Source organism: Colwellia sp. F1, assembly GCF_056238625.1.
Map to the genome: position 1 here is coordinate 110,539 of NZ_JBWDLI010000002.1, position 57,671 is coordinate 168,209.

A 57,671-nucleotide genomic window follows, 5' to 3' on the forward strand; every position below is an offset into this window, starting at 1 on the left:
TCTATCTAGCTGAGCTACGTGTCTGTTATCCAATTGCTTAACTGTGTAACGACTTAATCACTCAGCTGTTATAAATTTTAGTCGAAAAAAAACCAATCCTAAGATTGGTTTTTAGTTTATCTTTACGATAAATGTGGCGTTTGCTGCAGGCGTCGAACCTTGGCGGGTATTAGCGCCTGGTTCGTGGCCAAGTCACTGCTACTCTATCTAGCTGAGCTACGTGTCTGTTATCCAATTGCTTAACTGTGTAACGACTTAATCACTCAGCTGTTATAAATTTTAGTCGAAAAAAAACCAATCCTAAGATTGGTTTTTAGTTTATCTTTACGATAAATGTGGCGGACGCGGCAGGAGTCGAACCTGCGACCGCCTGGTTCGTAGCCAGGTACTCTATCCAGCTGAGCTACGCGTCCGCAATCATATTTATTTTGTCAGCTTTAATATTAGCTTATCTTCATTATTTAGCCACTCAAAGAAAAGTGGCGGACGCGGCAGGAGTCGAACCTGCGACCGCCTGGTTCGTAGCCAGGTACTCTATCCAGCTGAGCTACGCGTCCATAATAAACTATGTTTTATATCTTAGTCTAAAGATTCACAACCATTGTTACAAAGTAATAATGGCGGAGAGGGAGGGATTCGAACCCTCGATCCGGCTATAAACCAGATACTCCCTTAGCAGGGGAGCGCCTTCGGCCACTCGGCCACCTCTCCAATGGATGCGAATACTAATGGATCTTGAAAATAAGTCAAACTTTTTTACTGATTTTTTCGTCTTTTTTTACTGTTTGCTGACAATTCAGCCAATATTACTACTTTTCAACCAACCACTGAATAACTGAAATAAAAAAGCACCATAAAATGGTGCTTTTAAAAACGTGAGTTATATTGCAATATTTATACGTTACCTGCGTTTTCACCGTCATCTTTTTCAGCTTGAATGCGCATGTAAATTTCTTCACGGTGTACTGAAATTTCTTTCGGTGCATTAACACCTATTCGTACTTGATTACCTTTAACACCTAAAACTGTTACTGTAACCTCGTCACCAATCATTAATGTTTCACCAACGCGTCGTGTTAATATTAACATTATTTATTCCTTTCATTAAATTGAGAATCACTAAATAAATATATAAGCTAGGAATATATTTACTTGGTATATTTTTCCTTAATACACTTTAATTAATAGCGGGTATTATGAAAAATCCATTTCTGTTAAGTATAAAGCTCCATACTTGATACTTATCAAAATATACAACTATTCTATCAAGCTTAACTTGACTTTGAATAGAGCTAAAAACATTTTTTTTATACAATCTGATTACTTTTTATCTGCCCCTCCAAGTATTTACAAACAAGCAACAAATTACTAACTTCAAGTTATCATTGAACAGCACGTACGCTTAGTTTACCTTAGTTGCTTTAGTTGCTTTAGTTGTTTTAAGCGATAACGAGTAAAAAATATGACTACGTTTTATTTTCTAAATAAGTGAAGGTGTTTAAAATTTTAGGACAGGATATACTAAAAAGCCAATCAATGATTTGATCGGCTTTTAAAAGGAGGCAGCACCAAGTTTTTACGTTAACTCAGTGGTACTAGCTGATAATGTTAGCTCAATTTTTCAAGCAGCCAAGGCTGAACAGAAGCTAGCGCAGTCGTAATGTTTTCTGGTTGGCTACCACCTGCTTGTGCCATATCGGGGCGCCCACCGCCTTTACCACCAACTTGTAAAGCAACCATATTCACTAACTCACCCGCTTTTACTTGGCTAGTTAAGTCTTTAGTTACACCGGCAATTAAACCTACTTTATCACCATTAGCGGTAGCCAGCATAATAATACCAGACTGTATTTTATTTTTTAGCTCATCAACCATGCCGCGTAATGCTTTTGTTTCTACGCCGTTAAGGTCTGCTATTAGCACTTTAACGCCATGAATATCAATTGCATTATCAACTAGGTCTGAGCCTGCTTGTGCCGCTAGTTCTTGCTTTAATTGGCTCACTTCTTTTTCTAATGCTTTAGAGCGGCTAATTAACTGTTCAACTTTAGTGTCTACATTCACAACATCTGTTTTCACTAAGCTTGCCACTTTAGCTAAACAAGCACTTTGTTGGTTGATCAATGCCAATGCACCGCTTGCGGTAACTGCTTCTATACGGCGTACACCGGCCGCAATACCTGACTCTGACACTATTTTCAATAAACCTATATCGCCAGTGCGGTCAACATGAACCCCGCCACAAAGCTCTGTTGAGAAATCACCTAAAGTAACCACGCGCACTTCATCGTCATATTTTTCACCAAAGAGCGCCATAGCTCCTTTTGCTTTCGCTTCTTCAATATACATTAACTCTGTTTCTCGCACATGGTTTCGACGTATCTCGTCGTTAACCAATTGCTCAACATCATGTAACTCTTGTGCGGTCATTGCTTCAAAATGTGCAAAGTCAAAGCGCAGCTTTTCGCTATCACACAGTGAGCCCTTTTGAGTAACATGTTCACCTAATACTTTACGTAATGCGGCATGTAAAAGATGTGTTGCGGTATGATTTTTAATTATAGCGGCACGACGCTCACTATTAATTTCTGCTTTAACGCGACGGTTCATACCGATATTGGTGTGGGCAATACCTTTATGTGCAAATGCATTACCGAGTTTAATTGTATCTTCTACTTCAAAAACGCCGTTATCAAGGTGTAATAAGCCACTATCACCAACCTGACCACCTGATTCTGCATAAAACGGCGTATGATCTAAAATAACAAGACCTCGCTCTCCCGCATTGAGTTGATTTACCGGCTCTTGAGCATTAGCATTAAACAATTCAACTACCGTTGCCGATGAAGTATGCTTGCTGTAGCCTTTAAAGCTAGTTTTATGATCAGATTTTAATTTTTCATTATAGTCCGTGCCAAATTGGCTAGCTTTTTGCGCACGTTCACGTTGCAACCCCATGGCAATATCAAAACCATTATGGTCGATATTTAATTGACGTTCACGCGCAATATCAGCGGTTAAATCAGCTGGAAATCCGTAGGTGTCATACAGTTTAAAAACATCATCACCCGAGATAGTATCGCCATCTAAATTGGCTAATATTTCTTCCAATAAAATCATACCACGGTCAAGGGTGCGGCCAAATTGTTCTTCTTCGATACGTAATAATTTTTCAATAATGGCCTGTTGTTGAACTAGTTCTGGGTAGGCTTCTCCCATTTGGTCAATCAATGACTGCACTAACTTGTGGAAGAAATGGCCTTTTGCTTCAAGTTTATGCCCGTGGCGAATAGCACGACGAATGATACGGCGTAATACATAACCACGTCCTTCATTTGACGGCACAACACCATCAACAATTAAAAAACAACATGAACGAATATGGTCACTAATAACACGTAATGATTTATTGCCTAAGTCATTACACGATAATAAGTTGGCGGTATCTTTAATGAGTGCTTGAAAAAGATCAATTTCATAATTGCTGTGTACATTTTGCATTATTGCTGAAATACGCTCTAGCCCCATGCCTGTATCAATAGATGGGTTAGGGAGTTTATCCATGTCGCCATTAGCTTGGCGATTAAATTGCATAAATACTATGTTCCATATTTCGATGAAACGATCACCGTCCTCTTCCGGTGAACCAGGAGGCCCGCCCCAAATATCAGCACCGTGATCATAAAATATTTCTGAACATGGCCCACAAGGTCCGGTATCACCCATTGACCAAAAGTTGTCTGACTCATATTTTTTACCGCCCGGCACATCGCCAATGCGAATAATTTTCTCGGCAGGTACACCAATCACATCTTTCCAATAGAGGTAAGCTTCTTCATCAGTTTCATAAATAGTGACTAAGAGCTTTTCTTTGGGTAAGCCTAAAATACTGGTTAAAAACTCCCAAGCATAGCTGATTGCTTCTTCTTTGAAGTAATCCCCAAAGCTAAAGTTACCAAGCATTTCAAAGAAGGTGTGATGACGAGCAGTGTAGCCTACATTTTCTAAATCGTTATGCTTACCACCCGCGCGTACACAACGCTGTGCTGAGGTAGCTCTTGTGTAGCTACGTTTTTCAGCACCTAAGAATACATCTTTAAAAGGTACCATACCGGCATTCGTAAAAAGTAATGTTGCATCATTACCTGGTACTAGCGAGCTACTTTTAACTAATTGGTGTTGTTTGGTGGCAAAAAAATTCAGAAATGCCTGACGAACTTCGGCGGTACTTTTAATCATAGGGACCTTAATCAATCTGTTTGTTCAATTATCATTCACTAACGCAAATATTTCATCGGTAGAAAATCCACGGTATTGTAAAAATCGTATCTTTTTGGTTTGTTCTTTTTGAGTTGGCGGTGGTTCATCTTTGCCACTTGCACCAAAACGTTTATTATACGCAAGCTCGGCTTGAAGATACCAATCAATTTCGCAATTATTCTGTAATTGTTGAATAATTGTTGAACAAACACCTTTTTGTTTTAATTCATTCGCAATATACTCCCAACCGTAACCCCGATTAACACGCTGTTGAAAAGTGGTTTGGGCAAAGCGAGTATCTGATAAGTAGCCTTTGACTAATAAACACTCAATAGCGGTTTCTATGTCATTAGCTGCAAACTCTCTTAGGCTGAGTTTATGTCTTAATTCAACCACGGAATGTTCTCGTCGAGCGAGCAAACTTACACCACATTGCAACGCTGTTTGTGTTTGTTTTCTTTTGTTTATCGTGTTTGTCTGTATATCATTATTATCAGTCATATCATTATTCGGGTTTGACGTTTTAATTTTTAATTTTTAATTTTTAATTTAGGCGCTTATAGCAAGCTTCGCGTTTATCATAGCAAATCTGTTGCACTACCCTAGCAGTGTATTCAATGGCTGAACTGATCGGTCATTTAGACAAGGCTACATGAGTTAACTTAGCAAATACTTCTCATGCTTGGTTATTCCTGTTTTATCTTCACATTGTTACCAAGTAAAGTTCATTTGCTCTTCGTTTACTTGCGCTGTGTCTAGTCCTACTGTTAAACCTATTAAACGGATACCTCGACCTTGCTGCCGCTCTAACGCTTCTTGCAATAATTCATAGAAGAACTTTTTATCTAAAATATTTTTTTTATGCTCCACGGTCGTTTGCTTAAAGTCATCAAACTTTAATTTAACGCCTTGCTTTATTATCTTTTTTTCAGGCGATGCTTTTTCAAGCCTACTCAATAAGGCGGAATACAAACGTTCAATTACGCCATAACATTCTTGTGCTGTAAAAATATCTGAGTTAAATGTTGTTTCAACACCTACTGACTTACGCACGCGTGAAGTTTCTACCTTTCTATTATCAATACCATGACACTTTTCCCATAGTGATTGGCCAAACTTACCAAAGTTTCTCAGTAGTAAAACGCGATCATAAGCTTTGACATCCTTGCCTTTATATAAGGATAATTTATTCAGCTTTTCCAAAGTAACTTTACCAACCCCAGGTATTTTCTCTAACGCCATGTCTGCCACAAAAGCTTCAACTTGCTCAGGCGTAACAACACAGATCCCATTAGGTTTATTGATATCAGAAGCAATTTTTGCAATAAATTTATTGGGGGCAACTCCAGCGGAAGCTGTTAAATTCAGCTCTTTGTAAATAGAGTCACAAATATCTTTAGCAATTAGGGTAGCGGAGCCTTTAAATAAGGTACATTGACTGACATCTAAATAAGCTTCATCCAAGCTTAACGGTTCAATGATATGAGTATAACGTTCAAATATTTCTCTTATCTTAATACTCACCTTTTTATATACCTCCATCCTGCCTGGAACAATGACTAAATCTGGACACTTTTTTAATGCGAGCCCTGTTGCCATAGCACTGCCAATGCCATATTGCCGAGCAATGTAGTTACAGGTAGATAAAACGCCTCTAGCATGTGCTGCGCCGCCTACGGCAACTGGTTTGTTAGCCAGTTCAGGGTTATCTCTAATTTCAACAGACACAAAAAAAGCATCCATATCAATATGAATTATTTTTCTCACAGTAATCCTAAAAGCAGTCCACATCAAAATGGTAAGTATTTTCTAACGATATTTTACTGGCATTTTATACAGTGTCAATAACATGGTTAGTCGTGTCAGTAACAATGCCATGTTGTTAATCCATGCTGGCATTTTTGTTGGCGGTGTTCATCACAAAATAATTCTGTTAAAATGCGCCTCCCTAAAATGTAACGAAACCTATGCAACTGAACCTATATAACAAAGCTTACTATTGCAAAGGCTAACTTGATTACATTATTTATCTACAGCACTGGATTTACGTTCCAGCTAGTTCAATGGAGAAACCATGAGTTCATTAGAAAAAAAATCATCAAGCCCTATCACCGTCAAGCAAACCACTGCAACAATTACAATATGTGCATTGTATAAATTTGTTAGTTTAGAGGCGTTTGAAGCCTTACGTGAGCCATTAGCAAATAAAATGACAAGCCTTGATGTTAAAGGCACTCTATTGTTAGCCGCTGAAGGCATTAACGGCACTATTGCTGGTCCTCAAGCAGGTATTGATGCAGTATTAGCTTTTTTAAATGAACAACCTGGTTTAGATAATATTTCTCATAAAGAGTCTTACTGTGACGACAACCCATTCCACCGCACAAAAGTCAAACTGAAAAAAGAAATCGTTACTATGGGGGTTGAAGGCATTGACCCTAACCAAGTGGTGGGCACTTATGTTAAACCAAAAGATTGGAACGCGTTAATTTCTGATCCTGACGTTTTATTGGTTGATACACGCAATGATTACGAAATAGAAATTGGCACTTTTAAAAACGCCGTTAACCCTAATACTGAAACTTTTCGTGAGTTTCCTGACTATGTTGAGAAAAACTTAGATAAAAATAAGCACAAGAAAGTTGCCATGTATTGTACAGGGGGTATTCGTTGTGAAAAGTCTACCGCTTACCTTAAAGAGCAAGGGTTTGAAGAAGTTTATCACCTCGAGGGCGGTATTTTAAAATACCTAGAAGAAGTACCAAGTACTGAAACATTATGGCAAGGAGAATGTTTTGTTTTTGACGGCCGTGTAGCGGTTAATCATGACTTAGAGCAAGGCCAGTACGACCAATGTTTTGCTTGTCGCTTCCCTTTAACAGAAGATGAAAAACAAAGTGAACATTATATTAAAGGGGTAAGTTGTCATCGTTGTCACGACAAAGTAACTGACGAGCAACGCAATCGCTATGCTGAGCGTCAACGTCAAATATCGCTTGCAGAGGCGCGAGGTGAAAGCCACATTGGTGGTGAGATTCAAAATATTATTAAAGAACGTCGCCAAGAAAAATCGGCTAAGAAGTTAGCTCAAGCTAAAAAATCACGATAAAGTCAGTGCCACCAACTTTTCATAGCATGCTATTATAAATAACCTCATCAAGTATAGTTTTAGTCTTTTTCTTTACTTGCTGAGGTGCTTTTTTATTATATTGAAAAAAGCTCGTCGTCATTTGCTCCCCCTTTCATTGGCTAAAAGCGGTTTAAGCTTTGTGCTGCCTTATTAATTTTGTATTTTCATTCGATATAACTTATTGTGTCATTGTTGGCTACTTTTTGTAACATTTTTGCAACCTTGTTTTATCTTTGTTAGCCGATCAATACTTTAGTACGCTAGTCGGCTTATAGTGCAATTAACTTATAGACAATAAAGGATTAATATGAACATTGGCAATTTACCCCTGATAACCTTTGCCTTTACGGCATTGAGCTTGCTTTTTGTTAGCAGCAAAACCATAGCCAACGACATTAATATTTATCGCTGGGTTGATGAAAATAATGTTGTTCACTTTAGCCAAAATCAACCTAATGATAGTAAATACTCGCAATTAACGACCGTTTCTTCTTATCAAGCAAGAGAAAGTTTAGCAATAAATAAACCAACCCAAAGCAAAACTAACACGCCATCGGTAGATGAACAGTTAACTCAATCGAGTAAAGATGTTGCTGAAATAATTGCTAAAAATGCAGAAATTTCTGAACAAAACTGTTTAGCAGCCCAACTGAATAAGAAAACCTTGGGCTCCTCAGGTAAAGTAATGGTGGTAGATCCCCACGGGAAAAATTATGTCTTATCTGCTAAAGCGCGAGAAAAAGAACTCACTTTAACTGAAGAACACATTGATTTGTATTGTCACAAGCCTAGTGACTAAGTATTAGGCGCTAGGTTTTATTTTTCTAGCGCCTTTGTTTTACCTACACTCATTCATGTTAATTAAAAACTAACTCCCCCTCGTTTTCCGTCACATGAATGGTAGAGCCATGTTCAAAGTCTCCTGCCAATAAACGTTGCGCTAAGGGGTTTTCTATTCCATGCTGAATAGCCCGTTTTAAGGGTCTTGCACCAAACATAGGATCAAATCCGGCTTTGGCAATTAACGCTAACGCCTCAGGACTAACCGACAAACTTAAGTCTTGCTCTGCTAACCTGTCTGATAGAAATTGAATTTGAATACCGGCAATTTTCTCAATTTGCGTCGCCGCTAATGAGTGGAAGACAACCGATTCATCAATTCTGTTAATAAATTCAGGCTTAAAGTGGTGGCTAATTTCATTCATCACCTGCGCTTTCATTTGTTGGTATGGGCAGTCATCCCCGCATGTTTGAATAATGTCTGAGCCGATATTAGAGGTCATAATAATCACGGTGTTTTTGAAGTTAACTGTTCGCCCCTGTCCGTCAGTTAACCGGCCGTCGTCAAGCACTTGCAGCAATATATTAAAAACATCTGGGTGAGCTTTTTCCACCTCATCTAATAAAATAACCGAATAAGGCTTACGTCGAACCGCTTCAGTTAAATAACCTCCTTCCTCATAGCCTACATAGCCCGGTGGTGCACCCACTAGGCGCGCGACTGAATGTTTTTCCATAAACTCAGACATATCAATGCGAATAAGCGATTCTTCACTGTTAAATAAAAAGTAAGCAAGCGCTTTACTCAATTCAGTTTTACCCACACCGGTAGGCCCTAAAAATAAAAATGAGCCGATGGGTTGGTTTGGATCAGCCAAGCCAGCACGCGAACGTCTGATAGCATTTGATACTGAAGTCACGGCCTCGTCTTGCCCAATCACGCGTTGATGAAGCTCATCTTCCATGTTGAGTAATTTGTCTCGCTCTTGCGCTAACATTTTAGCAACGGGAATACCTGTAGCGCGGCTAAGCACTTCGGCAATTTCAACCTCGGTTACTTTATTAGCTAATAAACTCATTTCTTGCATTTCAGCCTGGCTGGCTAAGTCAAGCTGTTTTTCTAGCTCGGGTAATCTTCCGTACTGCAATTCTGACATGCGGTTAAGATCACCCGCCCGCTTTGCTGCTTCCAACTCCAAGCGCGCTTGTTCCAGTTCTTCTTTGATCGCTTGAGTGCCATACAGCGCCGCTTTCTCTGTTGTCCAAACCTCATCCAGTTCATCATATTCCTTCTGCCTATCTTTTATTTGTTCTGAAATATCTGCTAAATGCTTTTTAGTCGCATCATCTGAATCTTTTTCTAACGCTTTTTGCTCTAATTTAAGCTGAATTAACCGTCGTTCTAGTCGGTCTAAATCTTCTGGCTTAGAGTCCATTTGCAACCGTATACTTGACGCAGCTTCATCAATTAAATCAATTGCCTTGTCGGGTAATTGTCGGTCACTAATATAACGATGTGATAAAGTCGCTGCAGCAACAATGGCCGGATCTGTTATATTAACACTGTGGTGCAGCTCATACCGTTCTTTTAAACCACGCAAAATGGCAATGGTATCTTCAACACTGGGTTCATCAATAAGTACTTTTTGAAAACGGCGCTCTAACGCGGCGTCCTTTTCAATATATTGACGATACTCATCTAGGGTTGTCGCGCCAACACAGTGTAAATCACCTCGGGCGAGTGCAGGTTTTAACATATTACCTGCGTCCATAGAGCCGTCAGTTTTGCCTGCGCCAACCATAGTATGCAACTCGTCAATAAATAAAATGACTTGGCCTTCTTCTTGCGCTAATTCACTTAATACTGCTTTTAAACGCTCTTCAAATTCGCCACGGTATTTAGCGCCTGCAATTAAAGCGCCCATGTCTAAAGACAATACACGTTTGTCTTTTAACCCTTCAGGTACTTCATGGTCAACTATGCGTTGTGCTAAACCTTCTGCGATAGCCGTTTTCCCCACACCAGGGTGACCAATTAGAACGGGGTTATTTTTAGTTCTACGCTGTAAAACCTGTAAAGTACGGCGAATTTCATCATCCCGCCCAATAACAGGGTCTAGTTTGCCAGCTTCAGCAAGGGCCGTTAAGTCCACCGTGTATTTTTCTAATGCTTGGCGAACATCTTCTGCATTTGGCTCATCAACTTTCTTCCCGCCACGAATATGCTCAATCGCCGCGTTTATTCGTTGCTCGTTAGCGCCTAATTCTTTTAAGATATTGCCTAATGTGCCTTTATCTTCAAGCGCAGCCAATAAAAACATTTCTGAAGAGATAAACTTATCTTTCATTTTTTGTGCGTGTTTATCACATAAATTTAATAGTTTACCTGACGCAGAAGAGAGTTGAACATCGCCGCCATTACCTTCTACTTGCGCTAAAGATTGCAATGCTTGTTCAATTTTATTTCTTAGCGTGTGTACATCAACACCGGCACTTTTAAAGAGCGGTATGATAGAGTTACCATTTTGATTTAATAACGCCATCATTAGATGAATGGGTTCTATAAATTGGTGATCACGTCCTAAAGCTAGTGACTGTGCATTGGCAATGGACTCTTGAAACGATTGAGTAAAACGATCTAAACGCATAAATATTCTCCTGCCATATTACTGGGCTTATGAATTGGTTATATCTTAAAAGAGTTACTTATAACATTAGGCCTAGTAGGGGCTTTTTCAATAGCGAGGTATTTATTAATTTTTATACAGCAGACAAGGGTTAATGAATAAATACAAATGCGTATAAAATATTATTGCTTTGTTAAGTGCTACGTTAGTAGCCTAAAGTATTAAGCGGTCGTGAATGTGCTGTTAAATAATATAGAGAAAAGTCTTGTCTATTAAAAAGCGCTGCAGTATAAGTCTGCTCACCTGTTTACGCTAACAGCTAATTATAAACGACAAATTAACGTCGCCATTCTGCCTGTCATATTATTTTTACGGTAAGAGTAATATTTAGCTGTTTTGCTATAGGTGCATTCGGCTAAACTACTTACATGATTTACGCCAAGCGCATTTAATTGTATGGAAGCAATTTTCTGTAAGTCAGCTAAATACTTACCCTTGCTTTTGGCAGTGAATGCTAGAGTAAGCTTTGGGTTTTGCTCGATAAATACGGCTTTTACTTCGCTACCTACTTCAAAAGCACGCTGTGAAATACAAGGGCCAAGCCATGCATAAAGCTTGTCTGGTGGTGTATGCATTCTCGCTAGTGTGTTAGTTAGGATATTGGTGGAAAGTGGACGCCACCCTCCGTGAATTGCGGCTATTTCATCTCCTGACTTCGATGCCAGTAGTATGGGTAAGCAGTCGGCTGTCATGATTGCTAGCCCGATATTTTTTTCACGTGTAATCGCAGCATCAGCAGTTATTGCTTGTGCTGACACCTGAGTAACTTGTGCGACTTCATTGCCATGGACTTGGTCAAACCATTGAATTTTGGCGTGCTTTGGCAGGCATGCTTGTAAATACTGACGGTTTTTAGTGACTTGTTCTGCACAATCACCAACATGTAAACCTAAATTAAAAGCTTGATAAGCGGGTGCTAATACACTCTCACCCCTGTGTGTTAAACCTCCTTGAGGTGCAAAGCGTGTTGTTTGCACAGCAAAGATAGTGTTGGCCAAACCTTGTTGGTTCGTCGGCTGAACTGTATTAGGGCGCATGAATGGCGTTACTGATGAACCGTCTGTTGGCCATTGCACAACCTCAAAGGCTGCATTTGTGCTAACTTGTCTAGGGCTATCGCTCGTTAACATGTGCCGTATTATAAGTAGTCGTCAACAGCATTCAGCTTAGTGTCGGCTTGTAGTAATTCAATTAGCTCAACAAAGTCTTCTGGTAGGTCGGCATGCCAAGTCATTAATTCTCCCGTTATTGGGTGATATAAAGACAACATTGCAGCATGTAATGCTTGTCGTTTAAAACCACGTAATTTAGCTAACAACTCAGGAGTTGCATTTTTCGGTGGACGCGCTCTACCGCCATAAACAGGATCACCAATGAGTGGGTGATTAATATGTGACATGTGCACACGAATTTGATGCGTGCGGCCTGTTTCAAGACGTAAACGTAAACGCGTGTGTAATCGGTACTTCTCCATCACGCGATAATGTGTAACTGACGGACGGCCTGAAAAAGTAACTGCCATGTGCGTTCTTTTCGTGGCATGACGCCCTATAGGTTCGTCAACAAGGCCTCCTGCGGTCATCACACCATTGGCAACCGCTTCATATTCACGTGTTATTTCACGTAATTGTAAAGCTTCAACAAGATTGGTTTGGGCCGCGATGGTTTTAGCAACCACCATTAACCCTGTGGTATCTTTGTCTAAGCGGTGTACAATACCCGCACGTGGTACCACTTCTATCGCAGGAAAATGATGTAACAAGGCATTTAATACTGTGCCGTCAGGATTACCAGCACCAGGATGAACAACTAAGCCTGCTGGTTTATTGATGACTAAAATATCATCGTCTTCATAAATAATATTCAGTGCAATGTTTTGCGCTTTAAAACGCTGTTCGGCTTCAACCTCAGCATTAATGCCAATGCTTTCGCCACCATACATTTTTTCTCTTGCTCGGGTTAATACTTCACCGTTAACCGTTACCTTGCCAGCTACAATCCAATCTTTTAACCTTGAACGCGAATAATCAGGGAACATTATTGCTAATGTTTGGTCAAATCGCTTACCTAAACACGATTCAGGAACAGTATCTTTATGTTGAATTATTTCTGACATTTAACTCTCTTTAAATTTTTAACGTTGTGCAACTTATGATTGCTAGGTTAGAATGTTAATACTCAAGTATGCACTAGGTATAATAGTTCTATTTTACCCTTTTTATGGTATCCATGCTACAAGGCTATCAAAGGTTTCATACTTATTTAATTTTAAACAAAGGCGTCATTGTATATTCCATGGAAAAATTGACAAAAAAAATACTATTAATCACGCTAGCATTAGCTTTAGCTGGTTGTTCCTCTTCTGATGTAGAGAGTGATATTGATAAAGTGCCTGATAAGTCAGCACAGGCTTTATTTGTAGATGCTCGCTCTGCGTTAGATAATGGCTTATATCAAAAAGCCATTCAAATCCTCGGTGCTATTGATTCCCGCTTCCCTTTTGGCCCTGTTTCTCACCAAGTCCAGTTAGATTTAATTTATGCCTATTATAAAGTAGGTGATGCAGCGCAAGGTATTGCTTTAACCGACAGATTTTTACGTTTAAATCCAGACAACCCAAATATCGACTATGTTTATTACATGCGTGCCTTAATTAATTTATCAACACAAGACAACTTATTCCAAGATATGGCTGGCATCGACCGTTCAGACAGAGATCCGACTGCGGCACGTGAGGCTTTCGACGACTTAAAACGTATAGTTACGCTTTATCCACAGAGTAAGTATGCTGCTGATGCTCAAAAAAGAATGATTGAAATTAAGTCTCGGTTAGCTAAACATGAACTGGCCGTAGCACGGTTTTATCTAAAGCGCGAAGCTTATGCTTCAGCCGCTAATAGAGGGCGTTATATTGTTGAATATTTCAACCCAAGCCCAGAGCTAGAGCCCGCCTTAGAAATAATGATTGAATGTTACGATAAGCTGGGCTTAGATGATTTAAAAATAAATGCATTACAAGTGCTAGCGGCAAATTACCCTAATAACTCTTTAGTTAGGTAGCCACAGCTATCGCTTGTAAAATGGCGAAAACACCCCGAGTATATCGAGAGTACAAAATGACAAGCTGTGAAGTGCAGAGCACGCTCTTCTGCCACAGCTTGTAACTTGTAAGCTTTTCTATGTACTTAGATCGCTTCTTGGTTTTCTTCACCTGTTCTAATACGGATAACTCGAGCTACGTCAGTAATAAAAATTTTACCATCGCCAATCTTTCCTGTTTGTGCAGTGTCTAATATAGCCGACACACAACGTTCAACATCTTCTTTAGCAATCACAATTTCTAATTTAATTTTAGGCAGGAAATCAACCATATATTCTGCACCTCGGTACAGTTCGGTATGCCCTTTTTGTCTGCCAAAACCTTTTACTTCTGAAACGGTCATTCCTGTAATGCCGATTTCACCTAAGGCTTCTCTCACATCGTCTAATTTAAATGGTTTAATAATTGCTTCAATTTTTTTCATCTTATATCTCTGCTTATATGTCGCTGTATCGTTAAATCAGTACAAGTTTACTTAATAATATCGCAATTATAACGCGTTTATCGCCTAATCACGCTTTTATTTTGTTAAACTGTTCATAGATAATTAGCGAAAATACATTTAGCTCCTTTACAGTAGGATATTCTATGGATCAGCAAAGCATTATTGATGAAATGAAAGTTTTACCTGAAATTGATACCCAATTTGAAATTCGTCGACGTATAGACTTTATCAAAAGCACTTTACTCAATTCGGGTTTATCAACATTAGTTCTGGGTATTAGCGGCGGGGTAGACTCTTCTGCTTGCGGCAGACTCGCACAACTCGCTGTCACAGAGCTAAATGATGAGTTAAAGCAAGGTTTGCACATAAATACCGCACTCCCAGCCAATACAGCTCATACTGAACAATTTACTTTTGTTGCTGTAAGGCTTCCTTATAATGTACAAGTCGATGAGAGTGACGCGCAAAAAGCAGTCGACTTCATTCAGCCGAGTGTTTGTTTAACCACAAACGTATTTGATGGCGTTAACGGAATACATCAAGAAGTTATTTCTGCCCTTACTAAGGCACAATTATTAACAGCGTCTACAGCGCAAGTAGACTTTTGTAAAGGTAATGTCAAAGCGCGTGCTCGTATGACAGCACAGTATCATATTGCTGGCATACTTGGTGCTTTAGTGCTTGGCACAGATCACAGCGCTGAAAATATTACCGGATTTTTCACCAAGTGGGGTGACGGTGCTTGTGATTTAGCCCCACTGTTTGGTCTGTCAAAACGGCAAGTAAGACGGTTGACAAAGGCTTTGGGCGCACCTGATTCGTTAGTAAATAAAGCACCGACAGCTGATTTAGAAGACTTAGAGCCGGGTAAAACAGACGAAGATGCTTTAGGCGTTAGCTATGAGCAACTAGATGACTTTCTCGAAGGGAAAACAGTACCAGCCAATATATCAGCGCATATTATTAACCTATATATGAAAACACAACACAAGCGCCAGCCTATTCCAACCCTGTACAGTAATGTATAACAATTATTAATGATGCGTTAAATGTTGGCAAAATCTATTTTTTATAGCTATACCTGTATTACACGGAAGATATTTAAAATGGATTTTTTATGCTTAATCACAATGGTTCGCTTACCCTAAATTCGTTGGTGAAAGGGATTACTCTGCTAGAGTTAATAGTGTCTGTTTCAATCACCTCCATTTTAGCGTCAATTGCCATACCAAGCCTTAGCGATTTTATTGTTAAAATGCGGGTTGACAATGAAATTAATCAATTGCATCGTATGCTGCTCATGACAAGAAATACCGCCATCAATAGTGGCCAAAATACCATCTTGTGTCCTTTAAACAAGAACACTCAATGCACCACACAGTGGCACAAACCGCTGAGTATTTTTATTGATATTAATAATAATAAAGCCTTTGATGGCAATGAAGCGGTGATAAAGTTCAAGGAAGAAATTAGCAAAGGTGATCAGCTTGTTTATGGGAAAGGAAGAAATATGATCACCTTCAAACCCTCAGGCCAACTTAGCGGCTTAGCCAACGGCACTTTTCGCTACTGCCCAAAAGATTATCAACAGTATGCCAGGGGCGTGATTATTGCGCGCTCTGGTAGAGTCTACCAGTCAAATGATAATAATCATGATGGTATTGATGAAAACAGAGGTGGTAATGAAATTAGTTGTGAATAGAAGCGAGGTTTTCGCTCTATTTCCCCATAAACAGCACTAGTTTAGCTATGCTTACAGCACCTACTTTTAATTTCAATCCGACCTGCTTACTTAGGTTTGTATAACCAAAACCACCCTATAATTAAACAAATTAAGCCTAAGCCAATTAAATTTACGATTAACATACCTCTCCTCTTCCTTTTCTGCTGATTATACCCAAACTAGCTAATCATGCTTGGGTGTGAGTCCAAAAACTAACGTTAATTTTGCTTATTGCTACTCACTAAAATACCACGAACGTTTTTAATGCTCTTTAGGTTTAAAAAAACGTAACCGGTTAGCATTACTCACGACCGTTAACGATGAAAAAGCCATTGCTGCTCCCGCAATCACTGGGTTTAGCATCAAGCCAAATACTGGGTAAAATACCCCTGCCGCAAACGGCACACCGGCAACATTATAAATAAAGGCACCAAAAAGGTTTTGTTTAATATTACGCAATGTTGCTTTACTGACGGCAATCGCATCGGCAAGGCCATGGAGTGAGCCGCGCATTAAGGTAATATCAGCACTTTCAATGGCGACATCAGTGCCTGTGCCTATGGCAAAACCAACATTGGCTAAAGCGAGTGCAGGCGCGTCATTAATACCATCGCCAGTCATCCCCACAATTTCACCTTGCGCTTGCAGTTCAGCCACCTTGTCTGACTTTTCATTCGGAAGTACATCAGCAAATACTTCAGTTATCCCTACTGTTTTAGCGACAGCATTCGCGGTTGCGCTATTGTCGCCAGTTAACATAATAATGCGAAGACCATTAGCCTGAAGTCTTTTTATCGCGGCTATTGAATCGGTTTTAATTGGATCTGACACCGCAATAATGGCCGCAAGTCTGTTATCAATTGCTAAATACATCGGCGTTTTCGCTTCTGTGGCTAAGGCTTGTGCTTGTTCAATAGCATCATGTAATACTATGCCATGTTTAAGCATTAACTTTTGGTTGCCAAAGTATATTTTTTGCCCCTTAAAGAGCGCTTCAACACCGTGCCCTGCAATTGCTTGAAACTCGCTGACATTTTCAGGTTCAACACCCTTTTCAATGGCAGAATCAACAATGGCTTGGGCAAGTGGATGTTCCGAAGCACTTTCTATGCTTGCAGCAACGGTTAAAATAGTGCTGTGGGAGTATTGCTTATCCAAAATGATAACATCAGTAACCTTAGGTGCACCTTGGGTAATAGTGCCTGTTTTATCTAACACCATTGCAGTAATTTTAGACGCCGTTTGTAATGCCTCACCATTACGTATTAGTACACCAGCCTCAGCAGCTTTACCCACGCCTACCATAACCGACATAGGTGTTGCTAAGCCAAGGGCGCAAGGACAAGCAATAATTAACACAGTAGTCGCTGAAACAACAGCAAAAGCAATAGTGGGTTCAGGACCAAAGTTTAACCAAACTAAGGCGCTACTCACTGAAATAATCATAATAATTGGTACAAAGTATGCTGAAATTACGTCAGCTAAGCGCCCAATGGGCGGCTTAGAGTTTTGTGCTTTTTTAACCATGTTGATGATTTGTGCTAATGCGGTGTCTTTACCTACGCGAGTAGCTTTAAATAATATTGCACCTGTTTTATTTAAGGTACCGGCAACAACGTCGTCATCATTGGTTTTGTCAACGGGCATAGGCTCACCCGTCAACATCGACTCGTCTATGGAGGTTCGCCCTTGTACAACTATACCATCGACGGGAATTTTCTCGCCAGGTCTTACCCGCACAATATCATTGAGTAACACCTGCTCTATCGCAATATCTACTTCTTTATTATCACGTACTACACGCGCTGTTTTTGCTTGCAAGCCAATTAAGCGTTTTATTGCCTCACTGGTTCTGCCTTTGGCTTTTACTTCAAGAGCTAAACCAAGGTTAATGAGCCCGATGATCATCGCCGTTGCTTCAAAGTAAATATGGCGTGCCATTTCGGGTAATGCCATAGGAAAAAGCACAACAACCATTGAATAAAGCCAAGCGGTGCCTGTGCCTAGTGCAATTAACGTATCCATATTGGCATTATGATTAACGAATGATTTCCATGCACCGAGATAAAAATGCTTACCTGAAAAATACATAATAGCGGCGCATAAGATACCGACGAACAACCAAATGCCACGCTCTACAGATGTCTCAACTGTCATCGGGCCGCCTAAAAGTCCGTAAACCATTAAAGGGGCACCTAAACCGAGGGCGATCCAGACCTGCCTCATTAAGCTGATATAGTGTTGTTCATCGGCAGCTTCTTTTTCGTCAAGCAATTGCTCATCACTACTTTCATTAGTACTTTTTGCATTATAACCGATTGCTTCAATTGCCTTAATAAGTACATCTTCATTAGCGGAACCATTAACTGAAACCGTACGTAGTGCAAAATTCATTTCTGCGCTATCGACACCTTCTACCGCTTTTAGTGCTGTTTCAATTTTACCGACACAACTGGCGCACCCAGCCCCCTCAATGATTAGCGCTTGGTTATAATTTTGTTGTGTATGACTAGCAATGCTCTGTGTTGATTTTTTCATTACTTGTTCCTTTAATTGAGTAACAGATTATACCTGCTATTGATTTTTTAGCGATGAACTACGCCATAAATAAAATAATACCGGTAGAATGAGTAACGTTAACACCATCGCACTCAACATGCCGCCAACCATAGGCGCTGCGATACGGCTCATTACTTCTGAACCCGTGCCGCTACCGTATAAAATAGGCAGTAACCCTACGATAATAGACCCCGCTGTCATCATTACAGGTCGCACCCGCATGCCTGCCCCGTGTAACACCACATTAAAAAGATCAGCTTTGCTTACGGTTTTGCCTTTTAAATGGTGTTCACTAAGCATGGCTTGGTAAGCTTGGTTGAGGTAAACCAGCATGATAACCCCAATTTCTACAGCAACTCCCGCAAGTGCAATAAAACCCACCCCAACTGCTACTGAAAAATTAAACCCTTCCAGATAAATTAACCAAACACTTCCCACCATGGCAAATGGCAAGGTGCCCATGATCATCGCAACTTCAATAATGTTTCTAAAATTTAAATACAGTAAAATAACGATGATAAACAAGGTTAATGGTACCACAACGGTTAATTTAGCTTTAGCACGCTGCATGTATTCATACTGCCCAGCCCAAGTAACTGAATAACCTACAGGTAATAGTAATTTATCCGCCACAATTTTTTCGGCTGCTTCAACATAAGTACCTACATCTACGCCGGCTATATCGACAAACGTCCAGCCATTTAGACGAGCATTTTCAGACTTAATACCGGCGGGACCATCTTCTATCATAATATGAGCAACATCTCCCAAGGCAATTCGCTGCCCGTTTGGCGTAACTATGGGCAATAGCGATAACTGCTCAGGTGAGTTTCTATAGTCTTGAGGGTAGCGCAAGTTCACGGGATAACGCGCTAAACCTTCTACTGTTTGCGTGATATTCACTCCCCCGATAGCCGTTGCGATTAGCTGTTGAATTTGCGCAATATTTAAACCATAACGGGCGGCCTGGTCTCGTTGAATGTCAACTTTAATATAGCGCCCACCAGCAACTCGCTCTGAATACACTGATTCAGTGCCGGTAATCTCAGTTAAAATTGCTTCTAGCTGCTCGCCTATTGTTTGAATAACTGACAAGTCAGGCCCTGCAACCTTAATACCTACCGGCGTCTTTATACCTGTAGCTAGCATATCAATACGTGTTTGAATGGGCATAACCCAAGCATTGGTTAGGCCTGGAATTTTCACTAGCGCATCGAGCTCTTTTTTCAGGGTTTCTGTGGTAACACCTGCCCGCCATTGGTCATGGGGTTTAAACTGGATAAAAGTTTCGATCATAGTAAGCGGTGCAGGATCCGTAGCGGTTTCAGCGCGACCAACTTTACCAAACACCGTTTGCACTTCCGGCACCGTTTTAATCAACTTGTTCGTATGCTGCAGCAGTTGTCGCGCTTCACCAATAGAGATTCCCGGATAAGTGGTTGGCATATACATCAAATCCCCTTCATCTAAAGGGGGAATAAACTCACTGCCTATTTGATCAAGTGGATACATGCCAACAACAAGCACAGCGAATGCGGCAATTAAGGTGGTTTTTGGAAAGCGTAAAGCAGCTTTCAACACTGGCATATAAATAAAAGTTAAGTACTTATTCGCTGGATTCTTATGCTCTGAGAGTATTTTTCCTCGAATAAAGTAACCCATCAATACAGGAACGAGTGTAATGGCCAGTGCCGCTGATGCTGCCATCGCGTAAGTTTTCGTAAACGCTAAGGGGGCAAACATACGCCCTTCTTGCGCCTCTAATGTAAACACAGGTATAAAGCTAACGGTAATAATTAATAAGCAGAAAAATAGCGCGGGGCCAACCTCACTAGCCGAGTTTATTACAACCTGCCATCGGTTTTCATTTGTTAGGGTTTTACCTTCTGCTGTTAAGCGCTCAATATGTTTATGCATGTTTTCGATCATAACAATGGCACCATCAATCATGGCACCGATAGCAATAGCGATACCACCTAACGACATAATATTAGCGTTAAGCCCTTGTAAATGCATAATAATAAAGGCGGTTAATATACCAACCGGTAAACTAATTATTGCCACTAAAGACGAGCGCAGGTGAAACAAAAAAATAATACAAATTAACGCAACAACAGCAAACTCTTCTAACAGTTTATACGCTAAATTATCAACTGCTCGTTCAATTAATGCTGATCGATCATAAACGGGGACTATGTCAACACCTGCTGGCAAACCTTTTTTTAGCTGTTCAAGCTTTTCCTTTACTCGCTGAATCACTTGTTGAGCGTTTTCGCCATAGCGCATAACGACAATACCACCAACCGCTTCGCCTTCGCCATTAAGCTCGGCAACACCACGGCGCATTTGTGGGCCAACACCAATGTCAGCGACATCTTTTAACCGCAATGGAATGCCGTTATTATTAACCCCAAGTGGTATATTTTCTAAGTCGGTCACACTGTTAATATAACCTGTCGCCCTCACCATATATTCAGCTTCTGCCATCTCAACTACTGACGCCCCGATTTCTTGGTTACCTTGTAAAATCGCTGTTTGTATTAATGACAGTGGAATGTTAAAGGCTCGTAATTTATTAGGCTTAACATTTACTTGATATTGTTTAACCATGCCGCCCAACGCACTAACTTCTGATACGCCGGGCACGGTTTGCAATTCAAACTTTAAAAACCAATCCTGTAAACTACGCAATTGGCTTAAATCGTGTTGGCCTGTTTGGTCAATTAACGCATACAAGTAAACCCAGCCAACACCTGTTGCATCAGGACCTAGTTGGGGACGTGCCTCCTTTGGTAAATTTGGGGCAACTTGACTTAAGTATTCCAGTACCCTGGAGCGCGCCCAGTAAAGGTCAGTGTTTTCGTTAAAAATAACGTATACGTATGAGTCACCAAAAAATGAGAAACCCCGTACAGTGACCGCACCTGGTACTGACAACATGGCAGTGGTTAACGGGTAAGTAACTTGATCCTCCACTACTTGTGGCGCTTGGCCAGGGTAACTTGTTTTTATGATAACTTGCACGTCTGATAAATCAGGCAGTGCATCAATTGGGGTTTTACTAATCGAATAAAGACCAGCGCCAACCAGTAAGCATGTGGCCAGTAGCACAAAAAATCGATTAACGACAGACCAGCGAATAATAGCTGTGATCATAGTTATTCTCCTGCGCCATTTTCGTCAGTTGAAGGCATAGGCATGGCGCTGACAATAATGAAGTTCCCCTGCCTAATTTCAAAGGTAAACATCACATAAGCGTGTCTTGAAAATATACTCATATCAACGTTATCATCCACAATAAAGTCAACTCTGTCTGCAGCACGCCCCCATTTTTCAATAGCTTCACGGTCTATAGTTACCATGTTATGGTCAAGCATTACAGATACGACCGTGCCGTTAACGGTAGCAGATGATACATTCGTAGCTGAATTATTTTGCACGCTGCTCTGTTGCACAAGCTCATGATGCATGCGTTTGAAGTCTGATGATTTGCTCGACTCTGAATCAAGTAAAAACTGTGCCGAGCTTACCACTTGTTCCCCCTCACTAAGCCCTGAAAGTATTTCCACATTATCACTGTCATAGCGACCAACAGCTACCGCTACCGATTTAAAGCTTCCTTCACCTAGAGCAAGCACTACTCTGTTTTGTTGGCCAGTTCTGATCAGTGCTTCTTTTGGAATGAGTAACGCTTGTTGTTCTTCGCCGCTGTTAATAGTAATTTGGGCAAACATGTTGGGTTTCAATTCGCCATGCTTATTAGTAAAACGCAAACGGGCTTTTAGTGTTCGCGTGTTGGCATCAAGTGTTGGGTAAATAAAGTCAACCTTACCCTGCCATGTTTTACCCGGTAAATAATCCAGTGTCATGGTTGCAAAGGCCCCCGTTTTTATATAGCCTGCTTGTCTTTCAAAAATTTCTGCTTCAACCCACACTTGAGATAAATCAGCAATAGATAGCAAGGTTAAATCGGGTTTAACATAAAAGCCTTCGCGGATACTGAGTGTTTCAACAACACCACTTTGCGGTGCATAAAAAGTAATCGTTTGCTCAACTTGCTTGGTTTGTTTTAGTTTTTCAATTGCATAGTCTGGTAACTGTAATGCGGTTAACCTCCTTTTAGCTGCGCTAATTAACCGGTTGTTTTTTCTTTCTATTGCCAGTAATAACTCTTCTTGTGCGTTCACTAATTCTGGGGAATAGATATCGTACAATGCTTGCCCTTTTTTAACCGGTTGACCGACAGACTTTACATGGAGTTTTTCTACCCATCCTTGTACACGTGAATGAATATGAATAAATTGGTCTTGGTTGTAAGTGATCAAACCAACGGTGTTAATGCTGTTATTTAATGATTTAACCTTGGCCGTGGCAGTTCTAACGCCTAAGTTATTGACAACATCTGCCGATATTCTGATCGTACCCTCACCGGCATCTGGCCCCTGTTTTGCGTCATCGTATACAGGGACTAAATCCATCCCCATTGGTGATTTACCCGGTTTGTCTCTTTGGTAATTTGCATCCATTGGCGCTACCCAATAAAGCGGCTCTTGTGCTTTTTTGCTAGAGTTTAAGGTATTTTTATCACCCGCCGGTATACTAAGATTATATGCGACAAAGGTAAAAAGACTGCCAAGCAACATGCCTATTATTATCAATTTCATCTGTTTTCCTACCGTACTTTTATCAATATTCATATTCGCGTTAATGCTCATTTTTCTGTGCCAGAAAGCGCAAAACCTTGGCCCTCACCAGTGTGTTTATTATCTAAGTATGGGCTGTCGACAAATAAGTAATTAAGCTCAAGCCGTATTTTTTGTTCTTGCACATTTAAGGTAAGTTGATCTATTTCTGTATTGAGTACTTCAATACGTGAACGAACCACGTCAGAAAAGTCGCCATCATCATTGGTATATGCCGCAAGAGACGCTGCTGCTTGACCACGCACTTGTGGTAAGAATAATGTTTGATAGAGCGTTTGACTTTTGTTTAATTTAAGCAAGCGCCCCTTAGCACTTGCATAGGTACTCAGTAACTGTCGTAATAATAATATTTTTTCAACCTTTACCGCTTCACTTGTTGAAATAGCTGACTTAACCGCTTGGTCTTGCTTATTTTCAGTAAAAAGTGGCAAGTCGAAGGTAAGCCCAATAGACAACAAATCAGCCCTGCTGTTCCCCATGGGGTCATCAGCGCGATAGCCATAACTCGCACTCATTCCCCATTCAGGCTTATATTTTTGCTCCGCTAAAGCAATACCTGATTGCGTTGCTTTTACTTTTTTATCAATAGCAATAACGCTAGGGTGCTGAGCAAAGTACGGTACTAACTTACTTGGCGAAAGCCAGTTAGAGCGATAAATCAAATCAGAGTTAAGTAAGTCAATTTGCGGCAGTTTATGACTAAGCGTTATCGTGTTTAAACGATTGAAGTCGACACTTGAGCCAACCTCAGTAGTTTGACTACTCGCCACTTTATCTATTGCTGATAAATTTACTAACCACTTTGCTAACATGCCTTGATAGCGATTTTCTTGTTGCGCTAGCTGGTTTAACCTATCTTCTAATCGAGTCAGCTCAAGTTGCGCTCTAATAATATCTTGCTGGCGTGTTTTGCCTAATGTTGATGAGTAGTTGGCCTCAGCCACATCAACGAGCTGCTCAAATAGCGCCCTATTTTTTGCTATTAATGCTATGCTTTCCTGTACTCGGTAAGCATCTAACCATAAACTTCCTACGGTAACGGCAACTTTTGACTGGCGATCTTTTCGTTGAAAAGGAAATGCCTCGCTTTGCGTTTTTAACTGCTGACTTTTGATTGATAAGGTATCACCACGCGGCATTACTTGCGTAATACCCACCGTTGCTTGTGTCATACCTTCTTGAGAAAAATCAAAACTGCTTACAGGTACTCCGCCAAAACCAATAGTCACTTTGGGGTCAGGCAGTGAGTTAACAGCAACACTCATCGACTCTAGTGCTTGTTGTTGATGTTTATTCCCGGTAAGCCAAGGATCATTTTTCTGTGCTATCTTCACTGCTTGTTGTAAAGTTAACTGCTGCTTAATAGCTGAATAGAATAGTTTTTCAGCATTCGCTTTACTTATAACCGAAAACACTAAAGCCTTGACTAATAAAAATAAATAAAAGAACTTTATCAAGTGATTACCCAGGCTAGACAGACTATATTTACACAATGTAGCCATTAGAATTGTTCCTCATATGTGTTCACCTGTGCATACACTTGATAAGCACCATTCTTTTTTAAAAGTAATATTTTATAGGGATGAAATTTATCTCCCACTTCCATTCCTGGCGTGCCTACTGGCATCGCAGGAACCGACAAACCAATAACATCGTCTTTATGGTTTTCTGCTAAAAATTGCTGAATATATTTTGCCGGCACATGCCCTTCAAATGCATAGCCGTCTTTTGAAGTTGCCGTATGACAAGAACGGTATCGGGGTGCAATACCTTTTTTATCTTTGATCACTGCAAAGTTTTTCGACGTATGATCGTTTGAGGTAAAGCCCTGGCTGTTCACATGATCAATCCATTTGTCGCAACAAGTGCAGGTAGGGCTTTTATAAACATCAAGCACAACAGTTGCAGCACCATGATCTTGTGCTTGACTCGCATTGACTAACTTATCCTCACCAGAGCAACTGCCAAGTGTAAGTACGATGGTAAAAAATGTAATAAATTTTAATAAAAACTGAATTGAAAACATAACCCCTCCGGTAGGGATATTAAATAATTTTATTTAAGCGAGTTTAATACCAATGTCACTAAACTATTGACCACTTGTGCTGGCTAAACGACGCCATGGCGTGGTTGCTCTCAATCACACACGTTTGCTATTGCTCAAGCAAGCAACTTGCTTGCATTGAGGTAGCTACTTAGGTTATGTCGGAACAAATAACCTGTGCCCTGAAAGGTTTTTCCTAGGCACAACAAGATCACAAAAGTAATAAAACGGGTATAAGATCTCTTTATTGTCTACTTATTGATATGGTTCAAAAGTTAAACTGCTTAACACGAGATAAAAAACTAAAGACATAGTGATATAAAGCTACAATTGAGCCAAATTTTGGACACACTAATGCTGTGTTTAGCTTGCTATTGGAGGACGGTATAAAGAGGTAGCTTGTTGGTTAAGCACCAAGCTCGGATAGGAAAATATTTTAGCGGATAAGGTAATAAGAGGGTTAATTGCTGCTGTGCTCTTGATAAAGGCAGCAACACTTGAACAACCACCACTAAAACAATAACAGGTTTTTGCACAACAATCCTGTGTTGAGTGCTGAATGTCGCTGTTTGACACTGTTGAGTTAACAGTGATATCACTAAATGCATGATGCTGGCTGTGCTCCACCATAGGCATCGCTTGCTCTGTCACTCCTTTCATAGCTATCATATGATAAGACATTGCGTTAGACGCCATCGTTTGGCCAATAAAAGCCAAACAGATTAGCAACACCAATGCCGTATTAGAAAATGCTGTTTTAGAAAGGTTAGCAACCACAAGCTGATTACACAAATAGGATAATGAGTATTATATTGTCATGAATTCTCGCTTTTTTCAATATCTTCAAAAACAAAAGGCGCTTTGTTGGCCTTAGCTCTAATCCAGTTTAGGGATGTTCTCACTGATTTTAGTGCAAGCAAGCGCTGTTCAAGTTTATTTTTACCTGGAAAGGGGATCAAACTAAGACCTATAATAATCGTAAGCAAGCCCTGCCCTGGTAAAAGCAACATGATAATACCAATGACTAACAAACCTATGCCAACCGTTATTTTTACTAAATGAATCAATAAGGCGACACTGTTATCAGTTAGCGTTGGCTTTAGTCGCTTCTTTAATTGAACCGCCTCACTTTTTCTTTCACCTGTTATTATACGAAGAAAGTATCGTGTATCTAACTGTGTAATGAGATAGCTTATTACGATAAAATAAGTTATTGAGGCGACTGTTGTTAACGCAATAGTTAACAAGATAAAGGCCGTGCTAAAGGTATCCGTTAGATAGAAGGTAATGTTGTTATAATATTCTGTCAGCACGTGAGATTCCATTTTTAATTTGTTAGCTGCTTTAACAGCTTACTTACACATTAAGTTGAGTTTTATGCAATTATTTGAAGCACTAGTTCAATGGTTCACTATCCATTGGATAACTATCATCGTTGTTTTTCATATTAGCTTATCGTTTCTTATATCGGTGCATGTACTGTTATTTAAAGAGAACGAACGTACATCGCTTGCTTGGATTGGTCTTGTTATACTTTCACCTGTGGTAGGTAGTTTATTTTATTGGCTATTTGGTATAAATCGTATCAGACGTTCTGCACAAAAAGAACATCCTCACAAAATTAAAAAGAACTTTCGCGCTAAAGAAAAAACGATTAATTTTCATCAATTACCAAAGAACTGGCACTTTTCAATTATTGCCGGTCATACATTACACCCCATCAATTACCTAAAAGGTAACGCTGTTACCCCTCTGATAAATGGTGATACCGCCTACCCAGACATGATCCAATCGATTAACTGTGCTAAACATCATGTTGTATTATCTAGTTATATTTTTGACTACGACTCTCTCGGACGGCAATTTGTTAACGCTTTAGCGCAAGCACAACAACGTGGTGTTGTCGTCAATGTATTACTAGATGGTATTGGCGTAGGTTATAGTTGGCATAAATCAGACCGCGTCTTAAAAAAGCTGGGGGTAAAAACTGCCCGCTTCTTACCTGCCATTTCACTGACTAGTATTCGCTTTATTAACTTAAGAAACCACCGAAAAATACTCTGCGTTGATGGCGAGGTTGCTTATATTGGCGGCATGAATATTAGTCAAAATAACCTGGTTAACTCAGCAAAGCACCCTATTGATGATATTCAGTTTAAAGTAACAGGCCCTGTGATTGACCAAATTAGTCAGGTATTTATTGAAGATTGGTTTTTTGCTACACGTGAATTAATCGAGTTTCCTCACTATCGTGCAAAACAGCACGTAAAGGCATGCACACACGAAAGTGATAAAACAGTTATCGCCCGCGTACTGCAGGATGGCCCTGATGAATACCACAATAGAATCCACTGGACCTTAATTAATGCCTTAGTGTGCGCACAAAAAAGTGTGAAAATAATGACACCTTACTTTATTCCAGACCAAACATTAATGTCTTCGCTGCACGCCGCTGCGTTACGCGGTGTCTCGGTAGAAATTATTATTCCTCACCGCAGTAACATTTTGTTTATTGATTGGGTAATGGAAGCTAACTTTGTGAGAATAATGAGACACGGCATAAAAATATACAAGAATAAACGCCCCTTTGATCACAGTAAAATTGTGATCATTGACGATATTTGGTCGTTTATTGGCTCTACCAATTGGGACGCGAGGAGTTTAGAGTTCAACTTCGAAATTAATTTAGAATGCTTTGATACCAACCTTAATGCCAAGCTAACAAAGTACTTCTCCTTGAAAAAACAAAATGCTAGCCTTGTTCTTAAGGAAGAGATGAATGATATAGCGTTATATAAAAGAATACGGAATAACTTCTTTCGTTTATTTTCACCGTATTTATAACGCACAACTGCATGTAAGGCAGAATTCACTATGCTTAAAAGCCGTTACCGTACCCTTGAATCTCTTAAATTTATGGGAGCAGCCTCTAAACAAGTGATAGGGCCTAACATTGAAATATTGTTATGGAATGTTTTTAAGTGCCAAAAAAAAAACTGGCTTAAAGACTTTATAACACTGGTTGATGGTAAAGACTTAGTGCTGTTACAAGAGGCTATTTTTAAATCTCCTTTTGACCATACGTTTAATCAATCATTACAGCATCAATGGATTATGGCGCGCAGTTTTAAAAACCTTAAAACAAATATTGAAACCGGCGTTAAAACAGGATCGATTGTCGCAGCAAAAGCGCATTCTTTTTTCGTTTCCCCTCACAGTGAACCAATATCAAACACAAAAAAAGTGTCATTGGCCACCTTATATCCATTAGATATCGAGGGGCAGTCACTACTGGTGATAAACTCTCATCTCATTAACTTTGTTTCTTTTGATAAATTCAGAGCGCATTTAAATCAACTTATTCAAATACTTGAGCAACATGAGGGCCCTGTTTTATTAGCTGGAGACTTTAATACCTGGAATGCGAAAAGGTTGAAGTATTTTCATGCCCTTGCCATGTCTTTTTCATTAGAGGAGGTACAAATGAATCGCCAGCCAAGACTCGGCCATTTATTTCACCACCTTGACCATATATATTATCGCGGCTTGACCGTAGTTAACACACAAGTACACACTGATATTTATTCTTCAGACCATTACCCAATTAGCTTGTCATTACGTACAGCAGAGACGACACAATAAAGCCATATTACAACACTCAACACGGGAGCCGTTTCCATAATGGCTGAGATAGTAGCTGTAATAGGGTTATTTGCTGGATAAACAGCCGCTTGTGGGGCAGGTAATAAAATGATATAACTCTTGCACTGTAGTAATTTACGGATATATTATGAGCCAGATTTTAGGAACTACCTTTTCTTACTTTTCCGCTGCTCGTCGCCAGCAAGGGTTTACATTCCTTGAATTAGTGGTTGCGATAGCCGTGGTTGCGATTTTGTCTGCTGTTGCTTTACCTAGCCTAAATAGTTTCTTGGTAAAAATGCGCGTAGACAATGAAATTAGTGAGCTACAACGGTTATTACTGACTGCCAGAAATATGGCAATAAATACTGGAAGAAACACCACAGTCTGCCACCTTTCAGGTAACACTTGTACCGCTAATAGTTGGCATAAAGAACTTAGTGTATTTACTAATAATAGCAATACTACTAACAATCATAAATATAATCCTGCAACTGAAGAGTTAGTGAAAACCAAAGACGCTATCAAGTCAGGCGACAAACTCCAGTTTGCCCATACCAGTATTACGTATAGGCCATCAGGCCAACTTTTGACCCCCACTGCTGCTAGCCTTTTTAAATACTGTCCAAAAGGTGAAGCAAGTAGCGCTAGAGGCATCGATATTTCTATTTCTGGCAGGAGTGAAACCAGCGCTGATACTGATAACGATGGTAAAGATGAAGATAGAGCAGGTAATGAAATTGCCTGCGCTATCTAGTAGACAAGTGGTTAGTGAAGTAATTAGCCGTGACAAAAGTTTACTAACTATTTTCACTTTGGTGTTTATTTTTCCCAACAGGTGGTAGATTCTCCGCCTTTGGTGCCAACTTCATTGATTGTTATTGTGGTACAGTCTGGGTCATTTTTTAATTGGCTACCCAACGCTGTCGCCGTTAATACAAAACTATGGCCTGAATTTGTCACTACTGCATCTATACTGTAATTGCCTGACTCGGTGATGTACGGGTCTGCCGGCATATTTAACGCGGTCATATCATCAGTATAAGTTCGGTGATCAATATAACCTTGCTCTTCAACATTGGCTAAACGCATTAATTCACGTTGTGCTTCCGCACGGTTTGATCGCGCAACAAAATCAGTATATGCAGGGTAAGCAATACTTGCCAAAATAGCGATAATAGCCACCGTAATCATTAACTCAATTAATGTTAAGCCACGTACACTTTTATTTAATGCTAAGTGACTGAACATAAATTCTTTCTGCTTTTTCTTCATACGGTTCTCCTCATGTTTGCAAGCACTTATCTATCCTCTTGAATGGTTAACGAGGTTCGCATAGTGCCTAAAACAAACCCAACAGGTATAATTTCTTTACCAACAATAAGATCTCCTTGTAACTCTGTAATACCGGTAATTGGGTCTAATACAGGCGTTGATATTAAGGTCGGCTTTCCTAAAAACTGACTCCCCATATGTTTTATTCTATCATCACCATTTCTATTATTTTGTTCACTCCCCCAGTTGTATTTTTTAATGCCTAATGCTAAGTCAATAGTATATAACCAAGAGTCTCCAGGTGTCACTGAGCACTGGGTACTAGGTGAAGGCGTATAAGTGACAAAGCTAGCTTCATTGTTGATAACAATTGCTTCAGCAGAGGTTTTCTCACCAGGTTGTTGTAAGTCAATATACCAGCCTGATTGTTCACTCACATCAATTAGTAAGGCCTCTTGTGCTGTTGTTAATGAAGGATAGCCGTTAAATGGGTCGTCTGTATAATCAGCAAGATCGGCGAGCGTAATAGCGGCTATTGATGGTGTCACATTTTCTAACTGCTGCGTTTTAATGTGCCTATCTTTAAACATAAAGAGCTTATCATCAGTATTCGTTGCTGTAGGAGATGTTCTATCACCACTACCTAACAATATTGCATCGTATGGGATTTGTTGTTTAATAATGTTCGGCTCTTCTTCCGTGCCAGTATCGATTGTTTCAAGGATATAGGTTCTAACAATAGACGGTTTATTAAAGAAGCGTATATCAGTTGCATTTGACTCCCCTCCCACACTAGCAAACCTGACCAAAGATGTATCTGCTACAGTAGCATTAGGCATATCTATCCGCCAAACATCACCACCGGTATCGCCAACATATAAGCGGTCAACTAAAGCATCATTATCGCTATCTAACGTTGCGACACTTGCTGGAATACTATTACCCCCGCCTGTTGCTTGGTTTAATATTATTGCGCCGGTTCTGGCATTTACTATATAAACTGAAGAACCACTGCTATCGGTATTCCCCCCCGCAGATGAACTGTCTTTACTGGTATCATAACCACCGCCAAAAACAACGGAGAGTTTATCTGAGTCTGTAGTATTGAGTACCGACCTTATCACCTGTGGCTTTGACCATGTTTGTCCCAAAGCTGAAAATCCGGGGCTATTCTCGTCTTTATGCCACATTAAGCTTGGCGCAGTAGGGCTTGTGATATCCAGTGCATAATACCCACTTCCACCGCGACGTAAACCAAAAAACAACCATACTGTATCACTGCCATTGACGATACCATCATTATTAATATCATTAATATGGAGCGTAATTTCACCATCAAGCCCGTAGATTTTATTGTCGGCAGCGATGACATTATCTCGTAACGGTTTAATATTTTTAAAAAACTCTTCAGGAAGGAACGCCCAGTTTTCTATAACTGAGGTATCGCTCACGTCCTCAAACATATGCAACACCCCTGAATTAGTGCCTACCACTATCCTAGGGTTACCTGTACCATAGTTAATAATAACCGGCTGTGAATGTAACGGGTCACCAAATACGTCAGCTCTAACGTCAGTTGTGCTGCCGTCTTCGTCATTATCATCAACATCAACCCCCATAGCCCAGCTGATATGATCAGCTATTTCATTAACTTCACTCTCTGGAATACCAAACGCTGCCGCTTTTTCAGCATTACTACTGTAGTTGCTAATAATATCGCTTGGTGTGCTAAAGGCTGTTAAGCTTCCTACGCCTTCAATATCTGTAAAGAAATTTCGAGAAGCGATACTGGTTGTTCGCAACATAGCAGCAACACCACCTTCACTGACATCATTACCATCAATAGTTGATGACCAAAAGCTTTTTGTATTTTCACCGAATTCGCCAGCTAAATTCACCGCACTATTACCAAGGGCGTCAACTTGTATGCCATTAGCAATTTTATATTTCTTTAAGTTACCTTGCCACCGTGCTGCGGTACTGGGTTCAAACATGCCGTAATACACAGCGTCTGTTGTTTGCGTTCTATCAAAGCTATTGGCCGACACCGAAGCTGAGGTTAACGAGCTACTTTCTAGTACTTGTTTTACTACCGCTTGCAATGCTCCTTTTAGCGCTTCTGCTGTACTCGCTGCATAATACTTGCCACCTGCAGGTGTATCATAAAACCCTTCCTTCTCAACTTTTTCCACACCGTCACGCGCCGCAGTTTCTAGCAAGTTTGTCGCACTGACCGCATTAGTAAAGCCAACGGTATGTATTTTTACAGAAGCTAACAACTCATCCTCTGGTGTATCGCTAATCGCAGTACCTGTTTTTAAGTGATCATTATAGCCTGATAATTTGAGCCAGTTTCGGGTAGCCATCCAATTGCCTAACACACCTAAGAAGTTTCCAGTGCTACTGTCTGCGTCACTATTGCTGGTTCCTGTTAATGTTTTAACCAAGCTGTTTGCTTTATCATCTAAAGTTGGATCACCATCGGTAATATAAATGATGGTGATTTCTTTATTACACTGCATCCCCTTAAATGGGCTAGTGTACCTTCCTGAACTAATGATGCTAGCTGGCGTACTTTTGTCATCATTACCATAGTGAAGGTAGCCACCTGAAAGGTAACGATAGGTTTCATAAAGCGTTTCACACAAAGGCGTACCATTACCGTCAAAAGTGGTATAATTATAGTTTGTGTTGTTAGTATCATTATCAAGAATGTCGATTAGATCAGCTTTATTATCAGAATCACTTAGGTCTTTTAAGCCAAAAACAATACGACCACCATCTTTTTGGTTTTTTTTGCTGTCCTGATTACTATTAAAGAGCTGTAAACCAAAATTGACTTCTGGGTTGTCATTAATTAAATCTATAATGATTTTTCTTGCGACATAAGCGCGTGTATTAGGGTTATTAACATGCTCATTACCACTACCTAACCTAGTATCACTACCGACGGGATACCAAACCATCGAAGGGGAGTTATCTAAAATAATAAGCACTTCAGGACGTTGAACAGTCGCATCTGTATTTTTGATATATAAATCAATATCGTCACTCAGTGCTTTATTCGACAAAGCAACTAGAAACACAACCATTATAATTTTTATCATTTTATATCCTTACTATGTATAAATCGGCTATGGCGACTTTCCTGCCAGCTCAGCTAGTACAGATTAGCGTTGAGCAATAGCGCATTAAAAATATTATTGTTATTCATTACTTCGTCCGTAGTTTAATTCACTGTTAATAGTTGCTGCGCTATATCCGCATCAATCACGACAGTGCTCGTGTTAGCTCTACCATAAGGCCTGGTAATACGTAACTGTAAATAGTTACACTCTATTATGCCAACCGAAGAGGCAACGACCGTTCGAGGACAAACATACTCTTCAAATAAGGGATTAGCAATAACACTCGCACTTGCGGTAGCCCCTGTTTTTGTTGTTGCAGGTAATAAGTCTGCACTGTTATAACCAGCAAGATTATTCAACCCTTGAGTAAATAAATTTACAGCACGAATATTTACTTGATTGTTAATCACTTCATCAACCGCACTGAGCGCTTCTTGAGTGGCAACCGTTTTTTCATTACTTGCGCCCGCCATTTTTATATCGGTTGTAGTATTTTGCATTAGCGCCGCTGCAACAGCAGTTAACGCAACAAGAAAGACCAAGGATACCACTAAAACTACCCCTTTTTGCCTAGCCATTGTGCTACTTAACGAGGTGTAATTACTATTTTTTATCTTGTTATTCATCATAGTGAGTTAATTCCACATGTCTATACTGGCGTTATAAAGCGTTACGGTTGAGGTGAAAAGTAAACGGCGATAATTATCATTAACTGCGTAGTCAAAGCCTGCTAATTTATAGGTATTAGTATTTGTATATTTTTTATCTTCTCTAATACTACGGGCTAACACATATATTTTCACGGCGATAATTCTACTTGCCGAATTATCCCACAAGTTTTCAGTCATATTACCCGCTGGTATATAAGCATCAACAACACCGTAACCGGCATCTGAAGGATTAATATCAGTATCAATACCATATTCAAAACGAATCATTTCAATCCCATCAATGATAGGAGAAAAAGACAAAGTCCCCGCCAAGCGCCCTTGCATTAGTACCGGCACTGTATTATCTCCTTGTGCTTCATCTCTCACATAGTAAATATGATGTTGATACTCCCACACTCGGCCATTATTTATATCCGGCACTACACCTGGCGTAAAAAAACCACCATTGTTCATATTACTAATAAAATAATAGTTACCTGGGGGCGCTATATCGCCAGGCGACAAAGCTAGAGGTGAGGAAACAACTCGCTTAATTTGTAAAACGTCACTTTCTAGCTTAGCATCTGTTCGGCAATCCGACATGATAGATGCATTGGTTACTGTTTGCCCCCAAAGCGTTCTAAAGTGCCCCACTGCTTGAGGAAATGTGCCATTGTTTGCACCTCCACCAATGCACTCTCCCACTGGAGCACCTGGCACTGGGCTAACACTAGCAAAATCAATCACACCTGAGTAATCACCCCAAAAGTCTTGCCTTAATAAGTCATCAGTCAATACGTTTATAGCAAAGCGGCCATTCTCTTGTAGTTCGCCGTAATTTGATGTTTCACTGGTTGTGGTTCGCATGCCAACAAACACACTCAATACCCCTGCAAAAATGACCAAACCAATAATGAGTGCAATAAAAACTTCAAGCAAGCTAAAACCGTGCTGAGTATTTACACTTACCTTAGTTATTTGAGTTGTTTTAAAGCGGCATTTATTATTTTTCATTGACTAAAATCTCAACTTTATCTGGTTTTTAATTGTTTATCTTAGCTAACGATAAGAATTGATTAACAGTATTAGTAGTTAACGGTACCAATAATTAACTTAAATGATAAATGCATTAACAACTACCTGACGGCGAGTATTTGCGGAAGTGCCACAGCTATCAACTTGGTCAGCATCTTTATACTTCGCTTTACCTTGCCAAGTTATCGCGACAGTCACATTGTTCCCAGCAACCGTTATACAACCAATACCACCAATTAAACCTCCAATTTTGCCAACTCCATCATTTTTAACAGCATTTGCGCCCATAAGTGATTGCTCCCAACCATAAAGATCATGGGTCACCATTTGTGCGGGCGTACATATAGTGGCTGGTGTATTACAAACGGGGCTTGCGGCAACTTTTCCTGAGCCGTAGGGGTTACCAGCTGCATAAGCATTTAAACTGCTGCTGTCATTACCGCGCATACGCTCGATAATATCTTGCGCTAAACTGGAGGCGAGAGAGCGTTGCATTGCATCAAAGCTACTTTGTTTAGCCGTTACTTGCAAAGCAACGGCACCTAAAATACCTGTCACCATAATAACTAAGGCAACAAGCACTTCGATAAAAGTCATACCTTGTTGTTTAACAGTATCACTACTAATAGGCTTAGCACCTATATACTTAGCCATTGGCTTCTCCCTTTATAAGCATTTTTTTATTTTGTTATTTTTTTATTTTATGTCGATTACACTATTAAATAGCACATCGTTAAACACTTAAAAGCCCACCGTAAAATAGTCGATTGCAAAGAGTAGTTTTCAATGGGGGATGGATGAAATCACTACTTTTAGCAAAATTGTTTAAGTGGGTCTATTTAACACTACACCATTTTTACGCATAGCAATAGTAGCGCCTGTATTAAAGTAACTAAAGGCTAAGGGGGGATTACCTATGCTAAAAACTTTCGTGTGAATAATATAACCACATCCTTTTCATTTAAATGATTTCCCTAATACTGAAGCTATCAATATACACATATAGTATCTATCTATATTTTCTGTGAATATTATTGCTGTTTATGTGATGAATCTCATATTATTAAGTTGTTTTATTACAGCCACATAGGATTAAAGAAAAAACAACGGTTAAATTACAACCAACTAAAGATTAACGCAATTCTACAGGGACTGCAAATACAATATTTTCTTTACGCCCGGGATATTCTTGCACCTCTTTACCGCCAAAACCTTTTAGTGCCTCAATCACTTGTCTCACTAAGACATCTGGCGCAGAAGCCCCTGCTGTAACGCCAATAGTGTTCACCTCGTCAAGCCATGATATTTCAATATCATCGGCGGTATCAATCAAGTAAGAGGTTGTTCCCATTTTTTCAGACACCTCTCTTAAACGATTTGAATTAGAGCTATTTTTTGCTCCTACCACTAATAATAAATCGACTTGTTCAGCAATGGCGCGAACAGCATCTTGGCGATTTTGTGTGGCATAACATATATCGTCTTTGCGCGGGCCTTTAATGTGAGGGAATTTTTCTTTTAGCGCGTCAATAACGTCTGAAGTGTCATCAACTGATAAGGTGGTTTGGCTACAGTAGTAGAGTTTTTCTGGATTTTGCACTTCAAGCTTAGCGGCATCTTCAGCAGATTCAACAAGATAAATACCGGCGGTTTCACTGTCATACTGCCCCATAGTGCCTTCAACTTCAGGGTGGCCTTGATGACCAATGAGAACACATTCTATATTTTTTCTGCTAACCCGAGCAACTTCCATATGTACTTTAGTGACCAATGGGCAAGTCGCATCGAAAACTTTCAAAGCTCGCGCTTTAGCTTCTTGGCGAACGGCTTTTGAAACGCCATGAGCACTAAATATCACGGTATTATCATCAGGCACTTCATTAATTTCATCAACAAAGATTGCCCCTCTTTTTTTCAGGCCATCAACTACAAATTTATTATGTACGACTTCATGACGCACATAAATGGGTGCGCCGAATAAGTCTAACGCCCGGTCAACAATACTAATAGCACGGTCAACGCCAGCACAAAAACCACGAGGGTTTGCTAAAATAATTTTCATAAGGATCTCAATACCATCTTCTAATTATACATAACACGTTACGACAAGCCCGTGACTTAAGCTTATAATATTTCTATTAAGTCAATAACAAACGTAACCGCTTGACCGGCTAATGGGTGATTAAAGTCAATTGTGACTGAGTTACCGTTGACTTCTTTGATCATACCAGGTAATTCCCCACCTGGTTGTGCAAAAGTAATAATGCTGCCCACTTTTGCTGGTACCTCGGCAGAAAACTTATCAATATCCATATAGTGAATATTATCTGGGTTAGACTCACCAAAAGCGTCAGCGGCATCAAGCGTAAAGGTTTTACTGCTACCGACAGGCATGCCCAATAATTGCGCTTCAAAGGCGGCTGAAATACTTTTGTCACCCATAATAATTTTAGCTGGTTTATTATTCACTTTTGTACTGTCAGCGGCTGAGCCATCACTTAATGTCATAGTAATATGCACTAAAATACTTGAGTCTTTTTGAATTGTTTGTTCTGTGGTCATTAGTTGTCTTCTATTGATGTTGGTGAGCCATATTATGGCAAAAAATTCTATTTTATCGAGAGTCTTCTGGTTGAGTAGTGAACGAGTCGATAATCATTAAAGCTGCACCAATAAAAATCATCGAGTCGGCAACATTAAACGCAGGAAAGTTATATCCAGCCCAATGAAAGTCTAAAAAGTCGATAACATAACCAAATAAGACCCTGTCAATGAGGTTTCCCAGAGCACCACTTAGCATTAAAGCAAAAGCTATGCCTAGCAAGGTTTGTGTTCGAGGTGTTTTCGCTAACCACACAATAAAAACAATGCTAGCAATGGCCGCAATCACAGTAAAAAACCAACGTTGCCAACCACCTTGGTCGGCTAAAAAGCTAAATGCAGCACCAGGATTATGCACATAAGTTAGGCTAAAAAATGGTAATATATTAAGTGATTCATAAAGATTAAATGCACTAACCACCCATTGTTTAGTAACTTGATCTAGCACTAAAAATAGCAAAGTTAACCATAACCAACGCAAGCCAGTGTTGTTCAATGTAGTAAAAAATTTATTCAATTTAAAAATTCTCTTGTGCTTAACTAAAAAATAATGGCCGGCTTCAGTTGTTTATACGCAGAACAAGAAGAAAGCACTCAGCGCAGACCTTCAGCTAAGTACTTTCAACATTTTTGTTGCAAAAGTGCGTGCATTATTTATGCGTATTCTCTTACTTCTCCTGCACCATCTACATTGCTAACACAACGGCCGCACAGTTCAGGATGTGCATCATCACAGCCAACGTCAGTGGTTACATGCCAACAGCGATCACACTTCTTCCCTGTTGCTGGCACAACATTTAACCATAACCCTTCAACGTCAGTAACTTGAGCGCCTTTTGGCAGTTGTTCTGCATCTGAAACTATTTCAACTTCTGCCGCAGAGGTTATTAAAACAAACCGTAACTCTTCTCCTAACTGGGTGAGTTTTTGGGCAAGATCAGTTGTAGTGTATAAGGTGACTTGTGCTTCTAGCCCTTTACCGACAATCTTTTCCTTGCGAGCAAGCTCTAATGCACGGTTCACTTCACCACGAACTAATAATAATTCGCTCCAGTAGTCATTCCCTAACACTGTGTCTTCAGGCATAGTTTTTAAGCCTTCAAACCATACTCCAGTGAAAACAAACTCGTCACGCTCACCGGCTGCGGGCGCTGGTAATGCTTGCCAAATTTCTTGTGCGGTAAAAGATAAAATTGGCGCCATCCAGGCCGTCATAGCTTCTGCAATAAGGTACATTGCAGTTTGACAAGAGCGACGCGCATTAGAATCAGCTTTTGCGGTGTATTGTCTATCTTTAATAATATCTAAATAGAAGCCACCTAACTCTGTGGTACAAAAATTCATTAGCTTGTGCACAACCACATGAAATTCATAGTCATTGTAAGCGGTAATTATTTCATTTTGTAAACGCGCGGCTTTATCAACAACCCAGCGGTCTAACGCAACCATATCTTCAAATGCAACCGAATGTTGGGCTGGTTCAAACCCATTTAGGTTAGACAGCAAGAAACGTGAGGTATTGCGAATACGACGATAAGCATCTGCTTGGCGTTTAAATATTTCATCTGACACAATCATTTCTTGCGTATAGTTAACCGACGCAGTCCATAAACGTAAAATATCAGCACCTAAGGTATTAGTAATTTCTGAGGGAGTAACGACGTTCCCTAATGACTTCGACATTTTATGGCCATTAACATCCACAGTAAAACCGTGAGTAAGCACTTGCTTATATGGCGCCTTGCCAGTCATGGCAACAGATGACATCATTGACGACATAAACCAGCCGCGATGCTGGTCAGAGCCCTCAAGGTATAAATCAGCGATACCATCAAACTCTTCTCTTGCATGGATGACAGAAAAATGCGTAGTACCTGAGTCAAACCAAACATCTAAAGTGTCTGGCACTTTGACAAAATCATTGGCATCATCACCAATAAGTTCATTGGCTTGTAAATCAAACCATGCTTGAATACCCTCCTTTTCCACACGTTTCGCTACGACTTCAATTAGCTCGATACTACGAGGATGCAAGGCGCCAGTATCTTTATGAATAAATAGTGCAATGGGTACACCCCAGGTTCTTTGGCGTGAAATACACCAGTCAGGACGACCTTCAACCATTTTTTCAATGCGGCTTTGGCCCCAGTCAGGGATCCACTGCGTTTTTTCTATTTCTTTTAATGAGTCACTACGTAAACCTTTTTTATCCATTGCGATAAACCACTGTGGTGTCGCACGGAAAATTATCGGCGTTTTATGACGCCAGCAATGTGGGTAAGAATGCTCAAGTGCATGGTGATGCATTAAAGCGCCCTTTTCTTGCAGTATTTCAACAACACTGGCGTTCGCTTTAAACACATGCTGCCCTGCAAATAGTGGCGTATCTTCAAGGTAAACACCATTGGCACCAACAGGGTTAGCGATTTCTAGGTTGTATTGTTTACCGACAACAAAATCTTCCACACCATGCCCTGGGGCGGTATGTACACAACCCGTACCTGAGTCAGTGGTGACATGCTCTCCTAAAACGACAGGAACTGTAATATCATAAAAAGGATGCTGCAATGGCACTAAATCTAACGCTGAACCTTTACAAAAGCCAAGAGCATGATATTTTTCAATACCAAACCTGTCCATACATGAGCTGACAAGATCAGAGGCAATAATTAAACGTAACTGTCCTTCTTCACCGTTAGGTAAAGTCTCGCACTGCACTAAGGTATACTCTACATCAGCGTGTACTGCTACTGCGCGGTTCGCTGGTAGTGTCCAAGGTGTTGTGGTCCAAATAACCATACCAATTTGTCCCGTACCCGTATGCCCTTCTGGGTGAGAGAACTTGTCGGCGACACTGTCATCTTTAACATTAAATTTAACGTCGATAGCAGGAGAGTGTTTGTCTTTGTATTCAACTTCAGCTTCAGCCAAAGCAGAGCCACAATCAGTACACCAATGTACTGGCTTAAAGCCCTGTTGCAAGTGGCCATTTTCAGCTATTTTACCTAAAGCTCGAATAATGTTTGCTTCTGTATCAAAGTCCATCGTGAGGTAAGGCTTTTCCCAATCTGCAAAAATACCTAGGCGTTTAAAGTCTTCACGTTGGCCGTTAACTTGTTTAGCCGCATACTCACGACATTTTTGACGAAATTCAGCAGCTGTCACTTTATGGCCAGGCTTACCTATTTTTTTCTCAACCATTAATTCAATAGGTAAACCATGACAGTCCCAACCAGGCACGTAAGGAGAGTCAAAATCAGATAACGTTTTTGCTTTAACAATAATATCTTTTAATATTTTATTAACAGCATGGCCTAAGTGGATATTACCATTCGCGTATGGGGGACCATCATGCAAAATGAATGATTTTTTACCTTTTTTAGCGGTACGAATTTTTCCGTACAAGTCTTTAGCAGCCCAGTCTTTGAGCATGTTAGGTTCACGGTTTGCCATATTGCCTTTCATTGCAAATGACGTTGCAGGCAAGTTCAAGGTTTTTTTGTAATCACTCATTTAAATCATTATCCGATTATTAATTTTTAAACTGTCAGACGCATATTGTCTAACCTACATTGCGCTTTCTTTATTTATTCTGTAGTACATGTTTTGCTTGTTTACTATCTAACTTAATTTGCGCAGTTAACGCTGCTAAGTTGTCAAACTTCATGACTTGACGAAGTTTTTTTATCATGATGACTTCAATACATTGTCCATAAATATCATCACTAAAATTAAAAATGTTCACTTCTAATTGCTGCCTTACCCCATTCACTGTTGGTCTTGCACCAATATTAGCCACACCATTAAATATACCTGTGGCTGTTTTTACCTTAACAGCAAAAACGCCGTTTAAGGGCGAGTTGCGTCTTTTTAGCAGGACATTCGCGGTAGGAAAGCCTAACTGTCTGCCACGTTTGTCGCCATGAAATACCTTACCTATAATTGAATAAGGCCTGCCAAGCATGTTTTCAACGTCGGCTAAGTTATCTTTCGCTAAGGCTTGCCTGATGGCAGTACTACTTACCCGACAATTTTCCATTTTACAGCTGGCAGTATCTGTGACTTCAAAGCCAAACTTCCCCCCCGCCCGAGTCAACATGGTAAAATCACCCGTACGATTCTTTCCAAAGTGGAAATCGTCACCAACAATCAAGTGTTTTACCCCGAGCTTTTTAACCAATAAGTGTTCAACAAATTGCTCTGCACTTTGGTTCGCAAATTTGCGGTTGAAATTAACACAAATCAGGCGTTGCACACCTAACTTAGCCAGTAAAGCATATTTATCTCTTAGTCGGCAAAGCCTAGCAGGTGCTTTTTCTGGGGCAAAAAATTCTTGAGGTTGTGGCTCAAACAATAGAACAGCCGAAACACAGTTAAGCGCTTTTGCTTTCGCTACTAAGGCTGCGATAACGCGCTGATGTCCTTTATGCACACCATCGAAATTACCTATGGTTAACACACAGCCATTATCACTATGTTGAATGTTATGTATACCACGAACTAACTGCATTGTTCTTTACTTTGCCTTATGCGCCAAGAATTAAAAACCAGTTCTTCTCACTAAAAAGATGAATAAATCAAGGTAAACATCGCTAGTTAAATTCATTACCTACCAACGGATAAGTGATGGCTGAGTGGGTAACTATTATACTAAAAATTGTTATACCGACTATAGATAAAAATAAATCGCCAAATTATATAGTAAAGCGTATTAATAATCAGTAGCCCGGCCCTTTTATTTTTTATTTCACTGCTTAATACTGCCTAATGTTGCCTTTCACTTATTACTTTAAAGTCATTAACTCGAATACCTAATAAAAAAATGACCATAAAATAACTCAAACCTCCTACGCTAATACAAAGAACCAGTTTTGCAACTTGTTCAAAAAAGCTCATGCTTAGCCAAACATTAAAGCTATCTGACAATGTATATACCACAAACGCCATCACACCGGCCGCGAATATTAACTTACTAATAAAAAGCTTGGTTTTTTTCGATAAATGATAAACCTTAGCTTCTTTTAAGCCTCGGTATAACAGCCAAGCATTTAAGGTTGCCGATAAGGTTGTCGCTATTGCTAAACCAACAAAGCCAAAGAGTGGTGCTAACATTAAGTTAAGTGCCATATTCACTACCATTGCTTTTATGCCTATTTTTACTGGTGTCTTAGTATCTTGTCTTGCGTAATATCCAGGCGCCAGCACCTTGATAAACATAAAGCTTAATAAACCTGAAAGGTAAGCAAACAATGCCATTGATACTTGTAAAACATCGGTTTGGCTAAACTCACCACGCATAAAAAGTACCATAATTATGGGTTGCGCTAATACCATTAATCCTGCCAATGCTGGCCAACCAAACAAGCTAATCACTTTTATTCCCCAGTCGAGCGTTGCCCTAAATTGCTTAGGATCCTTTTTGCTGTGTAGCTTCGATAAGCTAGGTAACACCACAGTGGCAATACCGATACCGAATAGCCCTAAAGGAAACTCCAGCAACCTATCAGCATAGTAAAGCCAACTGATAGAACCTGTAATTAAAAAGCTTGCGATTAATGTATCCAGTAATAAATTAATTTGTGTAACTGAGACACCAAACAAAGCTGGGATAATTAACATGCGAATTTTAGTAACTCCTTTGCTCTGCCAAGCCCAACAGGGCTTTACTAACACCCCCGCTTTATACAAAAAAGGTATTTGAAATAAAAACTGCATTAAGCCCCCCAAAAACACCCCCCAAGCCAACGCATGTGCAGGGCTTTGTGTATATGGAGCACCATAAATTGCCATTAAAATAATAACAATATTGAGCAATACTGGCGTAAAGGCGGCCACAGCAAACTTTCCTAACGTGTTTAACACCGCGCCAGCAAGTGCGGTAAAACTGATAAACCATAAATACGGGAAGGTAATTTTTAATAAGTTGGCGGCTAATTCAAATTTTTCACCGCCAATACTTTCTGTACCCTTGTTTAACCAGTCGACAAACCAACCGCCACCAAACAAAATAACAAATAAAGGGGAAGCCAACATGCCAAACAATGTTACCAAGGTAATAATAACCCCCAAAGTCCCTGAGGCTTGGGCGATTAAACGCCGTGTTTCATCAAGAGAAGTGGCTGATTTAGCTTGCTCTGCATTAAGCTCATCTCGTGTATGATATTCACTTAACACTGGCACAAAAGCTTGGGCAAAAGCGCCTTCAGCAAAGAGTCGCCTAAAAAAGTTAGGTATTTTATTAGCGAATAAGAATACATCCGCCATTGCTCCAGCGCCCATCAAATTGGCAATAACAACATCACGTACTAAACCCAACACACGTGAAACTAGGGTCATAAAACTAACGACAACCCCTGATTTAATTAACTTTTTACTCAAAAACAAAATCCTTATAATGCATAGTAATGACAGCCTAGCACCACTGGTTTAAGTAATGCGTACACGCGTGCTTACTATATTGGCGAGGTAACAGCATAAACAACAAAAATAATTGCTATTATGTGATGATTTTACCTATTTAAACAATGTATACTTATTACTGTTCACAACATAACACTGGGTAACTGCAACACTATTATTAATATTTAAGTGGTTAATGTTTACGTTAATAAGGCTTAAACTCTTAACACACCTTTATTTAATAATACCTAGCAAAGCCACACTATTCTGTCATTGCTCTTTTCTAACTCTCTAAACTTATGTGTAATAGTTATCGATTATTCCATTAAATATTATCATTAATTTTTTGTTAGATAGGCAATTAAAACATTTGACAATCAGCCACAAAACTGGCATATTTTGTCGCCTTAAATTTAAGCTTATATACTACATACTTTAGGAGTCACCTTGGCTAACTCAAAACAAGCTAAGAAGCGCGCAGGACAATCTGAAAAGCGCCGTCAAAACAATGCAAGTCGTCGTTCATTAATGCGTACTTTAGTTAAGAAAGTAATCGCAGCTATTGAAGCTGGTGACAAAGAAGTTGCAACAAAAGAACTAGCTGCTGCAACACCAGTGCTAGATCGTTATGCAACTAAAGGTCTTATCCATAAAAACAAAGCAGCTCGTAATAAGAGCCGTTTAAATGCTGCAGTTAAAGCTTTATAAAATTCTATTTTATAAGCTGATGCACATTGTTTTATGAAACAATTACTTAAGAAATTTTATTTATTAAGTAGACATAAAAAACCGACATTTGTCGGTTTTTTTATGCCTAAAATTTGCTTTATTCCTGAAAAGTTTACACACTGACGCACTTTAATTTCATTACACTATTGCACTTTTAGGCAATTTTTTTTAGTCTCATTGCCAAATATAAAGGCGAATAATCATTGAGACCACTAATGACTTTACTAAAAAGAAGACAATTAACCACAAAACGCACTAACGTTTCAGCCATAATAATAGCAACTATCACCATGCTAAGCGCTTGTAATAACGAGCCTGCACAAAACAATCAAGTTACGATTCAAAATCAACAAGCCGCTGTGCAATTACTTCCAGGGTTTGAAGACCGTTTAGATATCTACAAAGAAGTAACACTGTCGGCAGATTTAAGCCACCTATCTGCCAATCAAACCAAAATGCTAGCATTACTTATTGATGCATCAAAAATTATGGATGATTTGTTTTGGCAACAAGCTTTTTCGCAAGACAAAAAGTCATTTCTTGCATCTATTAAGGATGAAAAAGTCCGCCGTTTCGCTGAGATTAATTACGGCCCTTGGGATAGGTTAGACGGTGATAAGGTTTTTTTAACACACAATAAAGCGAAAGCTCAAGGGGCTGAGTTTTATCCTAAAGACATGACAAAAGCCGAGTTTGAACAAGCAAAATTAACTAAAAAAGAGGGGTTATATTCTCTGATTGACCGTGATGATGAAGGACAATTAATAACCCTTGCTTATTCTGAGGTTTACAGCGATGAAGTCAATCGTGCTGCTGCAATCTTAGAAAAAGCAGCAACCTTTGCTGAAGATAAAGAATTTGCCAACTACTTAACGATGCGAGCCCAAGCATTACGAACAGATGAATATCAGGCTTCAGATTTGGCCTGGATGGATATGAAGAACAACCCCATTGACGTGGTGATTGGGCCAATAGAGAATTATGAAGATCAGCTTTATGGCTACCGTGCTGCCTTTGAGTCGTATGTGTTAATTAAAGATTTAGCTTGGAGTGAAAAACTCGCTAAATATGCACAATATTTACCTGAGCTACAAAAAGACTTACCTGTTGCCAGAAAATACAAAGCTGAAGTTCCTGGCTCTGATGCAGACTTAAATGCCTATGACGTAATTTACTATGCTGGCCACTCTAATGCAGGCAGTAAAACCATAGCAATTAATTTACCGAACGATGAAGAGGTGCAACTCAAAAAAGGCACTCGTCGCTTACAGCTTAAAAATGCGATGCGCGCTAAATTTGACACTATAATGCTGCCCATCGCCGAAACTCTGATTGTACCAGCACAACGGGAAAATGTGACTTTTACTGGCTTTTTTGCCAACACTATGTTCCATGAAGTTGCTCATGGCTTAGGGATTAAAAACACCATTAACGGTAAAGGTACTGTGCGCCAATCGTTAAAAGAGCACGCTAGTGCATTAGAAGAAGGCAAAGCCGATATTTTAGGCTTATACATGATACGCCAGTTACTTGAAAAAGAAGTAATTACCGAAGGAAAACTGGAAGAGTATTATACAACGTTCTTAGCAGGTATATTCCGCTCAGTCCGTTTTGGTGCAAGCTCTGCACATGGTAAAGCTAATATGGTACGCTTTAATTACTTCCAAGAACAAGGCGCTTTTAGCCGTAACGAGCAAGGTTTATATAGTGTAAATATAGACAAAATGAGTGAGGCGATTAATGCTTTGTCTAAGTTAATTTTAACTTTACAAGGTACCGGTGATTATCAAGGGGTTGATGAATTGGTCACTAGTAAAGGGGTTATTAGTGAAACCTTAGCGGCTGATTTAGCTCGCTTAGAAAAAGCTAAAATTCCTGTTGATATAGTCTTTAAACAAGGTAAGAAAGTATTGGGGCTATAATCGTTTTTAATTAACAACATCTGTGCTGATCTAGTTTAAAGATAAAAGGCTAGATCAACACAGATAATAAATAATGGTTTGTCGTTATTTTATTACGATGGTTAACAAGCTCTACCTATATTTTATATAGTCTAGGTAGAGTTAAATTAAAACATCAATAAATGAAAAAACTTTAAGTTACGTGCCAATATGTGTTTCTAAGAACGAAAGTATTGCTTTGTTTGCATCCAAAATATTTGCTTCATTATAAAAACCATGACCCTCTTTATCTTTAACTAACCATTCATATGGGTGTTTATCTTGGTCAAGCGCCTTTTTTAGTTTTTCGGCATGTTCAATCGGCGCTCTTTTGTCTTTTTCTCCATGAATAATAAGTACAGGGGCTTTTAATTTATTTACATGGTATACTGGTGAATTTGCGCGCTGTTGCTCTACATCCGTACCCAATGTTTTATCTAAAAATGCATCGCCCCATTTAAGCGAGGTTATATCGCCTTCCTTGTATAGCATTGGTAAATCATAGACACCTGCATAACCTATCGCACATTTAAAGAGCTCAGGTGTTCTAATTGCGCTTTGTATGGCACTATAGCCACCAAAGCTTGTGCCAAAAATACAGACTCTATTTTTATCAGTTATCCCTTCTTGAACCGCATAATCCAATGCTAATAAAATATCGTCTTGAATTTTTGTGCCCCAATTTCCATAGCCTGCTTCCAAAAAGTTTTTACCATAACCTTCTGAGCCACGAAAATTAACTTGTACAACAACATAACCGGCATTGGCTAACATTTGTACTTGAGGGTTATACTCCCAATAATCTCTGGCATGTGGGCCACCATGCGGTAACACAACGGTAGGTAGGTTTTTAGCTTTATTTTTAGGCAGGGTTAAAAAGCCATTTAAAATTAACCCGTCTGGTGTTTTTATTCTAAAAGGCTCTACCGGAGACATTTCTTCAGGTTTAATCCAAGAAGCACTCTTAAATAAATGCTTGGCTTGCATCGTTTTCGTATCAAAAGAATAAAAGGTGCCTGGATTTATATCACTGCTAACATTAACAATAATGGTACTACCATCTTTTGTTTTACTGGTGATGGCAATCTTACTCCCTTGAAAAGCACTATATAATGCCTTATGCATTTTTGCTTCTTGAGCATCATTAGCTAGGTATTGATAACTCGGGTAATCTTCATCTAAACGTAGACCAAAAACACTATTTACATTCGATTGCATGATCTCTGTGGGGTCAACAAGCTTACTTTTATAAAGCAAACTTGTTTCTTTTGTTTTAAGGTTATATTTATATAACCCTTTGGCTTCACCCTTTTCAGCTTTTAATGCATAAACACTTTCATTATCTGGTGAGAAAGCTATTGGTGTAAATTCACCAATAAAGTCCTCACCAAACGTTTGCCATTTACTCTCTCTATCTTTTGAATAAAACAATTTAACATTGTAATCATTATCAACACCAGCAACAAAGCGTGGCTGCCCTTCATTATCAACAAGAAATTGACTATAAGGAATAGGGGCAATTCGCACTTTATTCTCTCTGCCCGAATAAACATTTAACTTAACAACCATAGGGAGCACATCAGATTTAGGTGATAGAAGCCGTTTTGTAATTAATACTTTGTCTTCATCGCCCTTTAAAATATCAATTAAAAAACCTGCATGGCCCGAATAAGCACTGCCAGGCTTTGATCGATAACCAAAGATCATTTTTCCTTTTCTACCGTCATAATTAATCGCATAGAGTTCCCCTAAATTAGTAGGCTCTTCTAATGAACCGCGTAACTGCTCTAATTGAATGATGACACGTTCATTGTTAACCCAATAATAATCAGCCGCTTGGTTTTTCCCTCCAGAATTAAGTATGTAGGTTACTTCGTATGTTTTAGCATCTAAAAAGACCAAGCTTTTATCGCCTTCAACATTAACCAAGGCGGCTAAATGTTTACCATCTGGAGATATTTTTATATCGTAGTATTCTAAATGGCGAGAAAAGTTTTCCACTGTTGCCGCATAAGTTTGAGGCATAAATAGACAACTCATGACAAGCAGGGTAATAATGTAGTTTGAAAGTTTTGTTAAGGTTTTAATGTATATACTAGCCATAATCTTTTGTGTTTCACTCCATAAATTTCACTGTTCTAAATAAGAACGCTTAGCCTAGTTTTTTGTACCTTCCTCACCTTTAGTAAAAAAGATATAAAATAAGAATAAAAATAAACCAGTCATCTAACTGGTTTATTTTTACCTGTAAGTAAGGTGTACGGTTTACTTCACTGTAACGCGTGCAAACTTACGCTTACCCACTTGATACACTGCACTACTACCGCTGGCAATCACTAAGTTTCTATCAGTAATTTTTTCACCGGCTATTTTAGCTGCGCCTTGCTTGATCATACGATATGCATCTGACGTACTAGCAACAAGGTTAGCTTCTTTTAATAAGTTAGCAATGGCTATTTCACCATTTTCAGCGCTAATTTCAAGTTCAGGCATGTCATCTGGCATTGCCCCCTTTTGAAAGCGGTTAATAAATTCTTGGTGCGCGGCTTCTGCTGCAGCCTCATTATGAAAACGAGTAATGATTTCTTTTGCTAAATCTATTTTAACATCACGCGGATTTTTACCCTGCGCAATGTCTGCTTTATAAGCTTCAATTTCAGCTAACGGTTTAAAGCTGAGTAATTCATAATAACGCCACATAAGTACATCTGAAATAGACATGATTTTACCAAACATATCTGCTGGACTATCGGTAATACCAATATAGTTACCTAACGATTTAGACATTTTTTGTACGCCATCTAACCCTTCTAGTAATGGCATCATTATCACGGTTTGTGGTGTTTTGCCTTCTGACTTTTGCAGTTCTCGTCCCATCAATAAATTAAACTTTTGATCGGTACCGCCTAACTCAACATCGGCTTCTAAGGCTACTGAGTCCCAACCTTGTACTAAGGGGTAAATAAATTCATGAATAGCAATAGCTTGACCGTTCGCATAACGTTTTTTAAAGTCATCACGTTCCATCATGCGCGCAACCGTTTGACGAGAAGCTAATTTAAGCATACCAGCCGCCCCGAGTTTATCCATCCAAGTCGAGTTAAATGCTACGGTAGTTTTCGCAGGGTCTAAAATTTTAAAAACTTGATCTTTATAAGTTTGCGCATTTGCTAAAACATCTTCTTTTGTTAATGGCTTACGCGTTACATTTTTACCTGATGGGTCGCCAATCATACCGGTAAAATCACCAATTAAAAAAATAACTTCATGCCCCTGCAATTGAAATTGGCGTAATTTATTAATTAAAACAGTATGGCCAAGATGTAGGTCGGGGGCAGTTGGATCAAATCCCGCTTTAATTTTTAACGGCTTACCTGTTTTTAATTTTGCTAATAACTCTTCTTCTACTAAGATCTCTTCCACTCCACGCTGCAATTCTGCAAACGCTTGACTAACATCGGTCATTTTTAGCTCCATGGCTAGGTCAATTTTTATTACAATGAGCGAATTCTACTCATTTTACTCACGACATAAAAGCAGAAAAGATGTAACAAGCGGCTTTTTATATAAACTTTTATGAAAACTTTTTCAAAAACTTTGTTATAGTAAATTTTCAACTCGCGACAATGGTCGTATTCTATTTCCCATTAAATATAAAATTAATAATATCTCTGTGAATAAACAACAAATTATACAACGCCAGCTAAACACGCTTCGTGAAATTGCCTTTAGCCTTAGTGTCACTTTTAGTCAACTTCCAAAGAAACACCGCGCGACCATTATTGGCATCAGCATACTCGCACTCTTTATCATATTATTACCAAGTGAATATGAGTTAACGAATAAAAACAAAAAAAATCAAAGTTTTGAGGTCGGCAAGCGCTATCAGATTGCCATGCCTGACAGCACAATAGACTCTCTTCAAGTTGACCCCATTGACATTCCCTCTATCACTGTCACACCAAGCGATGAAAGCAGCCCTGTTGATGTTATAAGCACCACAGCGAATTCTGCACAGCAAAATGAAATGTCATGGCAAAGTGCCAAAGTACGCAACGGTGATTCATTAGCGAGAATATTTAAACGCCTTGGTTTTAGTGCTCAAGACACTTATGCAATTAGCAGTGCTGAAGGTAAATACAGTAAAATGTTATTAAAGCTCAACGTTGGTGACACTATTCGTATTGCCACCAATGCTGCTAAAAAAATTACCGCACTTGAATACCCTTTATCGAAAACAGATACCCTTTATATCAACCTCGTTGGCAATAGCTATCAATCACACAAAGAAAGTAAAGCGGTTGATATTAGTCAAGAGTTTACACATGGTGTAATAAAGTCAAATTTTTGGAATGCTGGTTCAGCAGCTGGTTTAACTGATGGGCAAATTATAGAACTTGCCAATATTTTTGGTTGGGATATTGACTTTGCTTTAGATATTCGCGCCGGTGATAGTTTTCATATTATTTATGAAAAAAAGTATGTTGAAGGTGAATACATCGGCCCTGGTAATATCTTGGTCGCCGAGTTTATTAACCAAAATGAGCCATTTCAAGCCGTTAAGTTCTCTGATGGCGAGTATTATACGCCTGAAGGCAGAAGCATGCGCAAAACATTTTTACGTGCGCCTGTAAATTTTAAGTATATTAGCTCTAGCTTTAAACCTAAGCGTTTTCACCCTGTTCAAAAACGCTGGAAAGCCCATAGAGGGGTAGATTATGCGGCTAAAACAGGTACTCCCGTTGTTGCAGCAGGCAGTGGAACAGTCACCCACTCAACGTATAACAAATACAACGGTAATTATGTTTTTATTCAACATGGCAATGGCATAGTAACCAAGTACTTACACTTTTCAAAACGTGCAGTTAAAAAAGGACAGCGAGTAAAACAAGGCCAACTTATTGGTCATGTAGGAGCCACTGGTTTAGCGTCTGGACCTCACCTACATTATGAGTTTTTAGTTAATGGTGTGCACCGCAACCCTAGAACAGTAAAGTTACCTGATGCCAAACCCATAGCTAACAAGTATAAAGCTGAATTTACCGCGTTATCTAAAGAGCGTTTACAAGCCTTAGTAAGGTCTAAAAATATTGGCTTAGCAATGCAATGATGGCAAGTAGCGCAAAATATTATATTGGCTTAATGTCTGGTACGAGTGCAGATGGTATTGATTTAGCTTTAGTTTCTTTTGATGACAATAACAAGCTCACACACCACGCTAGTTACTACCATGCTTATGATCATGATACAGCGGTAAACATTCTATCACTTTACCAAGCAGACCATAATGAAATAGACCGTGCTTTTACATTAGACATAGCATTAGCAAAGCTTTTTTCAGTAGCGATCAAGGCATTGTTAATACAAGAGCAACTCACCTATGCTGATATTATTGCCATTGGAAACCATGGACAAACCATACGCCATCGGCCACAAGAAAGTCACGCATTTACGCTGCAAATTGGCTGTTGTCAAACATTAGCTACCTTAACGAATATCCGCGTTATTGGTCAATTTCGCCGTAAAGATATGGCTCTAGGAGGCCAAGGTGCACCATTAGTTCCTGCTTTTCATCAAACCATTTTTAGTGAAACAAAAGCAACGAGCGACACCAACCACCACAGTGCCGCTGATGTATTTCTGGTGAATATAGGTGGTATTGCCAACATTACATTTCTCCCTGAAAACAACCAACAAAAAGTGATTGGCTATGACACCGGCCCCGGTAATGCATTAATGGATGACTGGTTCACTTTGCATAACCCTAACAGCGATACTAAGTATGATGCACAGGGTAATTGGGCCAACAAAGGCCAAATTAATGATACGTTGTTAGCCCAATTATTAACTGATAATTACTTTCAATTGCCCTTCCCTAAAAGCACAGGTCGAGAATACTTCCATTTGTTATGGTTAACAAATCAACTAGCTAAATTTCCTGCCATAAGCAACCAAGATGTACAGATGACCTTAGCCGCCCTGACGGCAACCACTATTGTGGATGCTATTACGCAAACTAAACCTAACAATCAAACACCTACCAAGGTATACCTTTGTGGTGGTGGCGCTCACAACACTGTTTTAAAAGAACTAATAAACCAACAGCTAACACTGCATTACCCAGACTATAAGCTTGCTTTAACAAGCGAACAAGGTATTGATGGTGATCAATTAGAAGCAATTGCTTTTGCTTGGTTAGCTTTTGCTTTTGACAAAAGCTTATATAGCAACATGCCTGCTGTAACAGGGGCTAGCAAGCATTGCACCCTAGGCAATGAGTACCTCCCCTAACTATTTCGCAAAAGTTAACAATTCCCTAGCAAAGACTGATTTATCCTCTATACTCTATGGTCAAAGAACAAAAAACAAACAATAAGTGCTGATTTTAACTACGACTTATTTGTTCAGCCTTTCTTTGGCTGTACAAAAAACAAACAAAAATGAACTAATACGAGAATGCAACGTCTAAGTTACTGTACTTTGATATGAGCAACGAATGCTATTAAAACGAATAAACGCATAGTTGATGGTACAAATAATACAATTAATGAGGAGGGAACATGGAGTTTAAAGATATACATATTGGGATGAAATGCGGCAGTAGAAAAGGCAGTGGTACTGTCACGTGGATCGATGGTTCAACTCGAAAAATCTATCTAGCAGACGCCTGCAATAATAATAGCTTTGAAGTGGACTTTGAAGAAATTATTGAAGATCCCCAAGCGCATAATCAAGATGATACTTTTTATTAATCTTTAACCATAATTGCATTACTGTAAGAACAAAAAAAAGCAATTAACATAAAAAAACCCATAGCTAAAGTTATGGGTTTTTTTTGGTATTTTTTGACTTTCTTACCCAGTATTTTACTGAGCTATTTACTGAGCTATTTACTGAGCTAAGGCAAACTAACGGGAAGTTTTCCTAAGGCTTTTTGTTGCCCAAAAATAATAGCAATACTCGCGCTATAGCCTGGGCTATGAGCTTCATCTGTACTTGTTTGGTAAATTCTATCGTCAAAGGTGACTAAAATATCATCAGCTAACCCTGTATATGGTTTTAATAAATAAGGAGAGCCTTTAGCAACTAAAACACTGGGTATTTTTTTCTGCTGCGCTTGCTGCAATTGATAAGTCAATAACTGCTCGTAACTTACCTTACCTTGTTCATTTGACGACAGGGTTTGTGTTAATACAGCTTCTACATCTTCTGCGCCGCCAATATCGACTGCGCTCGCAATTTTAGTATCAATGGTGCCAATAACCAGATCTGCCTTCGCTAATTTTTTACCGCTATAAAGTTGCAACTGCGCATCAGCTTCTGCTACCACAGTCGCACTGATTTGTGGGAGCGCTTTACCTACACTTTGGCAAAAAAGTAGAATGGCTTGTTTTAAAGCGCGAAACTCTTGCCAGTTCAAGACAAATAAATGAATACGAGTAACACGAGTAATGTTTACAGGTAATTTGCTGTGGTTATTGTTAAGTAACACCACGGCATTGGTTGCTAAATGTTGCTCGAGTAATAAGTGTTGCTTTTGTGCGACTTGTTGCGCTGCTAATACTATTTGCTCGTTGACCGCTGAGCTCGTTAACTTGATGTACTTCGCTTTATAACGATTTAATCGATCGTTAGATTGTGTGATTTCATCAATTGAAAATTGATCAGCGGCTTTATTGTGGTTACCTTCATTCGCTTTTTGTAATAAGGTTTGCGCCACGGCCTTAATAAAAAGATTGAATTTTTCAATGTCTTGCACTGTTCTGATTTTAAACGGCATAACGGCTAAATCAGCGCCGGCAATAAACGTTTCTGCTACCGCTGTTACGTTATTAAAATAATGCGAAATGCCGGCCATATCAAGGGCATCTGTTGCGATTATGCCGTTAAAGCCCATTTTATTTCTTAATAAATCCGTTAAAATTTTGCGCGACATGGTTGCTGGGCGTATTATTGGTTCACCGTTAATGCTCTCTATGGTTGAATCATCTAACGCTGGATACTGAATGTGCGCTGTCATTACCATAGCAGGCGAGCTGTGTGTAATTGCCCACTGAAATGGCGCAATGTCTTTTTTTTCTATGGTCGCTAAGTCATGTGCAACTAACGGTAGCCCTAGATGACTATCAACATGGGTATCACCATGCCCAGGAAAGTGTTTTAAGGTTGCCATAATGCCCTGCTGTTGGTAACCATTAACCGCTGCCACGCCTAATTTTGCTACACGCTGCGGGTCTTCACCAAAAGATCGAGTATTAATAACAGGGTTGTCAGCATTGGTGTTAACATCAATCACTGGTGCATAATTGTTATTGATACCTAACAGCTTTAATTCCTTAGCAATCACGGTACTTACATCAGTCGCAAACCTTACGCCATGTGCATCGTAAGTGGCACCTATCGCCATATTGCCAGCAAATGATGTTGCTTGCGGTAAACGAACTACCCTGCCGCCTTCTTGGTCAATCGAAATGATTAGCGGCTGCTCAGAGTAAGACTGCATTGCCGCGTTTTGTAAATCATGGGTTAGCTTAATGACTTGCTGAGTCGATACAAGGTTTTCGGCAAAAAGTACCACACTGCCAATGCCGGTGTTAGTAATCATTTGCGCTAATGCTTTAGGAAGCTTTGTTACAGGCTGCAAACAATGTCCAGTGCTAGCTGTTGGCGTTTCTTGGCAAAAATACCGAATATCAAGAGCCATTTTAGCGGCCACTTGTTTTTCAAAATCAGAAAAGTAAGGTGAAGACTCGGTGTTGTTGGTCATAGATGGCATCGATATTGTCGTCGTTGAGGCATAACAAGGTTGAAGTACGCAGTAATATAAAACAATTGCAAATAAAACTTTACCCATTGCAAAACTTTCACTCATTTAACAAGAGCCAATACATTGTGTACTAATTTGTTAATACCGAGTGCTGCCTCAGATATTGATGTAGCTAACATATAAGCGGGCGTAGTCACAAGCTTATGGCTTTGATCAATCACAATATCGTCCACGTTACAGTTATTATGAACTAGCCCTTTGGCACTAATTAATGCGGCAGTGCCTGCGTCGTTACCAATAGTGCCTTGTACACCTTGGGGGTAAATTAGTGGCAACATTGCCGGCGAAATACACATATACCCTGCAGGTTTATTTGCTTGAGAAAATTGCTGACAAGCCGCTAACACTTGCGCATTAACACTATAATTATCACTTTCAATGGCAAAGTTAGATAAGTTTTTAGCTACTCCAAAGCCACCAGGTACAATTAACGCATCAAAGTCTTGCTGTTGTAACTCACTTAGCTCCTCAACATCACCACGGACAATGCGGGCTGACTCTATTAAGACATTACGTGTTTCCTCTTCACTCACCTCACCAGTTAAGTGGTTAATCACATGATGCTGGGCAATATTAGGAGCAAAACAGCGGTAACTTGCGCCATTTTGCTCAAGTGCTAATAAGGTCAATACCACTTCCTGAATTTCACTACCATCATAAACACCACAACCACTTAATATTATTGCTACTTTTTTCATGAGTTATCCTTATTACTTTAGCGGTAAAGCCTATAATTACTTTATTTAAAGCGCGAATTTACAATTTAAGCTTGCTGCTGCCCGCGCGATTCATTTGCCTTGATCATTAATTGACATAATAGCACCACCAGTACAGAAGAAAACATTAATCCTGCAAAAGGCAAAGCACTGCCATTATAAAAATACGCCAAAATAGGCCCAGCCAGCGCGCCAACACCAAAACGTAAAGTACCAATTACCGCGGTTGCTGTACCTGATTGCTCGGGAAATTTAGTAAAGACTAGCGCATCTGAATTAACGGCGACCATGGAAATACTGCCCATTAAGGGCAATATTGCTAACACGGTATAAACAACTGGCATTGCTAATACATTTACAGCCACCAAGGCGGATGAAGCAAGTAAAGCAGCTGTTAGCCCATACCACAGCATTTTTCTTGAACCTTTTCGGCTAACTAAGCGTGTATTAATAAGGTGCGCTGTCATTAAACCAACCACATTAATGCCAAATAACACACTAAAACCAAACTCTGACACTTTATACACGGTTAAATAGACAAAGGGGATAGCGGTAATATAGGAAAAAAAGGCCAATGAAATCATCATTGAACTCGCTATATCAAGCCGAGCTTCACGGTTAGCGAAGACAATTTTATAACGGCCTAAAAAGTTAATGGCCTTATCAGCTTTTGGGTTATTTTCTCGATGCTTATCACGCACGGCATCAGGTAAGTACAATACAACTAATAGTAGTACAATGAAGCTATAAGCAGCTAAAACATAAAAGATTAACTGCCAACTGTGGGAGATTAATAACGCACTACCAATACTTGGCGCTATCATGGGGGCTACCATCATAATCATTGAAACATACGACAATCCTTTGGCTGTATCTTTTTGATAGTACTCACGAATTGCGCCTGGTACCACAACAGTGCCTGCACTACTGATAAAAGCTTGCAGAAAACGTAGTGTTAAAAACTGCTCTATAGTGGTGACAAAGGGTAATAATAAACTTGCCGCTAAAAAGCCACTTACACCGAATAGCACCATTTTTCTACGCGAGCTTTTATCGGCCATGGGGCCAAATAAAATTAAACCTAACGCATAACCTAACAAGTAAATACTCAATGAATTTTGTATCATAGGCATGTCGGTGCCTAAATGTTCGGCTAAAACAGGCATGGCGGGTAAATACATATCAATCGCTAAGGGCGACAATGCCATTAACGATGCTAACAGCGGTAAGAGCAATTTAAGCGATACGTGTTTTGCTTTTTCTGGTTTCATCATAGCAGACTCTTTTGCTGTTTTTTC

At 39.6% G+C, this 57,671-nt stretch carries 44 protein-coding genes and 3 tRNA genes (1 of these 47 running past the window's edge); 13 read left to right on the forward strand and 34 right to left on the reverse strand.

Going from position 1 to position 57,671, the window contains the following annotated elements; translation table 11 throughout:
• Positions 1-336: 336 nt before the first annotated feature.
• The 7 genes from AC0UA9_RS02270 to dinB form a co-directional block, all read right to left on the reverse strand.
• Positions 337-413: transfer RNA gene (locus tag AC0UA9_RS02270), tRNA-Arg, on the reverse strand.
• A gap of 67 nt (positions 414-480) precedes the next feature.
• Positions 481-557: transfer RNA gene (locus AC0UA9_RS02275), tRNA-Arg, on the reverse strand.
• Positions 558-618: 61 nt separating this feature from the next.
• Positions 619-711 (reverse strand) — tRNA-Ser (locus AC0UA9_RS02280).
• Positions 712-894: 183 nt separating this feature from the next.
• Positions 895-1,089, reverse strand: coding sequence for a carbon storage regulator CsrA (gene csrA, locus AC0UA9_RS02285; protein WP_475656454.1), 195 nt, complete (start codon positions 1,087-1,089; stop codon positions 895-897).
• A 519-nt stretch (positions 1,090-1,608) separates the two neighbouring features.
• Complete coding sequence (alaS, locus tag AC0UA9_RS02290; RefSeq protein WP_475656456.1) at positions 1,609-4,239, reverse strand: alanine--tRNA ligase; 2,631 nt, start codon at positions 4,237-4,239, stop codon at positions 1,609-1,611.
• Positions 4,240-4,263: 24 nt separating this feature from the next.
• Positions 4,264-4,761: a regulatory protein RecX gene (locus AC0UA9_RS02295; RefSeq protein ID WP_475656459.1), complete on the reverse strand. Its 498-nt coding sequence runs from the start codon at positions 4,759-4,761 to the stop codon at positions 4,264-4,266.
• 210 nt (positions 4,762-4,971) lie between these two features.
• A complete protein-coding gene (gene dinB, locus AC0UA9_RS02300) occupies positions 4,972-6,027 on the reverse strand; it encodes a DNA polymerase IV (RefSeq protein ID WP_475656461.1) in 1,056 nt (351 codons plus the stop codon).
• 307 nt (positions 6,028-6,334) lie between these two features.
• Between dinB and trhO the strand changes: the two genes are divergently transcribed.
• Entirely contained in the window at positions 6,335-7,369 is a 1,035-nt protein-coding gene (gene trhO, locus AC0UA9_RS02305) for an oxygen-dependent tRNA uridine(34) hydroxylase TrhO (protein ID WP_475656464.1), read from the forward strand.
• Positions 7,370-7,697: 328 nt separating this feature from the next.
• Positions 7,698-8,189, forward strand: coding sequence for a DUF4124 domain-containing protein (locus AC0UA9_RS02310; protein ID WP_475656466.1), 492 nt, complete (start codon positions 7,698-7,700; stop codon positions 8,187-8,189).
• 58 nt (positions 8,190-8,247) lie between these two features.
• Here AC0UA9_RS02310 and clpB read toward each other — a convergent pair whose 3' ends face one another.
• The 3 genes from clpB to rluD all read right to left on the reverse strand — a co-directional run bounded on the left by clpB (position 8,248) and on the right by rluD (position 12,973).
• Positions 8,248-10,818, reverse strand: coding sequence for an ATP-dependent chaperone ClpB (gene clpB / locus AC0UA9_RS02315; protein ID WP_475656468.1), 2,571 nt, complete (start codon positions 10,816-10,818; stop codon positions 8,248-8,250).
• 302 nt (positions 10,819-11,120) lie between these two features.
• Positions 11,121-11,987, reverse strand: a complete 867-nt coding sequence (pgeF, locus tag AC0UA9_RS02320) for a peptidoglycan editing factor PgeF (protein ID WP_475656470.1) — start codon at positions 11,985-11,987, stop codon at positions 11,121-11,123.
• Between the two features lie 8 nt (positions 11,988-11,995).
• The gene (gene rluD / locus AC0UA9_RS02325) at positions 11,996-12,973 is read right to left on the reverse strand and encodes a 23S rRNA pseudouridine(1911/1915/1917) synthase RluD (RefSeq protein ID WP_475656472.1); all 978 of its coding nucleotides are present in this window, start codon (positions 12,971-12,973) and stop codon (positions 11,996-11,998) included.
• Between the two features lie 179 nt (positions 12,974-13,152).
• On the opposite strand from rluD, the gene AC0UA9_RS02330 reads away from it, so the two are divergent.
• On the forward strand, positions 13,153-13,917 hold the full coding sequence (locus tag AC0UA9_RS02330; RefSeq protein WP_475656473.1) for an outer membrane protein assembly factor BamD: 765 nt from the start codon (positions 13,153-13,155) through the stop codon (positions 13,915-13,917).
• A gap of 125 nt (positions 13,918-14,042) precedes the next feature.
• Here the strand turns inward: AC0UA9_RS02330 and glnB are convergent, their stop codons facing one another.
• Positions 14,043-14,381, reverse strand: a complete 339-nt coding sequence (gene glnB, locus AC0UA9_RS02335; RefSeq protein WP_475656475.1) for a nitrogen regulatory protein P-II — start codon at positions 14,379-14,381, stop codon at positions 14,043-14,045.
• A 164-nt stretch (positions 14,382-14,545) separates the two neighbouring features.
• On the opposite strand from glnB, the gene nadE reads away from it, so the two are divergent.
• Positions 14,546-15,430 carry an ammonia-dependent NAD(+) synthetase gene (nadE, locus tag AC0UA9_RS02340; protein ID WP_475656477.1) on the forward strand — a complete coding sequence of 295 codons (885 nt, stop codon included), beginning with the start codon at positions 14,546-14,548 and terminating at the stop codon, positions 15,428-15,430.
• Positions 15,431-15,519: 89 nt separating this feature from the next.
• Positions 15,520-16,104 carry a GspH/FimT family pseudopilin gene (locus AC0UA9_RS02345; RefSeq protein ID WP_475656479.1) on the forward strand — a complete coding sequence of 195 codons (585 nt, stop codon included), beginning with the start codon at positions 15,520-15,522 and terminating at the stop codon, positions 16,102-16,104.
• A gap of 282 nt (positions 16,105-16,386) precedes the next feature.
• Here AC0UA9_RS02345 and AC0UA9_RS02350 read toward each other — a convergent pair whose 3' ends face one another.
• The 7 genes from AC0UA9_RS02350 to AC0UA9_RS02380 form a co-directional block, all read right to left on the reverse strand.
• Positions 16,387-18,663 (reverse strand): heavy metal translocating P-type ATPase, encoded by a 2,277-nt coding sequence (locus AC0UA9_RS02350; protein WP_475656481.1) that lies wholly within the window; start codon positions 18,661-18,663, stop codon positions 16,387-16,389.
• A 36-nt stretch (positions 18,664-18,699) separates the two neighbouring features.
• A complete protein-coding gene (locus AC0UA9_RS02355) occupies positions 18,700-21,840 on the reverse strand; it encodes an efflux RND transporter permease subunit (protein WP_475656484.1) in 3,141 nt (1,046 codons plus the stop codon).
• 2 nt (positions 21,841-21,842) lie between these two features.
• Positions 21,843-23,348 carry an efflux RND transporter periplasmic adaptor subunit gene (locus tag AC0UA9_RS02360; protein ID WP_475656487.1) on the reverse strand — a complete coding sequence of 502 codons (1,506 nt, stop codon included), beginning with the start codon at positions 23,346-23,348 and terminating at the stop codon, positions 21,843-21,845.
• Between the two features lie 47 nt (positions 23,349-23,395).
• Positions 23,396-24,844, reverse strand: coding sequence for a TolC family protein (locus AC0UA9_RS02365; RefSeq protein ID WP_475656489.1), 1,449 nt, complete (start codon positions 24,842-24,844; stop codon positions 23,396-23,398).
• Positions 24,845-24,888: 44 nt separating this feature from the next.
• On the reverse strand, positions 24,889-25,413 hold the full coding sequence (locus AC0UA9_RS02370) for a DUF411 domain-containing protein (protein ID WP_475656491.1): 525 nt from the start codon (positions 25,411-25,413) through the stop codon (positions 24,889-24,891).
• A 381-nt stretch (positions 25,414-25,794) separates the two neighbouring features.
• Positions 25,795-26,127 (reverse strand): hypothetical protein, encoded by a 333-nt coding sequence (locus AC0UA9_RS02375; RefSeq protein ID WP_475656493.1) that lies wholly within the window; start codon positions 26,125-26,127, stop codon positions 25,795-25,797.
• Between the two features lie 119 nt (positions 26,128-26,246).
• On the reverse strand, positions 26,247-26,744 hold the full coding sequence (locus AC0UA9_RS02380) for a hypothetical protein (protein WP_475656495.1): 498 nt from the start codon (positions 26,742-26,744) through the stop codon (positions 26,247-26,249).
• A gap of 64 nt (positions 26,745-26,808) precedes the next feature.
• On the opposite strand from AC0UA9_RS02380, the gene cls reads away from it, so the two are divergent.
• The 3 genes from cls (at position 26,809) to AC0UA9_RS02395 (ending at position 29,830) form a co-directional block, all read left to right on the forward strand.
• The gene (gene cls / locus AC0UA9_RS02385) at positions 26,809-28,275 is read left to right on the forward strand and encodes a cardiolipin synthase (RefSeq protein WP_475656498.1); all 1,467 of its coding nucleotides are present in this window, start codon (positions 26,809-26,811) and stop codon (positions 28,273-28,275) included.
• Positions 28,276-28,305: 30 nt separating this feature from the next.
• Positions 28,306-29,073: an endonuclease/exonuclease/phosphatase family protein gene (locus AC0UA9_RS02390; protein WP_475656500.1), complete on the forward strand. Its 768-nt coding sequence runs from the start codon at positions 28,306-28,308 to the stop codon at positions 29,071-29,073.
• Between the two features lie 148 nt (positions 29,074-29,221).
• Positions 29,222-29,830: a GspH/FimT family pseudopilin gene (locus tag AC0UA9_RS02395; RefSeq protein WP_475656502.1), complete on the forward strand. Its 609-nt coding sequence runs from the start codon at positions 29,222-29,224 to the stop codon at positions 29,828-29,830.
• Positions 29,831-29,895: 65 nt separating this feature from the next.
• Here AC0UA9_RS02395 and AC0UA9_RS02400 read toward each other — a convergent pair whose 3' ends face one another.
• The 11 genes from AC0UA9_RS02400 to murJ form a co-directional block, all read right to left on the reverse strand.
• On the reverse strand, positions 29,896-30,348 hold the full coding sequence (locus AC0UA9_RS02400; protein ID WP_475656505.1) for a type IV pilin protein: 453 nt from the start codon (positions 30,346-30,348) through the stop codon (positions 29,896-29,898).
• A gap of 26 nt (positions 30,349-30,374) precedes the next feature.
• The gene (locus AC0UA9_RS02405) at positions 30,375-33,455 is read right to left on the reverse strand and encodes a pilus assembly protein (protein ID WP_475656509.1); all 3,081 of its coding nucleotides are present in this window, start codon (positions 33,453-33,455) and stop codon (positions 30,375-30,377) included.
• Positions 33,456-33,577: 122 nt separating this feature from the next.
• Entirely contained in the window at positions 33,578-34,054 is a 477-nt protein-coding gene (locus AC0UA9_RS02410) for a hypothetical protein (RefSeq protein WP_475656511.1), read from the reverse strand.
• Between the two features lie 57 nt (positions 34,055-34,111).
• A complete protein-coding gene (locus AC0UA9_RS02415; RefSeq protein WP_475656515.1) occupies positions 34,112-35,140 on the reverse strand; it encodes a PilW family protein in 1,029 nt (342 codons plus the stop codon).
• A 99-nt stretch (positions 35,141-35,239) separates the two neighbouring features.
• Complete coding sequence (gene pilV / locus AC0UA9_RS02420; protein ID WP_475656517.1) at positions 35,240-35,815, reverse strand: type IV pilus modification protein PilV; 576 nt, start codon at positions 35,813-35,815, stop codon at positions 35,240-35,242.
• A gap of 478 nt (positions 35,816-36,293) precedes the next feature.
• The gene (ispH, locus tag AC0UA9_RS02425; protein WP_475656520.1) at positions 36,294-37,223 is read right to left on the reverse strand and encodes a 4-hydroxy-3-methylbut-2-enyl diphosphate reductase; all 930 of its coding nucleotides are present in this window, start codon (positions 37,221-37,223) and stop codon (positions 36,294-36,296) included.
• Between the two features lie 62 nt (positions 37,224-37,285).
• Complete coding sequence (gene fkpB / locus AC0UA9_RS02430) at positions 37,286-37,723, reverse strand: FKBP-type peptidyl-prolyl cis-trans isomerase (RefSeq protein WP_475656522.1); 438 nt, start codon at positions 37,721-37,723, stop codon at positions 37,286-37,288.
• Between the two features lie 52 nt (positions 37,724-37,775).
• On the reverse strand, positions 37,776-38,279 hold the full coding sequence (gene lspA / locus AC0UA9_RS02435; protein WP_475656526.1) for a signal peptidase II: 504 nt from the start codon (positions 38,277-38,279) through the stop codon (positions 37,776-37,778).
• A gap of 137 nt (positions 38,280-38,416) precedes the next feature.
• A complete protein-coding gene (ileS, locus tag AC0UA9_RS02440) occupies positions 38,417-41,275 on the reverse strand; it encodes an isoleucine--tRNA ligase (protein WP_475656528.1) in 2,859 nt (952 codons plus the stop codon).
• 70 nt (positions 41,276-41,345) lie between these two features.
• The gene (gene ribF, locus AC0UA9_RS02445; RefSeq protein ID WP_475656531.1) at positions 41,346-42,272 is read right to left on the reverse strand and encodes a bifunctional riboflavin kinase/FAD synthetase; all 927 of its coding nucleotides are present in this window, start codon (positions 42,270-42,272) and stop codon (positions 41,346-41,348) included.
• 254 nt (positions 42,273-42,526) lie between these two features.
• Positions 42,527-44,140: a murein biosynthesis integral membrane protein MurJ gene (gene murJ, locus AC0UA9_RS02450; RefSeq protein WP_475656535.1), complete on the reverse strand. Its 1,614-nt coding sequence runs from the start codon at positions 44,138-44,140 to the stop codon at positions 42,527-42,529.
• A gap of 468 nt (positions 44,141-44,608) precedes the next feature.
• Here murJ and rpsT point away from each other — a divergent pair, with 468 nt between their 5' ends.
• Positions 44,609-44,869, forward strand: coding sequence for a 30S ribosomal protein S20 (gene rpsT / locus AC0UA9_RS02455; protein ID WP_475656538.1), 261 nt, complete (start codon positions 44,609-44,611; stop codon positions 44,867-44,869).
• A 236-nt stretch (positions 44,870-45,105) separates the two neighbouring features.
• Complete coding sequence (locus AC0UA9_RS02460) at positions 45,106-46,812, forward strand: dipeptidyl-peptidase 3 family protein (RefSeq protein ID WP_475656542.1); 1,707 nt, start codon at positions 45,106-45,108, stop codon at positions 46,810-46,812.
• A 177-nt stretch (positions 46,813-46,989) separates the two neighbouring features.
• On the opposite strand, the gene AC0UA9_RS02465 is transcribed toward AC0UA9_RS02460, so the two are convergent.
• Both AC0UA9_RS02465 and tyrS read right to left on the reverse strand, forming a co-directional pair.
• Complete coding sequence (locus AC0UA9_RS02465; RefSeq protein ID WP_475656546.1) at positions 46,990-48,855, reverse strand: alpha/beta hydrolase family protein; 1,866 nt, start codon at positions 48,853-48,855, stop codon at positions 46,990-46,992.
• A gap of 240 nt (positions 48,856-49,095) precedes the next feature.
• The gene (gene tyrS / locus AC0UA9_RS02470) at positions 49,096-50,295 is read right to left on the reverse strand and encodes a tyrosine--tRNA ligase (protein WP_475656550.1); all 1,200 of its coding nucleotides are present in this window, start codon (positions 50,293-50,295) and stop codon (positions 49,096-49,098) included.
• Positions 50,296-50,503: 208 nt separating this feature from the next.
• Here tyrS and AC0UA9_RS02475 point away from each other — a divergent pair, with 208 nt between their 5' ends.
• The 3 genes from AC0UA9_RS02475 to AC0UA9_RS02485 all read left to right on the forward strand — a co-directional run bounded on the left by AC0UA9_RS02475 (position 50,504) and on the right by AC0UA9_RS02485 (position 53,582).
• A complete protein-coding gene (locus tag AC0UA9_RS02475; RefSeq protein WP_475656553.1) occupies positions 50,504-51,940 on the forward strand; it encodes a peptidoglycan DD-metalloendopeptidase family protein in 1,437 nt (478 codons plus the stop codon).
• Positions 51,937-53,121 carry an anhydro-N-acetylmuramic acid kinase gene (locus tag AC0UA9_RS02480; RefSeq protein ID WP_475656556.1) on the forward strand — a complete coding sequence of 395 codons (1,185 nt, stop codon included), beginning with the start codon at positions 51,937-51,939 and terminating at the stop codon, positions 53,119-53,121. The genes AC0UA9_RS02475 and AC0UA9_RS02480 overlap by 4 nt, the downstream gene beginning before the upstream one ends.
• 269 nt (positions 53,122-53,390) lie before the next feature.
• The gene (locus tag AC0UA9_RS02485) at positions 53,391-53,582 is read left to right on the forward strand and encodes a hypothetical protein (protein WP_475656558.1); all 192 of its coding nucleotides are present in this window, start codon (positions 53,391-53,393) and stop codon (positions 53,580-53,582) included.
• Positions 53,583-53,728: 146 nt separating this feature from the next.
• Here the strand turns inward: AC0UA9_RS02485 and AC0UA9_RS02490 are convergent, their stop codons facing one another.
• The 3 genes from AC0UA9_RS02490 to AC0UA9_RS02500 all read right to left on the reverse strand — a co-directional run.
• Complete coding sequence (locus AC0UA9_RS02490) at positions 53,729-55,702, reverse strand: glycoside hydrolase family 3 protein (protein ID WP_475656561.1); 1,974 nt, start codon at positions 55,700-55,702, stop codon at positions 53,729-53,731.
• Positions 55,699-56,355, reverse strand: coding sequence for an isoprenoid biosynthesis glyoxalase ElbB (elbB, locus tag AC0UA9_RS02495; RefSeq protein ID WP_475656564.1), 657 nt, complete (start codon positions 56,353-56,355; stop codon positions 55,699-55,701). The genes AC0UA9_RS02490 and elbB overlap by 4 nt, the downstream gene beginning before the upstream one ends.
• Before the next feature lie 65 nt (positions 56,356-56,420).
• On the reverse strand, positions 56,421-57,671 hold the 3' portion of the coding sequence (locus tag AC0UA9_RS02500) for a multidrug effflux MFS transporter (protein ID WP_475656566.1). The gene runs 12 nt beyond the window's last position; 1,251 of the gene's 1,263 nt are visible here — the last part of the coding sequence; the start codon falls outside the window, past its right edge; its stop codon occupies positions 56,421-56,423.

Bases quoted from the DNA above. Each gene is read 5' to 3' on its own strand.
- csrA (WP_475656454.1), bottom strand. From the start codon at position 1,089: ATGTTAATATTAACACGACGCGTTGGTGAAACATTAATGATTGGTGAC.
- alaS (WP_475656456.1), bottom strand. From the start codon at position 4,239: ATGATTAAAAGTACCGCCGAAGTTCGTCAGGCATTTCTGAATTTTTTT.
- AC0UA9_RS02295 (WP_475656459.1), bottom strand. From the start codon at position 4,761: ATGACTGATAATAATGATATACAGACAAACACGATAAACAAAAGAAAA.
- trhO (WP_475656464.1), top strand. From the start codon at position 6,335: ATGAGTTCATTAGAAAAAAAATCATCAAGCCCTATCACCGTCAAGCAA.
- AC0UA9_RS02310 (WP_475656466.1), top strand. From the start codon at position 7,698: ATGAACATTGGCAATTTACCCCTGATAACCTTTGCCTTTACGGCATTG.
- clpB (WP_475656468.1), bottom strand. From the start codon at position 10,818: ATGCGTTTAGATCGTTTTACTCAATCGTTTCAAGAGTCCATTGCCAAT.
- pgeF (WP_475656470.1), bottom strand. From the start codon at position 11,987: ATGTTAACGAGCGATAGCCCTAGACAAGTTAGCACAAATGCAGCCTTT.
- rluD (WP_475656472.1), bottom strand. From the start codon at position 12,973: ATGTCAGAAATAATTCAACATAAAGATACTGTTCCTGAATCGTGTTTA.
- AC0UA9_RS02330 (WP_475656473.1), top strand. From the start codon at position 13,153: ATGGAAAAATTGACAAAAAAAATACTATTAATCACGCTAGCATTAGCT.
- glnB (WP_475656475.1), bottom strand. From the start codon at position 14,381: ATGAAAAAAATTGAAGCAATTATTAAACCATTTAAATTAGACGATGTG.
- nadE (WP_475656477.1), top strand. From the start codon at position 14,546: ATGGATCAGCAAAGCATTATTGATGAAATGAAAGTTTTACCTGAAATT.
- AC0UA9_RS02345 (WP_475656479.1), top strand. From the start codon at position 15,520: ATGCTTAATCACAATGGTTCGCTTACCCTAAATTCGTTGGTGAAAGGG.
- AC0UA9_RS02350 (WP_475656481.1), bottom strand. From the start codon at position 18,663: ATGAAAAAATCAACACAGAGCATTGCTAGTCATACACAACAAAATTAT.
- AC0UA9_RS02355 (WP_475656484.1), bottom strand. From the start codon at position 21,840: ATGATCACAGCTATTATTCGCTGGTCTGTCGTTAATCGATTTTTTGTG.
- AC0UA9_RS02360 (WP_475656487.1), bottom strand. From the start codon at position 23,348: ATGAAATTGATAATAATAGGCATGTTGCTTGGCAGTCTTTTTACCTTT.
- AC0UA9_RS02370 (WP_475656491.1), bottom strand. From the start codon at position 25,413: ATGTTTTCAATTCAGTTTTTATTAAAATTTATTACATTTTTTACCATC.
- AC0UA9_RS02375 (WP_475656493.1), bottom strand. From the start codon at position 26,127: ATGGCGTCTAACGCAATGTCTTATCATATGATAGCTATGAAAGGAGTG.
- cls (WP_475656498.1), top strand. From the start codon at position 26,809: ATGCAATTATTTGAAGCACTAGTTCAATGGTTCACTATCCATTGGATA.
- AC0UA9_RS02390 (WP_475656500.1), top strand. From the start codon at position 28,306: ATGCTTAAAAGCCGTTACCGTACCCTTGAATCTCTTAAATTTATGGGA.
- AC0UA9_RS02395 (WP_475656502.1), top strand. From the start codon at position 29,222: ATGAGCCAGATTTTAGGAACTACCTTTTCTTACTTTTCCGCTGCTCGT.
- AC0UA9_RS02400 (WP_475656505.1), bottom strand. From the start codon at position 30,348: ATGAAGAAAAAGCAGAAAGAATTTATGTTCAGTCACTTAGCATTAAAT.
- AC0UA9_RS02405 (WP_475656509.1), bottom strand. From the start codon at position 33,455: ATGATAAAAATTATAATGGTTGTGTTTCTAGTTGCTTTGTCGAATAAA.
- AC0UA9_RS02410 (WP_475656511.1), bottom strand. From the start codon at position 34,054: ATGGCTAGGCAAAAAGGGGTAGTTTTAGTGGTATCCTTGGTCTTTCTT.
- AC0UA9_RS02415 (WP_475656515.1), bottom strand. From the start codon at position 35,140: ATGAAAAATAATAAATGCCGCTTTAAAACAACTCAAATAACTAAGGTA.
- pilV (WP_475656517.1), bottom strand. From the start codon at position 35,815: ATGGCTAAGTATATAGGTGCTAAGCCTATTAGTAGTGATACTGTTAAA.
- ispH (WP_475656520.1), bottom strand. From the start codon at position 37,223: ATGAAAATTATTTTAGCAAACCCTCGTGGTTTTTGTGCTGGCGTTGAC.
- fkpB (WP_475656522.1), bottom strand. From the start codon at position 37,723: ATGACCACAGAACAAACAATTCAAAAAGACTCAAGTATTTTAGTGCAT.
- ileS (WP_475656528.1), bottom strand. From the start codon at position 41,275: ATGAGTGATTACAAAAAAACCTTGAACTTGCCTGCAACGTCATTTGCA.
- ribF (WP_475656531.1), bottom strand. From the start codon at position 42,272: ATGCAGTTAGTTCGTGGTATACATAACATTCAACATAGTGATAATGGC.
- AC0UA9_RS02460 (WP_475656542.1), top strand. From the start codon at position 45,106: ATGACTTTACTAAAAAGAAGACAATTAACCACAAAACGCACTAACGTT.
- AC0UA9_RS02465 (WP_475656546.1), bottom strand. From the start codon at position 48,855: ATGCCTCAAACTTATGCGGCAACAGTGGAAAACTTTTCTCGCCATTTA.
- tyrS (WP_475656550.1), bottom strand. From the start codon at position 50,295: ATGACCGATGTTAGTCAAGCGTTTGCAGAATTGCAGCGTGGAGTGGAA.
- AC0UA9_RS02480 (WP_475656556.1), top strand. From the start codon at position 51,937: ATGATGGCAAGTAGCGCAAAATATTATATTGGCTTAATGTCTGGTACG.
- AC0UA9_RS02485 (WP_475656558.1), top strand. From the start codon at position 53,391: ATGGAGTTTAAAGATATACATATTGGGATGAAATGCGGCAGTAGAAAA.
- AC0UA9_RS02490 (WP_475656561.1), bottom strand. From the start codon at position 55,702: ATGAGTGAAAGTTTTGCAATGGGTAAAGTTTTATTTGCAATTGTTTTA.
- elbB (WP_475656564.1), bottom strand. From the start codon at position 56,355: ATGAAAAAAGTAGCAATAATATTAAGTGGTTGTGGTGTTTATGATGGT.